At 47.8% G+C, this 57,671-nt stretch carries 53 protein-coding genes, 1 tRNA gene and 1 other RNA gene (1 of these 55 running past the window's edge); 23 read left to right on the top strand and 32 right to left on the bottom strand.

All coding sequences use genetic code 11. The annotated features are described in order from the left end of the window. Positions 1-362: the 5' portion of a DNA polymerase III subunit gamma/tau gene (locus EOO50_RS11100; protein WP_290840086.1), read on the bottom strand. The gene continues 271 nt to the left of window position 1, outside the view; 362 of the gene's 633 nt are visible here — the first part of the coding sequence; it begins with the start codon at positions 360-362; the stop codon falls past the left edge of the window. Positions 363-391: 29 nt separating this feature from the next. Further along, on the bottom strand, positions 392-1,477 hold the full coding sequence (dnaX, locus tag EOO50_RS11095; protein WP_290840084.1) for a DNA polymerase III subunit gamma/tau: 1,086 nt from the start codon (positions 1,475-1,477) through the stop codon (positions 392-394). Between the two features lie 212 nt (positions 1,478-1,689). Here dnaX and EOO50_RS11090 point away from each other — a divergent pair, with 212 nt between their 5' ends. Together EOO50_RS11090 and EOO50_RS11085 are read left to right on the top strand one after the other, a co-directional pair. Continuing rightward, positions 1,690-2,091, top strand: a complete 402-nt coding sequence (locus tag EOO50_RS11090; RefSeq protein WP_290840083.1) for a cation:proton antiporter — start codon at positions 1,690-1,692, stop codon at positions 2,089-2,091. Then, a complete protein-coding gene (locus EOO50_RS11085) occupies positions 1,980-3,299 on the top strand; it encodes a Na+/H+ antiporter (RefSeq protein WP_290840096.1) in 1,320 nt (439 codons plus the stop codon). The genes EOO50_RS11090 and EOO50_RS11085 overlap by 112 nt, the downstream gene beginning before the upstream one ends. Positions 3,300-3,438: 139 nt before the next feature. Here EOO50_RS11085 and EOO50_RS11080 read toward each other — a convergent pair whose 3' ends face one another. The 4 genes from EOO50_RS11080 to EOO50_RS11065 form a co-directional block, all read right to left on the bottom strand. Beyond that, positions 3,439-4,068, bottom strand: a complete 630-nt coding sequence (locus tag EOO50_RS11080) for a hypothetical protein (protein WP_290840081.1) — start codon at positions 4,066-4,068, stop codon at positions 3,439-3,441. 10 nt (positions 4,069-4,078) lie between these two features. After that, on the bottom strand, positions 4,079-4,462 hold the full coding sequence (locus tag EOO50_RS11075) for a hypothetical protein (protein WP_290840079.1): 384 nt from the start codon (positions 4,460-4,462) through the stop codon (positions 4,079-4,081). A 206-nt stretch (positions 4,463-4,668) separates the two neighbouring features. After that, entirely contained in the window at positions 4,669-5,745 is a 1,077-nt protein-coding gene (locus EOO50_RS11070; protein WP_290840077.1) for a DNA topoisomerase IB, read from the bottom strand. Next, positions 5,745-6,056 (bottom strand): hypothetical protein, encoded by a 312-nt coding sequence (locus EOO50_RS11065; RefSeq protein WP_290840075.1) that lies wholly within the window; start codon positions 6,054-6,056, stop codon positions 5,745-5,747. Before EOO50_RS11065 ends, EOO50_RS11070 begins: the two co-directional genes overlap by 1 nt. Before the next feature lie 284 nt (positions 6,057-6,340). Here EOO50_RS11065 and rnpB point away from each other — a divergent pair. Continuing rightward, positions 6,341-6,652: RNase P RNA component class A (gene rnpB / locus EOO50_RS11060), an RNA gene on the top strand. Positions 6,653-6,848: 196 nt separating this feature from the next. On the opposite strand, the gene EOO50_RS11055 is transcribed toward rnpB, so the two are convergent. From EOO50_RS11055 to EOO50_RS11040, 4 genes are all read right to left on the bottom strand, one after another. After that, entirely contained in the window at positions 6,849-7,322 is a 474-nt protein-coding gene (locus EOO50_RS11055; protein WP_290840073.1) for a hypothetical protein, read from the bottom strand. Between the two features lie 199 nt (positions 7,323-7,521). Continuing rightward, on the bottom strand, positions 7,522-8,082 hold the full coding sequence (locus tag EOO50_RS11050; protein ID WP_290840072.1) for an RsmD family RNA methyltransferase: 561 nt from the start codon (positions 8,080-8,082) through the stop codon (positions 7,522-7,524). Beyond that, positions 8,079-8,897 carry a DUF3822 family protein gene (locus tag EOO50_RS11045; protein ID WP_290840071.1) on the bottom strand — a complete coding sequence of 273 codons (819 nt, stop codon included), beginning with the start codon at positions 8,895-8,897 and terminating at the stop codon, positions 8,079-8,081. The genes EOO50_RS11050 and EOO50_RS11045 overlap by 4 nt, the downstream gene beginning before the upstream one ends. Positions 8,898-9,269: 372 nt before the next feature. Beyond that, entirely contained in the window at positions 9,270-10,628 is a 1,359-nt protein-coding gene (locus EOO50_RS11040; RefSeq protein WP_290840070.1) for a T9SS type A sorting domain-containing protein, read from the bottom strand. Between the two features lie 350 nt (positions 10,629-10,978). On the opposite strand from EOO50_RS11040, the gene EOO50_RS11035 reads away from it, so the two are divergent. Beyond that, positions 10,979-12,394, top strand: a complete 1,416-nt coding sequence (locus tag EOO50_RS11035; protein ID WP_290840069.1) for an ATP-binding domain-containing protein — start codon at positions 10,979-10,981, stop codon at positions 12,392-12,394. Positions 12,395-12,568: 174 nt separating this feature from the next. Further along, positions 12,569-13,303 (top strand): 3-deoxy-manno-octulosonate cytidylyltransferase, encoded by a 735-nt coding sequence (kdsB, locus tag EOO50_RS11030; protein ID WP_290840067.1) that lies wholly within the window; start codon positions 12,569-12,571, stop codon positions 13,301-13,303. Here the strand turns inward: kdsB and EOO50_RS11025 are convergent. After that, positions 13,295-15,250, bottom strand: coding sequence for a hypothetical protein (locus EOO50_RS11025; RefSeq protein WP_290840065.1), 1,956 nt, complete (start codon positions 15,248-15,250; stop codon positions 13,295-13,297). The genes kdsB and EOO50_RS11025 overlap by 9 nt on opposite strands. A 93-nt stretch (positions 15,251-15,343) precedes the next feature. Continuing rightward, on the bottom strand, positions 15,344-16,318 hold the full coding sequence (locus EOO50_RS11020) for an endo alpha-1,4 polygalactosaminidase (protein ID WP_290840063.1): 975 nt from the start codon (positions 16,316-16,318) through the stop codon (positions 15,344-15,346). 149 nt (positions 16,319-16,467) lie between these two features. Here EOO50_RS11020 and EOO50_RS11015 point away from each other — a divergent pair, with 149 nt between their 5' ends. Then, entirely contained in the window at positions 16,468-17,031 is a 564-nt protein-coding gene (locus EOO50_RS11015) for a fasciclin domain-containing protein (RefSeq protein ID WP_290840061.1), read from the top strand. Positions 17,032-17,301: 270 nt separating this feature from the next. On the opposite strand, the gene pheT is transcribed toward EOO50_RS11015, so the two are convergent. Beyond that, positions 17,302-19,725 carry a phenylalanine--tRNA ligase subunit beta gene (gene pheT, locus EOO50_RS11010; RefSeq protein WP_290840059.1) on the bottom strand — a complete coding sequence of 808 codons (2,424 nt, stop codon included), beginning with the start codon at positions 19,723-19,725 and terminating at the stop codon, positions 17,302-17,304. A gap of 459 nt (positions 19,726-20,184) precedes the next feature. Between pheT and EOO50_RS11005 the strand changes: the two genes are divergently transcribed. The 5 genes from EOO50_RS11005 to EOO50_RS10985 all read left to right on the top strand — a co-directional run bounded on the left by EOO50_RS11005 (position 20,185) and on the right by EOO50_RS10985 (position 24,269). Further along, on the top strand, positions 20,185-21,714 hold the full coding sequence (locus EOO50_RS11005; protein WP_290840057.1) for an aldehyde dehydrogenase family protein: 1,530 nt from the start codon (positions 20,185-20,187) through the stop codon (positions 21,712-21,714). Between the two features lie 244 nt (positions 21,715-21,958). Further along, the gene (locus tag EOO50_RS11000) at positions 21,959-22,333 is read left to right on the top strand and encodes a DUF779 domain-containing protein (RefSeq protein WP_290840056.1); all 375 of its coding nucleotides are present in this window, start codon (positions 21,959-21,961) and stop codon (positions 22,331-22,333) included. A 26-nt stretch (positions 22,334-22,359) separates the two neighbouring features. Then, positions 22,360-23,280, top strand: coding sequence for an AraC family transcriptional regulator (locus EOO50_RS10995; protein WP_290840055.1), 921 nt, complete (start codon positions 22,360-22,362; stop codon positions 23,278-23,280). Between the two features lie 279 nt (positions 23,281-23,559). Then, entirely contained in the window at positions 23,560-23,916 is a 357-nt protein-coding gene (locus tag EOO50_RS10990) for a helix-turn-helix domain-containing protein (protein WP_290840054.1), read from the top strand. Positions 23,917-23,921: 5 nt separating this feature from the next. Continuing rightward, entirely contained in the window at positions 23,922-24,269 is a 348-nt protein-coding gene (locus EOO50_RS10985; protein ID WP_290840053.1) for a nuclear transport factor 2 family protein, read from the top strand. A gap of 768 nt (positions 24,270-25,037) precedes the next feature. Here the strand turns inward: EOO50_RS10985 and EOO50_RS10980 are convergent. The 3 genes from EOO50_RS10980 to EOO50_RS10970 form a co-directional block, all read right to left on the bottom strand. After that, positions 25,038-25,118: transfer RNA gene (locus EOO50_RS10980), tRNA-Tyr, on the bottom strand. 129 nt (positions 25,119-25,247) lie between these two features. Then, positions 25,248-26,393 carry a TlpA disulfide reductase family protein gene (locus EOO50_RS10975; RefSeq protein ID WP_290840052.1) on the bottom strand — a complete coding sequence of 382 codons (1,146 nt, stop codon included), beginning with the start codon at positions 26,391-26,393 and terminating at the stop codon, positions 25,248-25,250. Positions 26,394-26,483: 90 nt separating this feature from the next. After that, a complete protein-coding gene (locus tag EOO50_RS10970; protein WP_290840051.1) occupies positions 26,484-27,893 on the bottom strand; it encodes an MBL fold metallo-hydrolase in 1,410 nt (469 codons plus the stop codon). Positions 27,894-28,024: 131 nt separating this feature from the next. On the opposite strand from EOO50_RS10970, the gene EOO50_RS10965 reads away from it, so the two are divergent. Continuing rightward, positions 28,025-29,146 carry a hypothetical protein gene (locus tag EOO50_RS10965; RefSeq protein ID WP_290840050.1) on the top strand — a complete coding sequence of 374 codons (1,122 nt, stop codon included), beginning with the start codon at positions 28,025-28,027 and terminating at the stop codon, positions 29,144-29,146. 184 nt (positions 29,147-29,330) lie between these two features. Next, entirely contained in the window at positions 29,331-30,794 is a 1,464-nt protein-coding gene (locus tag EOO50_RS10960) for an AAA family ATPase (protein WP_290840049.1), read from the top strand. Positions 30,795-30,860: 66 nt separating this feature from the next. Here the strand turns inward: EOO50_RS10960 and EOO50_RS10955 are convergent, their stop codons facing one another. Then, positions 30,861-31,076 carry a hypothetical protein gene (locus tag EOO50_RS10955; protein ID WP_290840048.1) on the bottom strand — a complete coding sequence of 72 codons (216 nt, stop codon included), beginning with the start codon at positions 31,074-31,076 and terminating at the stop codon, positions 30,861-30,863. A gap of 219 nt (positions 31,077-31,295) precedes the next feature. Between EOO50_RS10955 and EOO50_RS10950 the strand changes: the two genes are divergently transcribed. Then, positions 31,296-33,254, top strand: a complete 1,959-nt coding sequence (locus tag EOO50_RS10950; RefSeq protein WP_290840047.1) for an endonuclease — start codon at positions 31,296-31,298, stop codon at positions 33,252-33,254. Positions 33,255-33,263: 9 nt separating this feature from the next. Here EOO50_RS10950 and EOO50_RS10945 read toward each other — a convergent pair whose 3' ends face one another. Together EOO50_RS10945 and EOO50_RS10940 are read right to left on the bottom strand one after the other, a co-directional pair. Then, positions 33,264-35,474 (bottom strand): PAS domain-containing protein, encoded by a 2,211-nt coding sequence (locus EOO50_RS10945; RefSeq protein ID WP_290840046.1) that lies wholly within the window; start codon positions 35,472-35,474, stop codon positions 33,264-33,266. Positions 35,475-35,504: 30 nt separating this feature from the next. Further along, positions 35,505-35,693, bottom strand: a complete 189-nt coding sequence (locus EOO50_RS10940; protein WP_290840044.1) for a hypothetical protein — start codon at positions 35,691-35,693, stop codon at positions 35,505-35,507. A 115-nt stretch (positions 35,694-35,808) separates the two neighbouring features. On the opposite strand from EOO50_RS10940, the gene EOO50_RS10935 reads away from it, so the two are divergent. Both EOO50_RS10935 and EOO50_RS10930 read left to right on the top strand, forming a co-directional pair. Continuing rightward, positions 35,809-36,651 carry a polysaccharide deacetylase family protein gene (locus EOO50_RS10935; protein WP_290840043.1) on the top strand — a complete coding sequence of 281 codons (843 nt, stop codon included), beginning with the start codon at positions 35,809-35,811 and terminating at the stop codon, positions 36,649-36,651. 91 nt (positions 36,652-36,742) lie between these two features. Then, a complete protein-coding gene (locus EOO50_RS10930; RefSeq protein ID WP_290840041.1) occupies positions 36,743-37,144 on the top strand; it encodes a heme-binding protein in 402 nt (133 codons plus the stop codon). Between the two features lie 50 nt (positions 37,145-37,194). Here EOO50_RS10930 and EOO50_RS10925 read toward each other — a convergent pair whose 3' ends face one another. From EOO50_RS10925 to mnmE, 4 genes are all read right to left on the bottom strand, one after another. Next, positions 37,195-37,695, bottom strand: a complete 501-nt coding sequence (locus tag EOO50_RS10925; protein WP_290840040.1) for a DUF2911 domain-containing protein — start codon at positions 37,693-37,695, stop codon at positions 37,195-37,197. A gap of 67 nt (positions 37,696-37,762) precedes the next feature. Then, positions 37,763-38,377, bottom strand: a complete 615-nt coding sequence (locus EOO50_RS10920) for a class I SAM-dependent methyltransferase (protein ID WP_290840039.1) — start codon at positions 38,375-38,377, stop codon at positions 37,763-37,765. Positions 38,378-38,382: 5 nt separating this feature from the next. Further along, entirely contained in the window at positions 38,383-38,928 is a 546-nt protein-coding gene (locus EOO50_RS10915; protein ID WP_290840038.1) for an inorganic diphosphatase, read from the bottom strand. 225 nt (positions 38,929-39,153) lie between these two features. Continuing rightward, complete coding sequence (mnmE, locus tag EOO50_RS10910; protein ID WP_290840037.1) at positions 39,154-40,548, bottom strand: tRNA uridine-5-carboxymethylaminomethyl(34) synthesis GTPase MnmE; 1,395 nt, start codon at positions 40,546-40,548, stop codon at positions 39,154-39,156. 151 nt (positions 40,549-40,699) lie between these two features. On the opposite strand from mnmE, the gene EOO50_RS10905 reads away from it, so the two are divergent. Together EOO50_RS10905 and EOO50_RS10900 are read left to right on the top strand one after the other, a co-directional pair. Then, complete coding sequence (locus tag EOO50_RS10905; protein WP_290840036.1) at positions 40,700-41,533, top strand: universal stress protein; 834 nt, start codon at positions 40,700-40,702, stop codon at positions 41,531-41,533. Between the two features lie 287 nt (positions 41,534-41,820). Next, positions 41,821-43,188, top strand: a complete 1,368-nt coding sequence (locus EOO50_RS10900) for an NAD-dependent succinate-semialdehyde dehydrogenase (protein ID WP_290840034.1) — start codon at positions 41,821-41,823, stop codon at positions 43,186-43,188. A gap of 192 nt (positions 43,189-43,380) precedes the next feature. On the opposite strand, the gene EOO50_RS10895 is transcribed toward EOO50_RS10900, so the two are convergent. The 7 genes from EOO50_RS10895 to EOO50_RS10865 all read right to left on the bottom strand — a co-directional run bounded on the left by EOO50_RS10895 (position 43,381) and on the right by EOO50_RS10865 (position 50,642). After that, the gene (locus EOO50_RS10895) at positions 43,381-44,076 is read right to left on the bottom strand and encodes a LipL32 family surface lipoprotein (RefSeq protein ID WP_290840033.1); all 696 of its coding nucleotides are present in this window, start codon (positions 44,074-44,076) and stop codon (positions 43,381-43,383) included. A 449-nt stretch (positions 44,077-44,525) separates the two neighbouring features. Continuing rightward, positions 44,526-45,644: a DNA polymerase III subunit beta gene (gene dnaN, locus EOO50_RS10890; RefSeq protein WP_290840032.1), complete on the bottom strand. Its 1,119-nt coding sequence runs from the start codon at positions 45,642-45,644 to the stop codon at positions 44,526-44,528. Positions 45,645-45,741: 97 nt separating this feature from the next. Next, positions 45,742-47,541, bottom strand: coding sequence for a gliding motility-associated ABC transporter substrate-binding protein GldG (gene gldG / locus EOO50_RS10885; RefSeq protein ID WP_290840031.1), 1,800 nt, complete (start codon positions 47,539-47,541; stop codon positions 45,742-45,744). Beyond that, the gene (gldF, locus tag EOO50_RS10880; protein ID WP_290840030.1) at positions 47,538-48,263 is read right to left on the bottom strand and encodes a gliding motility-associated ABC transporter permease subunit GldF; all 726 of its coding nucleotides are present in this window, start codon (positions 48,261-48,263) and stop codon (positions 47,538-47,540) included. The genes gldG and gldF overlap by 4 nt, the downstream gene beginning before the upstream one ends. A 69-nt stretch (positions 48,264-48,332) precedes the next feature. Further along, positions 48,333-49,511 (bottom strand): hypothetical protein, encoded by a 1,179-nt coding sequence (locus tag EOO50_RS10875; RefSeq protein WP_290840029.1) that lies wholly within the window; start codon positions 49,509-49,511, stop codon positions 48,333-48,335. Further along, a complete protein-coding gene (locus EOO50_RS10870) occupies positions 49,511-49,807 on the bottom strand; it encodes an antibiotic biosynthesis monooxygenase family protein (protein ID WP_290840027.1) in 297 nt (98 codons plus the stop codon). The genes EOO50_RS10875 and EOO50_RS10870 overlap by 1 nt, the downstream gene beginning before the upstream one ends. A 1-nt stretch (position 49,808) precedes the next feature. Then, positions 49,809-50,642: an SAM-dependent chlorinase/fluorinase gene (locus EOO50_RS10865; RefSeq protein ID WP_290840026.1), complete on the bottom strand. Its 834-nt coding sequence runs from the start codon at positions 50,640-50,642 to the stop codon at positions 49,809-49,811. Between the two features lie 138 nt (positions 50,643-50,780). On the opposite strand from EOO50_RS10865, the gene EOO50_RS10860 reads away from it, so the two are divergent. Further along, complete coding sequence (locus tag EOO50_RS10860) at positions 50,781-51,728, top strand: PhoH family protein (RefSeq protein WP_290840025.1); 948 nt, start codon at positions 50,781-50,783, stop codon at positions 51,726-51,728. 33 nt (positions 51,729-51,761) lie between these two features. On the opposite strand, the gene EOO50_RS10855 is transcribed toward EOO50_RS10860, so the two are convergent. Next, positions 51,762-53,048, bottom strand: a complete 1,287-nt coding sequence (locus EOO50_RS10855) for a hypothetical protein (protein ID WP_290840023.1) — start codon at positions 53,046-53,048, stop codon at positions 51,762-51,764. Between the two features lie 127 nt (positions 53,049-53,175). Between EOO50_RS10855 and EOO50_RS10850 the strand changes: the two genes are divergently transcribed. The 3 genes from EOO50_RS10850 (at position 53,176) to EOO50_RS10840 (ending at position 55,135) form a co-directional block, all read left to right on the top strand. Continuing rightward, on the top strand, positions 53,176-54,126 hold the full coding sequence (locus EOO50_RS10850; RefSeq protein ID WP_290840022.1) for a phosphoribosylaminoimidazolesuccinocarboxamide synthase: 951 nt from the start codon (positions 53,176-53,178) through the stop codon (positions 54,124-54,126). A 162-nt stretch (positions 54,127-54,288) separates the two neighbouring features. Beyond that, the gene (locus EOO50_RS10845) at positions 54,289-54,666 is read left to right on the top strand and encodes an ankyrin repeat domain-containing protein (protein WP_290840021.1); all 378 of its coding nucleotides are present in this window, start codon (positions 54,289-54,291) and stop codon (positions 54,664-54,666) included. A gap of 43 nt (positions 54,667-54,709) precedes the next feature. Then, the gene (locus EOO50_RS10840) at positions 54,710-55,135 is read left to right on the top strand and encodes a hypothetical protein (RefSeq protein WP_290840019.1); all 426 of its coding nucleotides are present in this window, start codon (positions 54,710-54,712) and stop codon (positions 55,133-55,135) included. 85 nt (positions 55,136-55,220) lie between these two features. Here the strand turns inward: EOO50_RS10840 and EOO50_RS10835 are convergent, their stop codons facing one another. Continuing rightward, complete coding sequence (locus tag EOO50_RS10835; protein WP_290840018.1) at positions 55,221-56,309, bottom strand: M42 family metallopeptidase; 1,089 nt, start codon at positions 56,307-56,309, stop codon at positions 55,221-55,223. Positions 56,310-56,404: 95 nt separating this feature from the next. Here EOO50_RS10835 and EOO50_RS10830 point away from each other — a divergent pair, with 95 nt between their 5' ends. Beyond that, complete coding sequence (locus EOO50_RS10830; protein WP_290840017.1) at positions 56,405-57,082, top strand: DUF4294 domain-containing protein; 678 nt, start codon at positions 56,405-56,407, stop codon at positions 57,080-57,082. Positions 57,083-57,671: the final 589 nt, after the last annotated feature.

Below are 57,671 nucleotides of genomic sequence, written 5' to 3'. Positions count from 1 at the left end.
AGCGATTCCATGATCTTTTGGCCTTTGTCCGACAAACGTTGCGCAAATTTATTCCATTGCAGCAACATGTCGTTTTCGGTAAACGCCTCGGTAGGCAAGTGGACGGTTTCGGACGTATTGGCTTTCCGATTTTGCTCAAGTACTTTCTTGGCGCGGATGCTCGACAACGACAGTGCTGAAACTGGCGCGATATTCTGTGCGACCGACGTTTTTTCGACCGAATGTATCTGGTTGTCTTGATCGACCGAAACGCGCGTTTCAATCGTCGTCGCCACGGTTTCCCGGACTACGATCTGTTTTTCAGGTTCGGCTTTGGGTTCGGGAGGCGTTACGATTTCGGGCGCGCTCACTGATATTTCCATCACGCGGCCGTAGAAGTAATTCGGAGGAATTATAAATCCGTCAACTTTTTTTTTTCTCCATCGAATGTGATGGAGGCCAACTGCATAAGCGTGAGTTCAACGAGCAGACGTTGGTTTTGGCTGGCTTTGAATTTCATGTCGGCGTCGTTCGCGATCTCGATTCCTTTGAGCAGGAAATCACGGCTCGCGCGCAACGACTGGCTCGAATACAATTGTTGGGCTGTTTCGCCTTTTTCAAGCAGTTTCAAAGTCGCAGGCGTTTGGCAGACTAACAAGTCGCGGAAGTGCGATGCCAATCCCGATATGAAATGATGTCCGTCGAAACCTTTCGCCAGAATATCGTTGTAGGCGACGAGCAGATCGGGGATCTTGTTCTCGAGGATCAAATCGGTTACTGAAATATAGGTTTCGTAATCGAGTACGTTCAGGTTTTCGGTTACGGCCTGGCGTGTCAAGTTCGTGCCGCAGTATGAAACGACGCGGTCGAAAATCGATAACGCATCGCGCATCGCACCGTCGGCTTTTTGGGCGATGATGTGCAAGGCGTCGTCCTCGGCGGTTATGCCTTGGCTTTTCGCGACTTCGGCCAAATGTTCTTTTGCGTCCTTGACCGTAATTCTTTTGAAATCGAAAATCTGGCAACGCGATAAAATCGTCGGGATGATCTTGTGCTTTTCGGTCGTCGCCAAGATGAAGATCGCGTGTTTGGGCGGTTCCTCGAGTGTTTTGAGGAAAGCGTTGAAAGCAGCCTGAGACAACATGTGGACCTCATCGATGATGTAGACTTTGTATTGTCCGGTTTGCGGCGGGATCCGGACCTGGTCGATCAGGCTTCGGATATCGTCTACCGAGTTGTTCGACGCGGCATCCAATTCGAATACATTGAACGCGAAATCCTCATTCGGATCATCATAACCCGGTTGGTTGATCTTGCGCGCCAAAATCCTTGCACAAGTGGTTTTCCCAACGCCACGCGGACCCGTGAACAACAACGCCTGAGCCAGGTGATTGGTTTCGATGGCGTTGAGCAACGTGTTCGTAATAGCCTGCTGGCCCACGACATCCTTGAAGGTCTGCGGGCGGTACTTGCGGGCTGATACTACGAATTGTTCCATTTGGTTTTTCAGGGAAAGCACAAATATAAGGGTAATTGACAATTGACAATTGATAATTGACAATTAGTAATTAACAATGAAAACGGCTCGATGGTTAATTGTTTGAAGTTAAAAAGTTTAGGGTTTTGGGTTTCGAGTTGCGTAGATCCCAACTTGAAACCCCATACCCCAAACATAAAAAAATGTATTTTTGAAAACACAACATCATTGCCATGCATTACACACTTTTGCTCGTTCTCGGATTGCTTTTCGTCGTTTTGCTTTTGGTCATGCTCGCCAAAAAAGTAAATGTCGCGTATCCGATTTTCCTGGTGCTTTCGGGACTCGGTATCAGCTTTATTCCGGGAATTCCAAAAATCGGGCTCGATCCTGATTTGATCTTTTTGATTTTCCTCCCGCCTTTGTTATATGAAGCGGCCCGGTATACGTCGTGGCGCGATTTCTGGAAATGGAGGCGCGCGATAGGTTTGCTCGCGTTCGGTTGGTCTTCTTCACGTCGTTCGTGGTCGCGTATTTCGCCCAATCGTTCATTCCGGGATTCACGTTGGCGCTCGGCTTTTTGCTCGGCGGGATCATTTCTCCACCCGACGCGGTCGCCGCAGCAACGGTCTTGAAAGGTTTGCCCGTTCCGAGGCGATTGCTCACGATCCTCGAAGGCGAAAGCCTGGTGAACGACGCCTCGTCGCTTATCGTATTCCGATTCGCATTGGCGGCCGCGATGACGGGCGTTTTCTCATTCAAGGTCGCCGTCGGGCAATTCTATCTCGTCGCGGGAATGGGAATCGTCGTGGGTTTGGTCATCGGGCATATCATGTATGCGATCCATAAATTTTTACCGACGACGCCCGCTATTGACGCGACGCTCACGGTCATGACTCCTTATATATTGTTCCTGACTGCCGAGCAATTCGATTTTTCGGGCGTAATGGCTGTCGTGAGCGGCGGATTGTTCATTTCGTACCGCGGCCACGAGATTTTCACCACGGGAACGACACGCGTAAACATGCTAGGTGTCTGGACGACGATGATCTTCGGGATGAACGCGTTGGTTTTCATTCTTATCGGGCTCGAGCTTCCGCATATCATCGAAGGTCTCGGCGAATATTCGATAGCCGAAGGAATCAAATACGGCTTGATGATCAGCGGCATCATTATTTTACTGCGGTTCGTCTGGGTATATCCCGCAACGCATCTTCCGCGATTGTTAAGCAGGAAGATCCGTCAGGAACCGAACCCGGGTTGGAAAGGACCGCTTTGCGTGAGTTGGGCGGGAATGCGAGGCGTGGTTTCATTGGCGACGGCGTTGTCGATTCCCGTACTGCTTGAAAACGGACAGCCATTTCCGCACCGAAGCCTGATCATTTTCATGACCTTTATAGTAATTTTGGTCACGTTGGTTTTCCAGGGTTTGACATTGCCGTTCATCGTCAGGCTCATCAAATTCGAGGAAATCGACAAAGTCCCGATGGAAGAAGAACAAATGGCGGGCATCCGATTGCGCATGAAACGCGCGGCTTTGCATTGGCTCGAAAAACATTACGCTCGTGAAATCGGGGAGAATGAGCTCGTCGCGGGTTTGCAGGCGAGCTTGAGAAGCGATGTCGAAATGACGTCCAAGAAACTCGAATCCATTTTGTGCGATGCAACCCAAATGGCCGAAGTCCACGAATACAAAAAAGTCCTAGAAGATATTTACCAAGTACAAAGGCGTGAACTTATCGCGTTGCGAAACGAAAATATTTTCACCGACGAGGAGATTCGGAAATCACAATTGGGTTTGGATTTGGATGAGGCGAAATTGGTGCGGCAGACGCATTTTTGATTTAAGATGACAGATTTACAGATTACAGATTTACGGATTTACAGATTTCCGGAATCGGGGAAATTGAAACTCGGTCTTCCAATCGGAGGATCTGAAATCTGTAAATCTGTAATCTTTCAATCTGAAATCTTTCAATCTTTCAATCCTTCAAAGTCATATCCGGCCGAAAAGTCCTATACGGCAGCAAAACGCTTTCACCGTTCGAATGTATGATGATCGCGATGCAGCTTTTCGTCGAGTTCAGGAATTCGAATGAAATCCCATCGTTTTCGCTGTCGTAAATCTCCACGAAGTCTTTTGTCTTTTCAAACGCGTAATCGCCTACGTATTTCATATTCGGGAATTTCGCCTTGATTTCATCGAACGAGTTTCCGGATCCGAGCGAATCGATCTTAAAATCGGGCGACGTCACGCGAACCAATTTCACGACCTTTTGCTTCATCTCGTCGTCTTTGTACGTCGTGAAAACATTGAGTTCCGATTTTCCCGAATCGGCGTTCGAGTTCGTGCTGTACCAAGTCATCCACGATTTTCCCATCGCCGAGTCAGACAGATCGGGTTTTCCGAGAATCGGTTCGAGACGTTGGGAATCCATTTCGAGCGAAACATTTCCGACGCTTTGTCCCGCGATGATGTCGGTGTTTGTCTTTGGGGTTTCGACGACTGTCGGGATCGAATCGGTAGGCGTTTCATCGACCATCGGTTCGGGTTCGTTTTTCTTGCAGCCAATTACCGCAAACAGCAAAAAAGCGATCATCAGATTTTTCATAGAATTCATTTTAGATCCGTCGGTAAATGTCAGCACAGCCTTCGTCGCAGATGTTCCCGTAATTTTCATCGACGGGATTCAGCGAGAGTTTGGTGGGATCGTTGTCGTGATAAACCAGGTAATGTCGCGTTCCGTCCTTGAATGTTATGGCCAATTTCTTGCCGTCCAATTCGTAGCTTCCGATGTTCCCGCTTTTGTCGCGCGCCACATTATTTTTCTCGAAAATGAAAATATTGCCGTCCTGGACTTGGGTTACGTAATCGCGGGCGCCGTCATTCCCGTGTTTTTCGGTTAGTTTCCATCGGCCGATGATTGAGAATTCGGATTGGGCGAAACCGCAACTTGATAATGTTATAAGTAAGAATATTAAAATGAGATTTTTTAGTCGGTACATCTTTAGATAGGAAAGTTTCGGTTTGATTTTTTAAAAAACTTCGTTTTTATTTTTAAACAGTTAAGATAGTTGAGTTTAGTTAAGGCTGTTTCACAGAAATTGGGAATATTCGACAAGTCATATAATCTTAACTGTCGGCGTATTTTCCTGTTATCGCACTCGAATCTTTAGCAGAGCGTTTCTCCAGCGTAGCGTTTCCCACGATCTCATCCCAAAACCTCCGCAATCTTTTCCCCTTCAAGCAATCTTACCAAGGCTTCTTCCTCAGCATCGAGTTGGTTGTTCTTTATATTCTTTTTGACGTCGTATTTTGAAATTTGTCCGTTTTCATAAGCGGCGATCACCGTCGGATGCACGTAATATTTCTTGCAGACGGTTCGCGTATTCCCGAGTTTTACGGCGACGCAATCGATCACTTCGACCACTTTCTTCTTCATCTCGGTCGCGGTTTCGAAATCACCGATGTCGCGAAACGCTTGCAACGCATTCACGCTTCCGGCCCAAGCCCTGAAATCCTTAGCGGTGAAATCCTCGCCCGTGATTATCTTAAGATAGTTGTTGATGTCGGCTGAGCCGATCGTGTGGTGCTTTCCATCGTCGTCATAATATTGGAACAATTCCTGTCCCGGAATCTCCTTGCATTTTTTAACGAGGTTCACGAGCTTCCTGCTTTGCAATGGGATTTTGTGTTGGATGCCTTTTTTGCCGACGAACTCAAATGAGATCGACGACTTTTCAAACTTCACGTGTTTGTCGCGCAGCGTCGTGAGTCCGAACGATCCGTACAGTTTTTTGTAGGCGTCGTTCCCGATCCTGATGTTCGTCATCTCGATCAGCTTCACGACAAGCGCCACGACTTTTTCGTACGGCAAGCCTTTTCGGTTCAAATCCGTTTCGACCTGTTTCCTGATGGTTGGCAGTGCTTTTGCGAAGTTTCTGAGCCTGAAGAATTTCGATTGGTTCCGGATCTTGTTCCAATCAGGATGGTAACGGTATTGTTTGCGTCCGCGTTTGTCGGTTCCCGTAACCTGCAGATGCCCGTTCTCGTATGGTGAAATCCAGACGTCTTCCCAGGCCGGCGGGATCACGAGTTTCTTGATCCGATCCAAAACCTCTTTGCCTTTTATTTTTTTTCCATCTTCGTCGACGTAGTGGAAACTGCCGCCGCCGCCTTTCCTGAAATATCCCTTTCCTGAAAAAGCCGCATACCGTAAACCAATTGCTTTCGCTGTAGTCTTCGGGTCGCGGCCTATTTTTTCAAGTTTCGCCTGTAAGCGATTCATTAGTTTTGTTGTTGCTGACGTCCTTTGATGGTCAGTTCGTGCAGGACTTTCGTGGCACTTTGTTCGTCCATCGATAAATCTCCGGCAACGAAAACGCCCATTTCTCCTTTCACGGAGCGGATTCCATATACCGTAGCTTCATCTCCGGGATCGCTTTCGCCTTCGTACCTATATATATGTACGATTTCGAATTCGTCGGGATTGTTGACGATTCTGCTTTCTTCGAGGTTAAAATCAGTCGTGAATCCTTTGGCAGCGAGTTCTTCGAGTGCTTTGGATACTGTGGCGTAGTGATACATTTGGCGTTCCATGGTTGTTGTTTTTTGTTGATTTGTTATTTGTTGATTTGTTTATTTGATTCGTGTCTTCCGTGTAAATTTTGGGATTTGTCGGTATTCATCTTAAATCTGAATTCTGAATTCTAAACTCTAAACTCTAAACTCTAAACTCTAAACTCTAAACTCTAAACTCTAAACTCTAAACTCTAAACTCTAAACTCTAAACTCTAAACTCTAAAATTAAAACTTCTAATCCCCGAATGGCTTACAGTTTTAACCCCAAACATTGCATCATCCGCATATTGTCGTACTTTTGCACCGCAGGCCGCCTTATCGCTGTTCCGTCAGGAATGGAGGAAAGTCCGGGCACCAAAGGGCAGCATAGCGGGTAACGCCCGTCACGTCGGTTCGCCGACGGAGGACAAGTGCAACAGAAAGTATGTACAGTTCGGCTGTAGTGAAACCAGGTAAACTCTATGCGGTGAAATGCCAAGTATACCGACAGTTAAGGGCGGCTCGCTCGTTGTCGGAGGGTAGGCAGATAGAATCGTGCAGCAATGTCCGATCCAGATAAATGATAAGGCTTTCGTTTCGAGAGACAGAACCCGGCTTACAGGCCTGCTTTTTTTTAGTGCTGGAGTGCTTGGTGCTCAAGTGTTTAAGTTTTTTGGAGCTATTCCGGCTTTCCGTTTCAATCTTTTTCAATAAATTCCATTTTGCAGGAATTCCATTAGCTTCCGTTGGTCGCTTCTGTAATTCGGCAAAATTCGGTATTTATTCAAAAAAGGATTTCCACTGCAATCCGGGCTAGGGAAGTAGGTTCGGTTAATGTTTGTATTTCTCGGGAAGTTTGGATTTCAAATACGTCGTGAACTTTTGGATCACGAACGAGATCAACGTTCCGGCGAGTAAACCCGTGAGCAGCCCGATGATCGATCCACTCGCAATCGCGGTCGTTTCGTTGCCCAACATAACGAACTTATTCAGTATCCAAAACGATATCGCGCCAATCGCACCTGATGCCAAAGTCGAAAACACGATCACGAACGTCTTGAATCCTGAGGTGAACGATTTCCGGTTCAACCCGACGAGCAACGAAGCCGATAGCGCGCCCATCGCGATCAACCCAAACAAAATCGCCGCGGCCAAGATCACGGCTACGATCGCGACCAAGAGGCAAAGCAGCACAAAAATAATCCCGAGTATCAGCAGCGTAAAAAGGAACAGATTGAATTCTTCGTCTTCTATATTCGCTTGAAGAAAAGTTGTCGGAAATAAAAAAGTAAGGAAGTTTAGCATTTTCGCCTGTGCGTTGTCGGTTCAGTTCACGTGATTTTTTTTCCTGCGTGGTCAAGATGACAGTCGGTCATTTAAATGAAAAAATCCGTGTCTTTCCGTGTCATCTGTGTTTCAATTTATTCATTATTAATTATTAATTATTAATGAATAATGAATAATGAATGGTGAATGATGAATGATGAATGATGAATGATGAAGTTTAGTTAGTCGCGTCGACGCTTGATGCAAACGCAAAAAAACTAAACCGCGATCCGCCGTAATTCTTCTGGAACGAGAAATTCGGCAACGCGTCCATCAACGTATATTTCGAATGCTCGATTATCATCATGCCGTCTTTCGACAACAATTCGCGATCGAAGATCAACATTACGACTTTCTCGAAATCCTTCTGCGCCATGTCATACGGCGGATCGGCAAAGATAATGTCGTATTCTCCCGACGCTTTTTCCAAAAACGACAACACATTGCTTTTGATAGCCGTGATCGGGAACTCGAACTCGGCAGCCGTCTGCTTGATGAATTTCACGCACCCGAAATCGCCGTCGACGGCAACGATATTTTCGGCGCCTCTCGATCCGAATTCATAACTGATGTTTCCCGTTCCCGAGAAAAGATCGAGCACGCGCAATCCTCCGAATTCAAAATGGTTGTTGAGGATGTTGAACAGCGATTCCTTGCTCATGTCGGTCGTCGGGCGAACCGGCAAGTTTTTTGGAGCTGAAATGCGTCGGCCCTTGAATTCTCCTGAAATGATCCTCACGATTGGAAAAGTATATAATGTTTGCGGTTGTCGGCTTCGCTGAACTCGTTGCGCAATTGCAGTTTCGAGACGTCGAGTAGCGACACGTTTCTCACGTATTTGTATGCGACCTGATAGAATTCGCTGTCTTGGGTCACGTCGCCCAAAAGTTGCAGCTTGAAAAATTCGGGATTCAGACTGAGTTGTTCGGCCGCGAAAAGCAGATAATATATAAAGTCTTCCTTGGTTTTGTATTCGAACGAATTAAACAGCAATAATTTTTGGTTCTGTACGATCACGAGTTCGAATCGCTTGTCGCCAAAGTGGGCGAACACCTGTTTCTCGTCGTTGTTCTTCGAAATTTCAAGCAGGCGCGAAACCAGGACGCTCGTCGCATGCCGGTAATCGAAATTCCCGAATTTGTTCACGAGGAAATCGTTTATCGTCGCGAATGGAACGTAGACGTTGTTCATCTCGTAGGTCGGCAATTCATCGAACGCTAACGCATCGCTTTCAAATACCTTGACGTCGTATTGCAAGTAACTTCCCAGGAAATTCTCATCGAAAAGCGCTTTGGGCACGAACGTATTCAATCCGTTTTCATGCGTCACGGCGATCTCGTCGTACTTGTCCAACAGTTCCGAATGTTGCAGAAACGCGTTTTCGAATTGCCGGTCGGCGTTTGAATCTTGCTGTTCCGCAAACGCGACCTGTTTCATGGAAAGTACGGTGTCATTGAGCGTGTCGATCGTGCAGAACGCGAAACCGGTTTGGCCGATGCGCACGGTCAGCTTTCGGTAGTTTTTTTCAGTGATGTTGGGACGGTTGACGAGCATGGGGCGAATTTACGGATTTTGTTTTTTGTTTAATCGGTTAGTTGTTGATTTGTTGATGTGTTGATTTGTTGATTTGAGTTCGTGTCTTCCGTTGGATGGTGTGGTTCGGTTAGTTGTTGATTTGTTGATGTGTTGATTTGTTGATTTGAGTGCGTGTCTTCCGTTGGGCGGGTGTGGTTCGGTTAGTTGTTGATTTGTTGATTTGTTGATGCGTTGATTTGAGTTCGTGTCTTCCGTTGATCGGGTTTAGTTTAATCGGTGAATCGTTTAGTTGTTTAGAGATCTTGCGTTTTAGGATTACGACGTTTAATTAATAAAAAAAACTCCGCCCGGGTTTTTGCGAGCGGAGCCTTCAATCAATGAAAATGACATTTATTGTTTTATGAATTTCGTTTGTTGAGTTTTTCCTGATGACGATTCCAAGACGATGACGTAAATGCCTTCGGTCAAATCCGAAACATGGAGTTCGCCGCTTCGTGCATCGCCTGATTTGACGGTCTGTCCCAACGCGTTCACGATACGGAATGTCGACATCGTTTCGGTGGTATTCCATTTCACGATGTCTCGCGTCGGATTCGGGTAAACCGTGAGCGCGCCCGATAGCCAATCGGAACTGCTCATTTGCGTGCATCCCATTATCATTTCAGGAGTGTAGTTGGACACGGTCGTTCCGTCGCCCAGCCAACCGCCGCCGTTATAACCCCAGGACCAAAGTGAATTGTTTTCCTTGATGGCGTATGACGAACAGTAACCGGCCGAAACGCTTTTCCAATCGGAATCGGTCCCGACCTGCACAGGTACGTTTGTGATCGGGATCGGGATTCCGCCGTCGAACCAGCCGTAGGAACCCCATTGCCAAAGCGTTCCGTCGGTCTTTATACCGATGGTGTGGAAGTTGCCTGAAGCGATATCCTTCCATTGTCCGGGGATTTGAACCGGCGCGGTCCTGTTGATGACCGTTCCGTCGCCCAAACGGCCATTTTCGTTGATTCCCCAAGCCCAAAGCGTATTGTCGCTACGCAAGCCGAATGATGAATTGCAACGCGCCGCCGAAATCTTTGTCCAGTTGTTCGCCGTTCCGATCTGGGTGAAAAAAGGAACCCAGACGGTGCTTCCGATTCCCACGTCGCCCAAATTGTTTCGTCCGCGGCCCCAAAGCGTTCCGTCATATTTGATCGCGAACGTCTTGAAATAGCCGGCGTAGATTTTGTTCCAATCGGTATCAGGACTGATCTGGAACGGATTGGCATAAAAATTCTCTCCGTTCATGATGAGTTCGTAGGCCCCGTTATTGCCCCAGCCCCAGAGTGTTCCGTCAGCCTTTTTACCTATCGAATGTAAGTTGCCTCCCGAGATTTCGATCCAATCGGATCCCGAACCCGTACTAACCGGAACATACGAATACGAAGCGGTGGAATTATTGCCCAATTGCCCGACATCATTATTGCCCCAAGACCAAAGATTGCCGTCGTGATCCAATGCTATCGTATGCATACGGGCGTGGCTGACAGATGCCCATTGATCGGCATTGACTGTCGGCGTCGGGGAAATTGTGGCCACTGTGGTTCCATTCCCGAGCTGGCCGAATTGATTTTGTCCCCATGTCAACGTATTGCCGTCGAGCAAATAAACGGTCACCGAATTGTCGGAACAAACCACACGGTCGACACATTCCTGGGCGTGATTTTTACTGGCGACAAGTAATAAAGCAAGGAGTAGAATTTTTTTCATATCGGTCTTTTTTTGTGCCGATAATTTACAAAATCGACAATTAAATTTGTAGGACAATCCTGTAAAAGAGCGTTTTGTTTTAGAATTTTACGACTTTCGATGAGAAAGCTGTTTCTGATTTCGCATTAAGAAAATCCAACGTGGTAAAAATTCTAAATTTGCATGCCGTAATGACGATTGCCAACGAGAATAGTCCGAAATTTGCGCTAATCCGCTAATCCGCTAATCCGCTAATCCGCTAATCCGCTAATCCGCTAATCCGCTAATCCGCTAATCCGCTAATCCGCTAATCCACTAATCCGCCAATCCGCCAATCCGCAAATCCGCCAATCCGCTAATCCAACAAAAAAATGTCTTTCCTCAACCTTCTCCGCCGCAATTTCCCGTTCGAACCCACCGCGAAGCAGGATGTTTTCTTCCAAATGGTAGCCGATTTCGCGACGAACGAGAATCTCGAGGAAATGTTCGTACTCAAAGGTTATGCGGGAACCGGAAAGACGACGGTGATCTCGACGCTCGTGAATTCGCTGCCTGAAATCCATAAGAAATATGTGTTGCTCGCTCCGACGGGTCGCGCCGCGAAAGTCATTTCAGGTTATTCGGGCAAGCAGGCGCAGACGATCCACCGCAAGATCTATTTCCCGAAAAAGGGCAGTGGCGGCGGCGTGCAGTTTACGCTGATGCCCAACAAACACACGAATACTATATTCATTGTGGACGAATCTTCGATGATTTCAGATTCAGGAAGCGAGTCGAAGTTCTACGAAAACGGTTCGCTGCTTGACGATCTGATCGAATATGTTTACACGGGTAAGAATTGCAAGATTTTGCTTTTGGGCGACACGGCCCAGTTGCCGCCGGTGAATTCCGAGGTCAGTCCCGCTCTCGACATCGACGGTTTGGCGCGGAGTTACGGCATGCGGATTCCGTTTATCGAGTTCGACGAAGTCATGCGACAGGCCGAGAAATCGGGAATCTTGTACAACGCCACCGAACTCCGGGAATTGCTGCGCGACGATTTCATCACCGATTTCAAGTTCGACGTGAAGCACTTCAAGGACATCATCCGTTTGACCGACGGGTACGACATCCAGGACGCGATATTGTCGGCTTACGGCAACTACAGTATCGAGGACACGGCATTCATCGTGCGGTCGAACAAACGCGCGAACCAATACAACCAGCAAATCAGGATGCGCATCCTCGATCGCGAGAACGAATTGAGTACGGGCGATTATCTGATGGTCGTCAAGAACAATTATTTCTGGCTCAAGGAAACCGATGAAGCGTCGTTTATTGCCAACGGCGACATCATCGAAGTACTCGAGATTTTCGGCATAAAGGAATTGTACGGATTCAATTTCGCGCAGGTAAAAGTCCGAATGATCGATTACCCGAACCAGCGCCCGTTTGAAACCGTGTTGCTTCTCGACACGCTAACCAGCGAATCACCGTCGCTCACCTACGATGAATCGAATCGCCTGTACCAAGCCGTTCTCGAGGATTACGAGGACGAACGCGCCCAATATCGCAAACTCCAAAAAGTAAAGGCGAACGAATATTTCAACGCGCTCCAAGTCAAATTCTCGTACGCGATAACCTGCCACAAATCCCAAGGCGGACAATGGAACACGGTCTTCATCGAACAACCGTACCTGCCCGACGGCATCTCGCGCGAATATGTGCGGTGGTTGTACACGGCCGTGACGCGCGCAAAGGATAAGTTGTATTTGATTGGGTTTGGGGATGAGTATTTCGAGGAATAGTGCAAAGTGCAAGGCGCAGAGTGCAAAGTACTGGATCGCGGTTATGAAGGGTAAATTTTCTCCGATTCACGTAAGTCTTTACCAGCTTTAGAATTTACGAACAAACTCGTAACTTGCGCGTGAATTTGTGACCGAGTGCTTTTTACATTGCACTTTGCACTTTGTACCCACAAAATGAAAACCATTGCCGTCATCCCCGCCCGCTACGCCTCAACGCGCTTTCCCGCCAAACTCATGCAGGATCTCGGCGGAAAAACCGTGATCTTAAGAACATATGAAGCGGCCATCGGAACCAAATTGTTCGACGATGTGTTCGTGGTCACCGATTCGGAACTGATCTACAACGAGATCATTTCGCACGATGGAAAAGCGATCATGAGCATAAAGGAACACGAGTCGGGCAGCGACAGGATTGCCGAAGCGGTGGCCGACATCGACTGCGACATCGTCGTGAATGTCCAGGGAGACGAACCGTTCATAGACAAGGAACCGCTCGAAAAAGTGCTTGAATTATATCAAAATGATCCGGGCCGACAAATCGATCTGGCGTCACTCATGATTGAAATTACCAGCGAGGACGACATCAACAACCCTAATATCGTCAAAGTCGTCACCGACCAAAGCGGATTCGCGCTGTATTTTTCGCGTTCTCCAATTCCGTTCCCGAGAGACAAAGATGCAGGCGCGAAGTACTATCGCCACATCGGGATTTATGCGTTCCGGAAACAGGCGATCATGGATTTCGCGGCACTTCCGATGAAATCACTCGAGGCGACCGAAAAACTCGAACAGTTGCGTTATCTCGAATTCGGGAAACGCATCAGAATGGTTGAAACGTCGCACGCGGGGATCGGGATCGATACGATTGAAGATTTGGAAAAGGCGCGAAAAATGCTTGGATTACTCTGAAATTTCGGCTGGAGGCGATGGTTTCGATTGCGTTGATTTTAGCATTTCGCTCATTCCTGAGAATGTAGCTTCCTCTTTTCCTACCCATTCGTTTTTCCTTTCCTTAAATTCCCGGTTCATCGGTTTGAAACGCATCTGTGAATATTCGGCAATCACGCCGCCGCGATCTTCATCTGCGCGATAGGCGACGATTTGGTACGAAAAAGTTACGTTTGACTGGCCGTCTTCCTGTTCACCGACTTCGAAACCCGTCGCGGATTTATTGAAAACATAAAGTCCTTTGCACTTGCCTTCAGGTTGGATGAAGATTTTCACCGGATGCGAACTGTCGACGCGGATATTTCTGGAAAGGATAGGGTCGAGGTCGATTTTCGCATGTCCGTTAACCAATGTTCCGACGCCGTAATCCTGGAACAACGCCTCAGGCGCTTCAGGCGCGACCATGATGCGATCTTTGTGTTGATCGTCCTTGACGAGTGTTGAAACCGCTCCGTATCCGATTATCTTATATGCGATATTATCTATCCAAGCGCCCACGGCTCCCATCGCGGGAACCTGATAATTCGGTCCGCCGTTGTATCCTGAAACATAGAATATACCTCCGATGCGATCGATTGCTGTCGGGGAAATAAATTGTGCTTTTCCTTCAACTCCGATCGCGGTTCCCGCCGCATCAATTCCGTGACCGTTATTTACTTCGACAGGACCGTAATAGGCCAGGTCGCAAAATTGTCCGCCGCTGGTTACGGTAAGTCCTGCAACGTTTTGTGGATAGCCGATGTAAGCTCCATTGTTGCGCGAGATCGTCATTTGGTTCCCTATTGTTCCCGTCACGACATTTCCGCTCACGGTGTTTGGATTACTGTTCACGTTGAACGAGAAATTTCCCGCTGTCGGATCGAAATTCAGGAATCCAGCGTAGCCGGTTGGAGCCATTTGCCGCACACCGGCGTTGTAATAACTGTTGAAATAAATGCCGGGCCAATCGGTCACAAGCGATATGCCGAATGAATTCTGGTACTCGTTAAACGTAGCTACCGTATTTCCAATCGCTCCTTGTACTTGCAGTTGCGCTCTGTCGGGACTAGAAATTCCGAACCCGACATTTCCACCATATTCAGGAACAATCAAACCGTGATTGAAACTACCGTTTTCGCCCGAAAAATAACCGCCTATGCGTCGACCTCCGTAACCATTCGCCATTCCGCGCACGCCCACTGTGGTCGCAGTGCCTCCGTAACTTTGTCCGTAACCTTCAACGCCTATGCTTCCTCCTAATCCATAAACGCCGATTCCTGATCCGGGAATCTGATAATTGCGGCCGTAAACAGCAGAGGCGTTCACAATTGTGCTGAATGTTTCTCCTACGATCGCGGTCTGGTTCGGCGCAAATACATTAAACCGCCCGGTTGGTGTGCTCGTTCCGATTCCGACGCGGCCTGTGTTTTTGATGCGCATCCGTTCCAGGTTCGCTGTCCCGAAAACAAAGTCGAGATTGTCGGTCGTCCCGACGAAATTCTCGGAAGTGGCGATCGGTGTCGTGCCGTACGTCGCGGGAACTGCCGGTTGTACCGTGGAAGCGTCGCCCGTCAAACTCCAGCCTTTGCTTGCCGAAATTCCGATCCAGGCCGTTCCGTTCCAAAAGTAGAATCCCGGGGAAACGCCCGTCGCGCCCGCAACATTGGCTGTGTTATAAACCAACGTCGAGATTTCGAGTGCGCCGCCCTGTGGATTCGTGACAGGCAATGCGTTTGCGGTCGACGTCAACGCGACGCGAGGCACGAGCATTCCCGAATCGGTAGAGGCTATTTCCAAGGCGGCCTTTGGTGTTGTCGTTCCAACCCCGACCTGGGAACTGGCGACCGTCGGAAAAAGGAAACATAAAAGGGAAAGGGCAATCGGCAATGTCGGGCCGATCGATTTGAATTTCGTAGTCGTATTTTTCATCGTTGCGGATTTTGTCAGGATAAACCTAATGCGATCCGACGCGGGATTTTTACGCCGATAAACGAACTGCGTGTTCGGGTAAACAAATGGAAATTAGTTGTATAAATAGTGGTAGGCTTCGGTATTATCGAGATACGTACCGTCAAACCCGGCGTCGATGATTCGGAACAGATAAGACGATTGCGAACCGTAAATTATCGATTGCCACTCCTTGTTCCAGAATTCCACATAGTATTCGCCTTCGTAACCTTCGTAGGCTTTCTTGATCCAATCGGGTTTTCCGACTTTCCAGCTTGTTTGCCAGTAGTAACGCCATTTCTCAGCCGAACCGATATTCATGTAGCAGATCACCAAACGCTTTCCGCCGTCTTTTTTCTGTTTCAACGACGCAACGTCGGCTTTACTCAATTGTTCCTCGTCGTAGAAGAGATCGACGATGAGCAAATCGAAATTCGTATCGGCAAGCGCTTTCAGGTAATCTTCCTTCGAATCGAATTCCTTGGGATTGATGAGATACAAATAATTGCGAACCTGATCCATATTGGTTACATCGTCCTGGTTTTCATTTCGGATGCGCTCCGGGATATGCGAATAAATATAGTTCGACTTCATCCTGATAAACGGTACGAAGCCCGCATCGAGATTCATGTTCGCTACTTTGTTGATCACGTCGCTGTCGGGAATATATTCAGAAACCAATACTTTTCGGTCGTTCTTCAGCGCATCCAGAAGTGCGACGCGGGACGAATCGATTTCGCCATCCTCCGTGTAGAAAAGCTCTTCGACTCCGAATCCGTCGACCGCCTCGATGTACTGATAATTCTTGCCTTGCTTAGGTTTTAGGTTGGTATACGCCAACACCGACCCGTTTTGAGGAATGATATTGAAACCAGGTTTCAACGCCTTGGCATACTTCGAGAGCTTGATCACGAATTTTTGCATGGCGACGCCCGCATCGGCTTCGTGCGCCGGGTTGGATTTCCTGGCCTGCGTGGTTTCCTTTCGGCCACACGCGACAATAGTAAGAAGTAGGAAAAATGGTAAAAAAAGCGCGCTGAAGCGTTTCATTCTCAGGGATTTCAAAAACAGCCCAAAAGTAGAGATTAATTACGGCTTTACAAGCCACTATTTCAATTGTACGCAAAAAAAATCACGCGCCCAAAACCAATTCCCAAAACGCTGCGTAAATGCACTTACAACAATTTAAACAACAAATTATGAAAACTAGAAATTTTGTATCAGCAGCAGTCTTGGCCGTTACGGTCATGTTTACGTCGAATCAGGCTTCGGCACAAGAAAAAACGGTAATGGTTGGCGGCGCGGCCATGTATCCGTCAAAAAATATCGTGGAGAATGCCGTGAACTCGAAAGACCACACGACATTGGTCGCAGCCGTAAAAGCAGCCGACCTCGTTGAAACGCTTTCGGGAAAAGGCCCATTTACCGTTTTCGCCCCGACGAACGCGGCTTTCGACAAATTACCGAAGGGAACAGTGGAAACCCTGCTGAAACCAGAAAACAAAAAAATGTTACAAGGCGTGCTTACATATCACGTGGTCGCCGGAAAATGGAATGCCAACGACATCGCAAAAGCTATAAAAGCGGGCGGAGGCAAAACAGAGCTTAAAACAGTACAGGGCGGAAAACTCTGGGCAATGATGGATGGGAAAAAATTGGTATTGAAAGATGAAAAGGGAATGACTTCAACCGTAACCATTGCCGATGTGAATCAATCTAACGGTGTGATCCATGTGGTCGACGCCGTGTTGATGCACAATTAAGAGTATGTTTAACCCAGATTTGGTGAGAAACCTTCGAGAAATCGGAGGTTTTTTTTGTTGATAATGCCACGTTTAAGTTTTACACAACCATTGATTCTGCCCGAAATACACTCAGAGAAGAATATAGGTTTTAAACCTGTAAAATAAATTACCGTTAAGGGCATTAAGTTCATTAAGCATTTCTACTCTTAATGAACTTAATGCCCTTAATGGTTTAAAAAATATTGTTTCGCAAAATTCCGATTGGTAAACTCGCAGCTGATAATTCAGTTATCTCAATGTCGCCCCAAGCTGCGTCTCAAAATTCTTCTGCAATTTCCCCATGATCTTATCGATCTGTTCGTCGGTCAACGTCTTGGTCGTGTCCTGCAAAATAAACGAGACCGCATACGATTTCTTGCCTTCGGGAAGGTTTTTTCCTTCATAGACATCGAACAGGTTCACGTCCTTCAACAAGCCTTTTTCAGTTTGGCGCGCGATGCCGTAAATCGCCTCGAACGCTACATTCTGATCGACGAGCAACGCGAGGTCGCGGCGTACTTCAGGATACTTTGGAATGTCGGTAAATTTGATTTTGTTCGTGACCAATTTGAGCAATGCGCTCCAGTTGAAGTCGGCGAACAAAACTTCCTGTTTGATATCGAAGTGTTTCAAAACCAGTTTTTTGACGGTTCCGAACTCAACTATAATTTCAGTTCCGACGGCGAGCGCTATCCCTTCAGCGAACACGTCATTTTCGAGCGGTTGTGTCTGCAATTTTTCGACACCGAGACGCGACAAAATCCCCATTACGAATCCTTTGAACAAGAAAAAATCCGATGGTTTCTGGCCCGCAGTCCAGCTCTCCGAATTACGGTTTCCGGTAGCGAAAAGCGTCAGGTGTTTTTTCTCGGCGTAGGCCGATTCGAAATTGTGGTAGCTTTTTCCGAACTCGAACAAACGCAGATCGGAATTCCTGCGGTTTATGTTGTATGAAACCGCTTCAAGCCCCGAGAACAAAAGCGACTGTCGCATCACCGACAAATCGTTGCTTAACGGATTCAGCATCGTAACGTTTGCCTCGGCCTTCAACATGTCTGAAAGCGCGATGTATTCGGGCGTCGTAAGCGAATTCGCCATCATTTCGTTGAAACCTTGGGAAGTCAGCTGGCCGGCAACGATATTCTGTACTTTATAATCCTCGGTGCGCGCCGAATTCGAGACGGTCGCGTTGAGTTTCTTCGTGAAATTGATGTTGTTGTAACCGTAAACACGCAGGATTTCCTCGACCACATCGATTTCGCGGTTCACGTCGACGCGATAGGATGGAATAGTCAATCCAAGATTCGCGTCCGATGAGTTGTTGATCTTGATGTCGAGCGACGCCAAAATCTTCTTGATCGTATCTTTAGGCAATTCCTGGCCGATGAGTTTCGCGGCCTTCGCAAAGTTCAGGACGACTTGGAAATCCTCGATTTTCTTAGGATAAAGGTCGATGATATCTGACGTCACTTCTCCGCCGGCGACTTCCTTAAGCAATAAACACGCGCGTTTCAACGCATATTCGGTGATCGTCGGGTCGATGCCGCGTTCGAAACGGAACGAAGCATCGGTATTCAGGCCGTGGCGTTTCGCCGTCTTTCGGATCGAAACAGGATTGAAGTAGGCGCTTTCCAAAAAGATCGAAGTCGTCGATTCGGTAACTCCTGAATTCTGTCCGCCAAAGACACCCGCGATGCACATCGGGCCTTTGTCGTCGCAGATCATAAGATCTTCTTCGTGAAGCGTGCGTTCCACACCGTCGAGCGTCGTGAATTTGGTTCCCGCAGGTAGCGTTTTCACGCAGACTTTCCCGTTTATTTTCGAGGCATCGAACGCGTGGAGCGGCTGTCCGAGTTCGTGCAGCACGTAGTTCGTCACGTCGACGATGTTGTTTTTTGGTGTGAGTCCGATCGCCTTCAAACGGTTTTGCAACCATTCGGGCGACGGTTTTACGGTAAGTCCCGACATCGTCACGCCGCAATATCTGGGCGCTAACTTGTTGTCTTGTACGGTTGCGTCGATTTTGAGGACTTTCCTGTCGATCCTGAAATTAGAAACCGACGGCGTGATCAATTCCACGTGAACGTTTCGCTGCAACAATCCCGCGCGCAAATCACGTGCAACGCCAAAATGGCTCATCGCATCGGCGCGGTTCGGCGTCAATCCGATCTCAAAAACCTCGTCGTTCTCGATCTTGAAGACGTGTGCTGCGGGAGTTCCGGGTTTCAAAGCTTCATCCAAGACCATGATGCCGTCGTGGCTCGTGCCCAGTCCGAGTTCGTCTTCGGCGCAGATCATTCCCCAGCTTTCCTCGTCGCGGATTTTTCCTTTCTTGATCACGAACGATTCGCCGTTGCTCGTATATAATGTCGTGCCGATGGTCGCCACGGGAACTTTCTGTCCTTCGGCAACGTTCGCGGCTCCGCACACGATCTGCACGGGCGCATTGCCATCGCCAAGATCGACGGTAGTGATTTTCAAACGGTCGGCGTTCGGATGCTGCCTTGTCGACAAAACATGCCCGACGACAACGCCCTCGAGCGCACCTTTCACCGATTGGTATTTTTCAACGACTTCCACTTCGAGTCCAAGGTCGGTAAGCAGGGCGGCGGTTTCTTCGCTTTTCCAGTCGGTCTTGATGAATTGTTTGAGCCAGTTGTAAGAGATTTTCATATTGGAATTTTAAAGGGGCAAAGATAGTTGAGAATTGACAATTGACAATGGATAATTGACAACGGAATTAACAATTTATAATTAACAATTAAGAATTAACAATTAATAATTAATGGTTTGATTGGGGCGTCACGGCGGCATTTGGGTTTGCGGTCGGTTCACGAGTATTTCGCCGCCGTCGGGCTGCCCGCTTTTATCTTTTCTCGTTCCTCAAAAAGGATAGCCGCTCGCATCCCTGACGCGTGAATCGGTCCACATCGCGAGTCGAAATCCAAAACGCAAAATCGGTCAACACCTCCAAAATCCATAAATCCAATTCCGTAAATCTGAATTCCGTAAATCTGAATTCTGTAAATCTAAATTCCAAAATCTGAAAACTTCGTGCTACTCACTGACCGAATAATGCTACTCCTAAATCGATTGCGTAACTACATTTGGGAAAATCAAATTATCCAAATTATGAGCGAAGTAGCAACAGAACCAGCAAACAATGTGGCGCAACGGCCGCAGTTCAAAGAGAAATACGGGAATTTTATAGGCGGCAAGTTCGTCGAGCCCGCAAACGGAAATTATTTCGACAACAGTTCCCCGATAGACGGCAAGAATTTCACGCAAGCCGCGCGTTCCACGAAAGAAGATGTCGAAAAAGCCATCGACGCCGCTCACGAAGCGTTCAAGACTTGGGGAAAAACGTCGGCGACATATAGAAGCAATCTAATGAATAAGATCGCCGACCGCATCGAGGAAAACCTCGAATATCTAGCGGTCGTCGAGGCCATTGACAACGGGAAGGCGATCCGCGAAACACGTGCCGCCGATTTACCTTTGGTGATCGACCACTTCCGATATTTCGCAGGCGTGATCCGTGCCGAGGAAGGCGCCGCGGCCGAACACGACGAGAATACGTTGTCGTTGATCATCCATGAACCGCTAGGCGTCGTCGGGCAAATCATTCCATGGAACTTTCCATTACTGATGGCGACCTGGAAGATCGCTCCCGCAATCGCCGCAGGAAACTGTTGCGTCGTGAAACCCGCCGAGCAGACTCCGACTTCGATCATGGTCTTGATGGAATTGTTGCAGGATTTGGTTCCTCCCGGAGTAATCAATATCGTGACGGGTTTCGGGCCTGAGGCTGGAAAACCGCTCGCACAATCGGAACGCATCGCGAAAGTTTCGTTTACGGGCGAAACGACTACGGGACGTTTGATCATGCAATACGCGTCAGAAAACCTTATTCCCGTGACTATGGAATTGGGCGGGAAATCACCGAACATTTTCTTCTCGTCGGTCGCCGACAAAGACGACGAATTCTTTGACAAGGCGATTGAAGGCGCGGTCATGTTCGCATTGAACCAAGGAGAAGTCTGTACGTGTCCGTCGCGAATTTTAGTGCAGGAAGATATTTACGACAAATTCATGGAACGCGTCGTGGCACGCACGAATGCGATCAAGATCGGGCATCCGCTCGACGGAACCGTAATGATGGGCGCACAAGCCTCGAACGACCAATACGAAAAAATCCAGTCGTATCTCAAAATCGGGAAGGAAGAAGGAGCAGAGGTCTTGGCCGGAGGCGACGTGAACAACCTCGACGGCGAACTTTCGGGCGGTTTCTATATCCAACCTACGATCTTCAAAGGACACAATAAAATGCGCATTTTCCAGGAGGAAATCTTCGGGCCTGTGACGTGCGTAACGACGTTCAAAACCGTCGAAGAGGCAATCGAGATCGCAAACGACACGATGTACGGTCTGGGCGCAGGCGTCTGGACCCGCGATGCGCACGAATTGTATCAGGTGCCGCGAGCTATCAAGGCAGGACGCGTTTGGGTGAACAATTACCATGCGTATCCGGCTCACGCACCGTTCGGAGGTTATAAAAAATCGGGCTTCGGACGCGAAAATCATGCGATGATGTTGTCGCATTACCGCCAGACGAAGAATATGCTCGTTTCATATGACAAAAATAAGTTGGGCTTCTTTTAATAGAAATTAGTTGGTTCGTAAATGCTCGGTGGTTCCAACTGCTGCCGGGCATTTTTTATTTTCGGTTGATTCGTTTATTTATTCCGCTGCGCTCCATCAGTTCGGCTACGCCTCGGGTGTTTATGCGTTTATTTGAATCGATCTCTAGCGTCGACGTTCGGATACTTTCGTGAACAAATAAAAGCGTGTCATCGGAAGGCAAGTACTCAAATCAACAAATCAACAATTCAACAAATCAACAACAATGAACCCACGAATCTCCCTAACCCCCGCAGCCTTCGATCTCATCGAACAACTAAAATCCCTCCACGGCGAGCTCATGTTCCATCAAAGCGGCGGTTGTTGCGACGGATCGCAGCCGATGTGTTTCGAGAAAGGCGATTTCCGGCTCGGACAGAGCGATGTCTGCCTCGGCGAGATCGACGGATGCGAATTCTGGATGAACAAGGACCAGTTCGAATATTGGAAACACACGCATCTGACGATCGATGCGTCCGACGGGAGAGGTTCGAGTTTTTCGCTCGAAATTCCGCTCGGGAAACGATTCATCACGCGTTCGAGATTGTTCACCGAAGAAGAGTCGGCCGACCTCGAAACCCTGAAATTTGTCGAGGATTAACTGAGAATATTTCGTACTTTACACGCATGAATCCGCGCAAGACTTTACTTCACGCACCGTTGCTCACACACGAGAAATCGCTCAAGACGCTTGTCGAGAACCGAACCGTGTATTCGCTCAACAACTGCGAGTTGAACTTGTTCGAGACGTATCAGGAATCCCAGCTCGTGCCTTTGAAATTCAACGATCTCGTCGTGACGAGCATGTTGCGTGGCAAGAAAGTCATGCATTTGTTCGACGATCCCGAGTTCGATTATCTGCCGGGTGAAACCGTCGTGATTCCGTCGAATGTCGAAATGAAGATCGACTTTCCCGAAGCGACCCAGGACAATCCGACGCAGTGTTTGGCACTCGCAATCGACCAGGCGAAGATTTCGGAAACGCTGCATTTCTTGAACGACCGCTATCCCAAGGAAGGCGGCAAACCGTGGCAACTCAACCACGACAATTACTTTTTTTACAACAATGTCGATCTGGCAACGACGATCAACAAACTCATCCGCGAATGTATGAGCACCGATGTGACCAAGGACGCGCTCGCCGACTTGACGTTGCAGGAGTTGCTGATCCGGATCGTGCAGACGCAAACTACGAAGGCGATCGAGCACGATATTTTCAACGAGCCCAACCATCCGATCGCGAATGTGGTCGATTATATCCGAAAAAATCTTACCGAAGACATCAGCCTCAAACGTCTCAGCGACCGCGCGTGCATGAGTACGACGTCGTTTTATCGGTTCTTCAAGCGGGAGCTCGGTATGAGCCCGATCGAATTCGTACTCAGTGAAAAGATCCGACATGCGAAACAACTGCTCAAGAATCCGGGAATACAAATCAACGAAGTTTGTTATTTGTCAGGGTTCGAGGATTCGAATTACTTTATCCGTTTGTTCAAGAAACATGAAGGCATTACGCCGAAGCAGTATCAGTTGTTGCAGATGAACTGAGTCGAAAGTTGAAAGTCGAAAGTGTAAAGTTGAAAGTCGAAAGTCGAAAGGCGGAACGGATAGGCTGCGAGGTTTCATTAGTTTTCTTCAGTTGCAATCCTTAATTCTCTCTCTGTTTTTGGTATCTTGTTTACGAATTTTATGCGTAAACTCTATTTTTATATTGTTGATTATCAGGAATGTATTTGAAATGTCATATCAATGTCGCATCAAATACTGCCCAAATATTTCCTCGTTTTTCAAGTTACCCATATTCTTGCAATGGAATTCAAACGAATCATGAAACAACCCGTCTTAGGTAAAAAAGTTTCCGAACTGCGCCTCGCAAAAGGCATGACGCAAAGTGAACTCGCTGAGAAATGCAACATCAGCCTGCGCACGATACAGCGCATCGAATCGGCCGATGTGATGCCGAGAAGCCACACCGTGAAACTCATTTTTTCCCATCTCGGATTTGAAATCTACGATTCGCCCGAAAACCAAAATCAGGATGCCGTAAGCCTAAAAGAATGGCTCGCGGATTTGTTTAACTTAAAAACGAATACGATGAAAAAAGTGACGATTTTATCAATTCCGTGCTTGTCGCTTTGGCTTCTATTTTTGGGATTCAATGCAAAGGCGCAAACAGCAAGGTAGAGCAGATGCTCAACGAATCGAACGCGAATCTGGTAACGTGGTTCAACGCAGGGAAGATTGATTCGGTGGTATCGCTTTATGCGAAGAATTCGGTCGTGGTTCCGCCTCACAAAAACGAATTGCGCGGACACGAGCAAATCAAGGCGTATTATCAGGAGATGTACGATTTAGGTTTCAGGATGTCCGAAAACAAATCGAAATCGATCGAAGTGACCGACACCGTGGCGATCGATCGCGGCGTCTGGGCCGGAATCGCCAATGGTAAGATTTCGGGCGTGTATTTGACGCAGTGGAAATTGGTCGATGGGAAGTGGTTGATTTGGAATGAGATGACGGGGTTGGGTGGAGATTAGATGTAGTTATTAATATTGTGTTTCCGGTTAGCGGATAGGTTTGTGACAATTTTTGTTGAGTTTATTTTTTGTAACACATTTTGTGACAAGTTATTTTTATTTATTTTTTTGTAACAGAAGAATCGCGAAACTTTAATGTAGCGGCGTTGTTCTTTTTGAATCGGAATTGGTTGGTAAGCGTGGTTTTTCTATGACGTTTGAGATTATTTTATCATCATCATAAACGGAAGTCCTGCCCAATGAAAAGTTTCAAATCGCAACCGAACTAAATTGTTCTCAAAAAATCGAGTGTGAAAACAATTTTTGTGGCAAGGTTTCCCTGAGGACGTTGCAGGATTAGTTCATGTTTCTGAGTAAGGGAAGCCGTACTCGAAGCAAAAGCCTATAAAAATTGCAATCAAGCGAAGTTGTTTCCGAAAAGCCGAATACGGAAATGATTTTGTGTCACATTTTCCCTAATCGCTTAATAACAATTAAATGACCAAGGTAAGAATTGTTGTGGCACGGTTTCCCTGAGGACGTTGCAGGATTATTTCATGATCCTGAGTAGGGGAAACCATACCTAAAGCAAAACCCTATAAAAATTGCAATCAAGCGAAGTTGTTTCCGAAAAGCCGAATACGGAAATGATTTTGTGTCACATTTTCCCTATGGACGTTGCAGGATTATTTCATGATCCTGAATAGGGAAAACCGTACCCAAAGCAAAACCCTCTAAAAAATTACAATCAAGCGAAGCTTGTTGCATTTTTTAGAGGGTTTCACTTTGTGGGAAGAGCAGGATTCGAACCTGCGAAGGTTTCCCAACGGATTTACAGTCCGTCCTCGTTGGCCGCTTGAGTATCTTCCCGTGGCGTAACGGCTGCAAATATACCAACAGTTTCGTGGTTTGCAAACCTTAGCGCGATTAAATTCGGAACTAATTTTTAAAACTTTGGCCTACAGTAAAATAAAAAATCCTCCAGGCCGGAGGATTTAATTATTTCGGAACGTCGGGCTTCGCAAGCCATTCGTTGATCTTTGCTTTGAGTTCTTCGCCGTGGAGATTTTTACCGACGATGATGCCATATTGGTTTACCACGAAACTCGCAGGGATTTCTTCGACTCCGTAACGTTTCGCGATCGGATCCTTCCATTCCTGAAGGTTTGAAACTTGCGTCCAGGCCAGTTTGTCATTTGCGATTGCCGCTTTCCAGTCGTCGGCCTTGCCCGGTCTGTCAAGCGAAACTCCGATGATGTTCAAGCCTTTCGGGTGCAATTCATTGTAAATCGCAACGAGCTCCGGATTCGCTTTTCTACACGGTCCGCACCATGAAGCCCAAAAGTCGACGATCGTTACTTTGCCGCGTTCCGCTTTAAGGGAAACCGTTTTTCCGTCGGGCGTCGGGCCTGAAAATTCAGGAGCACGTCGGCCGATTTCGACCTTGTTGTTCTCGTCGAGGATTTTCTTGAGTTTTTTGGCCGCTTTGGTTTTCTTCAATTCCGGATCGAGCGCGTCGTACATTCCTTGAATTTCAGGAATATTCGGCTCAAAATTGGCGCGGAAACGACTTTGGATAAGCAAGATCGTGATGAAAGATTTCGGATGGTCCTTAATGTATTTGATCGTTTGGGTCTCGCTCTTTTTCTGCAATGTCTCGAATTCTTTCCTCAATTTATTTTGGGTGACCGTGTCCTTGGCCTGCATCGCCTGCATGAATTTCTGCTGGTTCTTCTTTTGGAAGTCCATCAATTCTTTTTGCAGTTTCACGCTCATTTGCCCGAATTCGCTCAATTGTTCGTTGTTGTAACTTCCTGAGATCTTATTTTTGAAAACGCTGTCCTTGTCGACTTCGATGTCGATTTCAGCATTTTCGACTACAAGGAACGACTTGTCTTTCACTGATTCGATCTGTAACGAATACATGGCCGGTTCAGTGATATTGCCTTGGAATTTGAACTTACCTTTTTCAATTTTCGCCGTATCGACCGCGACAGTCCCGAGCGAATCGTCCTGACGTTGCAAAATGACGTTTTTCCCGTCGACGCCTTTGACTTCTCCGTTAATGATGAATTCGTTTACGCCTACCTTGCTGCAGGAAATCAACAGCGCCGGGATAAGCAGCGCAAAAAGAGCTTTTTTCATTTTAATGATTTTGTTTTTACGGTTGCAAATGTATCTAAAAATAAAAGCCGCAGGATTTTTAGCGGCTTAAATTTTTGTTAGAAAGTTCGGTTATTTCGATCCCGATGCGCAACTGGATTGCGTAAGCCCGACATTGGTTTTTCGAATCCCCGCCATGCCTTTTTCGACATTCGTGAAATTGTGGATGCCGCGCGATTTGAGTATCGAGCCCATGATCACCGAACGATAGCCTCCGGCACAATGCAGGAAAAATTCGTCCTTGGGCAACCCGACGAAATTCTCGTTTACCGTGTCGAGCGGGAAATTCATTGCTCCATCCACGTGCTCGGCTTCGAATTCCCCGGGTTTGCGCGAATCGATCACTTTGGAATCCCCGTCAAATTTCGACGCGAATTCCTCGGACGAAATCGAATCCATCGCATCGGTTTCGAATCCCGCCGATTTCCATGCTTCGATGCCGCCTTCGAGATAACCCAGAACGTGGTCGAAACCGACTCGCGATAATCTCGTGATCGCTTCTTCTTCTTTTCCGTCAGGCGTAACGAGCAGGATCGGTTGGTTCACGTTCATTAAAAGTGCTCCGACCCAAGGCGCGAAACCTCCGTGCAGTCCGATGAAAATCGAATTCGGGATATGCGATTTCACGAATTCATCCTCGTGACGTACGTCGAGCACGATCGCGTCGGTCCCGTTCGCTGCGGTCTCGAACGCTTTTGCCGACAACCCTTTTTTACTTTTTGTGATCACCGAATCGAGGCTTTCGTAACCTTGGATGTTCAATTTTACGTTTTGCGGGAAATAGGCCGGAGGCGCACCGAGTCCGTCGAGCAGTTCGGCAATGAACTCGTCTTTGGTCATGTCGGCGCGCAACGCGTAATTCGTTCTCTTCTGGTTTCCGAGCGAATCGGTCGTTTCCTTACTCAGGTTTTTTCCGCAAGCGCTTCCGGCTCCGTGACTTGGGTAAACCGTCAGGTCGTCGGCCAAAGGCATGATGCGGTTGCGCAACGAGTCGTATAAATAGGACGCGAGTTTTTCCTGTGTCAGTTCCGATGCCATTTCCTGTGCGAGATCCGGCCGTCCGACATCTCCGATGAACAACGTATCTCCGGTTATGATGCCGTGTTGTTTGCCGGTTTCATCTATGAGCAGATAGCACGTGCTTTCAAGAGTGTGTCCTGGCGTGTGCATCGCTTTGATCGTATAATCGCCGACTTTGAATTCCTCGTTGTCGGTTGCGATGTGCGCGTCGAATTCAGGTTGTGCCGTGGGTCCGTAAACGATTGTCGCGCCCGTTTTTTTCGCGAGGTCCAAATGTCCCGAAACGAAGTCGGCGTGGAAATGCGTCTCGAAAATGAATTTGATTTTCGCGTCGTCCCTGGCGGCCTTGTCGATGTAAGGCTGTACTTCGCGCAACGGGTCAAAAATCGCCGATTCGCCTTTGCTTTCCAGATAATACGCAGCCTGGGCGATACATCCGGTATAAATTTGTTCGATTTTCATGGTGATGGATTTCGGTTTTTTAAACCGCCATAAAAGTACGGATTTTTACCCAATCGGAGATTTCGGATTTAACGAAAAATTAGTATCGGTTCATCGCTCGCCACGCGCATTTTCGCGTAATTTTATTGGCTATGGACAACCAACGAAAAAAAGGGTTTTTCTTTCATTCCTACAAAGCACCCGATTTGTCACCGTTCGACAAGCTGTTCGAGATTTTCAGCGAATTGATCACTCATACGTCGGGCGATCTGGACGAAGCGCTCGACTGGCTTCGCGAACTCGATTCGGAATACAAGCTCACGACCAAAGACTATTCGATTGACGACTTCATCGAGGACCTCAAGAAAAAAGGCTATATCCGCGAGGAAATCCAGGACGATGGAACGCCCGGGCTCGGCATCACGGCCAAGACCGAACGCGCGATCCGCAAACAGGCGCTCGAGCAGATATTCGGAAATCTTCAAAAACGCGGATCGGGAAACCACAAGACGAAATTTGCGGGAAGCGGAGACGAACATACGGGAGAATTCCGCGAGTATCATTTCGGGGACAGCCTCGAGCGGATTTCATTGACCGAAAGCCTTCGCAACGCCCAAATCAACAACGGAGCTGAGAATTTCCGTTTGACCGAGAACGATCTCGTCGTCGAAGAAGCACGGTTCAAGGCGCAGATGAGCACCGTTTTGATGATCGACATCAGCCACAGCATGATCTTGTACGGCGAAGATCGCATCACGCCCGCCAAGAAAGTCGCGATGGCTTTGGCCGAACTCATCACGACGCGTTACCCGAAAGACACGCTCGATATCCTGGTTTTCGGAAACGACGCCTGGCCGATAGCGATCAAGGATTTGCCGTATCTAAAAGTCGGGCCTTATCATACGAATACGGTCGCGGGCCTGCAACTGGCGATGGATATCCTGAGACGAAAACGCAACACCAACAAGCAGATCTTCATGATTACCGACGGGAAACCAAGTTGCGTGCGCGAGCGCGACGGTTCCTATTATATGAACAGCAACGGCCTCGATGATTATATCGTGGATAAATGTTATACCCAGGCGCAACAGGCGCGAAAACTGCACATTCCGATCACGACGTTCATGATCGCCGACGATCCGTATCTTCAACGGTTCGTGTCGCATTTTACCGAAGCCAACCAGGGAAAAGCGTTTTATACCGGATTAAAAGGTTTGGGCGAGATGATTTTCGAGGACTATGAGGCGAATAGGAAGAAGCGGATTAAAGGGTGAATTGATAATTGACAATTGACAATTGATAATTAACAATTAACAATTAATAATTAACAATGCTTTTTTGGATATCGGGTTCGTGTCTTCGTGTCTTCGTGTCTTCGTGTCTTCGTGGCAAAAAAAAAATTAAAAAACTTAAAGCCTTCGAGACTTTGTGTCCTCGTGTCAAAAATTAAAAGAAAATATGAAAATAGAAAGCATACAAACATTAGGCGAACTCAAAAAAGCCAATTACCGATCAAAGTCGATCAAAGACGAATTGCGCGACAACCTTCGCCAAAAAATCAAAGACGGACAACCCACGTTCACGGGCATCCACGGTTTTGAAAATACCGTAATCCCTGAACTCGAACGTGCGATCCTGTCGCGTCACAATATCAATCTTTTAGGATTGCGGGGCCAGGCCAAGACGAGGCTTGCGCGCTTGATGGTGAATCTGCTCGACGAATGGATTCCGGTTGTCGAAGGTTCTGAAATAAACGACGATCCGCTCAATCCGATCTCACGTCACGCGAACGATGTGATCGCTGAAAAAGGCGATTCCACACCGATCTATTGGCTGCACCGCAACGATCGCTTTTTCGAAAAATTAGCGACGCCCGACGTCACCGTCGCCGATTTGATCGGAGATGTAGATCCTATCAAAGCCGCGAACCTGAAATTGTCGTACGCCGACGATCGCGTGATCCACTTCGGTATGATCCCGAGGGCGAACCGTTGTATTTTCGTGATCAACGAATTACCCGATCTGCAGGCGAGAATCCAGGTAGCTTTGTTCAACATCCTGCAGGAAGGCGATGTGCAGATCCGAGGATTCAAAGTCAGGATGCCGCTCGACATGCAGTTCGTGTTTACTGCAAACCCTGAAGATTACACGAATCGCGGAAGTATCGTGACCCCGCTCAAGGATCGCATCGGTTCTCAAATTTTGACGCATTATCCCGAATCGGTTGCGGTCGCACGCACGATTACCGAACAGGAAGCGAAACTCGACAAACGTCAGGAGGAAAGCGTGCACGTGCCGTCGTTGGCCAAAGATCTGCTCGAACAGATCGGGTTCGAGGCGCGCGAAAGCGAATATGTCGACGGGAAAAGTGGCGTGAGTGCGCGCATGAGCATCACCGCTTACGAGAATCTGTTGAGTACGGCCGAGCGTCGGGCGTTGAAATCGGGAGTCGATAAAACCAGCGTTCGCCTGTCGGACTTCATGGGAATCATTCCCGCGATCACAGGAAAAGTGGAGTTGGTCTACGAAGGCGAACAGGAAGGCGCGGCATTCGTCGCACAAGGATTGATCGGCGATTCGGTCAAGACGTTTTTCCCGACGCTGTTCCCGAAAATCGAAAAACTCGAACGCGAAAAAGACGTGAATCCGTACAAGGAAACCGTGGATTGGTTCTTTGCCGAATCGGGTTTTGAATTGCCCGACGATTGTTCGGATGCCGAGTACAAAAAGCAACTCGACGAAATTGCGCCGCTGAACGATCTGATAAAAAAATACCAACCTGATACGCCGAAAGAAGACATCTATTTCTTGAAGGAATTCGTGCTTTGGGGATTGGTCGAATACAACAAACTGAGCAAAGATCGCTTTACCGACGGGTTTCAGTTCAAGGATTTGTACGGAAGTTATATCAGTAAACTATAAATGAAACAGTGGCCGATTCGCAAAAACGACGGTCACTTTTTTATTTAAATCGACTGGATTTTAGGCCTATTTGCAGTTCTCAAACTCCGATTTCGCATGTTCCAGTTCATTCATCGTGATGGTCATGTCGAGTGTGATTTGTTTGAGTTCGCGCCTGAATGTGGCGTCTTCAGGACTTTTTTCCAGTTTCTGTCGCACTTTTTGGAGTTTGTCCTCGAGCAAACCTATGGTTTCGCGTGCTTTTCGTATTTGTAGTTCGTATTCCTGACAGGGCATTTTCATACGCAAATCTTTTGTTTGGGTGTTTGGTGATACTAAAATACCTACTATTACAGTTTCTGGCAATAACTAAAACATGGTATATTGTATTTATCCCTAAATCAAGGGATAAAATCTTACAGCAAAAAACATATTTAACACGTTTACAACGTCGTTTTAATCCAAACCGTATCTGATGGAATGTTTTATCGCGTAAATTTGCAGCGACTAAAATTTCCCGGAATGCTAAAAAATACCCTGCTGTTTTGGCTTTTGTTGCCATTTATCGGCACTTCGCAAGTTGTAATCAACGAACTCGATTCGGATACTCCGAGTACCGATGACAAGGAATTCATCGAACTCAAATCAGATGTTCCCAATTTTTCACTCGACGGTTACGTGCTCGTTTTCTTTAACGGCGCGACTAACAGCAACAAGAGTTACTTCACTATCGATCTTGACGGTGTCGTCACCGATGTGAACGGAATCGCGCTCATCGGAAACGAACTTGTGTCACCGGTTCCCGATAAATTATTCGCGACAAGCATCATCCAGAATGGTCCGGATGCGGTTGGTTTGTATTTGGGAAATCCGTCCGATTTTCCGAACGACACATTGGCTACGACCGCGAATCTCATCAGCGCTTTGGCGTACGACACCAGCGACATCGACGCGACCGCGCTCATGACATTGCTTGGGTTGACGGTCCAATACAACGAAGACGAGAATGGGCAAGGCACGACACAATCGGTTCAGAGAAAGCCCGACGGAACATACGAGACCAAAAATCCAACGCCGGGCGCCAACAACGACGGGTCGGGCGTACTATTCAACGGCGTTACGATTTCAGTGAATCCGACGGCTTACGAAATTGCTGAAGGCGCGTCGTTCACGATCACATTTACGACCCAAACGGCCGTGACTTCGAATCTTACATTTAATTTTACATTGGTCGGCACAAACTTCAATTTGTCTGATTTTACGGGAACGACCACGGTTACGATTCCAACCGGCGCCACGACTTTTTCGACATCGATCACGATTACCGACGATTCCCAAAACGAAGGCGACGAGATTTTCAGGATCCGTTTCGGAACGCTCCCGACAGGCTATAACCGACTCAACGACAACATTTCCAAAATCGTAATCGACAACGACTTTACCGTCGGAACTTGGGGCACGCCCGTGAATCCTACGTATGGCGTAATCGCTCCCACAACTCCCGCAGGTTATTATGCGTCCCTCGAAGGGAAAGCCGGGGACGTATTGAAACAGGCGATCCAGGATATTATCGCGAATCCGGCTGTGGTTCACGCGCAGAATTACGGCGACGTGACCGACATTCTCACGATCGCCGATCAGAACCCGTTGAACAGCAATCAAGTGTGGTTGATGTACGTGGAGCAGGGACGCGGCAAGTATAAATTCCAATCGACCGCAAGTAACGTCGGTTCGTGGAATCGTGAGCACATTTTCCCGCAATCTCGCGGTTCGTTCATGGACGGCACGAGTTCGACGCCCGACGGAATCAACGTTTGGTTGCCCACGAGCGCCGATGATTTGCTCGCTGGTCATGCCGACGCGCATCACATCCGCGCCGAGGACGGACCTGAAAACACGCTTCGCAGCAACCGCGATTACGGCTCCGATTACAACGGTCCGGCTGGAAACGCAGGCAGTTGGAAAGGCGATGTCGCGCGCAGTTTGTTCTACATGGCCGTCCGATACAACGGTTTGAATCTCGTCGACGGCAACCCGACCGATACCGCCGGAAATAAAATTATGGGCGACCTCGCGTCCCTGCTGACCTGGAACCACAGCGATCCGCGTGACGATTTCGAGATGCGCCGCAACAACATCGTCTACGAATGGCAGGTGAACCGCAATCCATTTATCGATTATCCCGATTTGGCCGATTATATCTGGGGAATCCACGCGGGCGAACAATGGTTTTCGAGCCTTTCATCAGGTCAATTCGAAGTGGAGAAAGTCGTGATCTATCCGAATCCGACGACAGACAGCATCGCGGTTTCAGGTAATTCGAACGGAACGATTGAAATCTTCAACGTTTCGGGACAAAAAGTACTGGAAACGGTTTATGAACCGAACCGCGAAATACGGCTACAGTTGACTTCTGGACTGTATTTGGCGAAAATAACATCCGAAGGGAAATCGACCGTAAAGAAATTGATGGTCAAGTAATTTTGCCGATTATTTGAATGTAATCACGAAGTTCGTTCCTTTTCCGGGTTCGCTTTCGACGCTTATCGTTCCGCCCATCGCATCGATCTGGTTCTTCGTGATGAACAATCCTATGCCGCGCGAATCCGGGTTGTTGCTGAAGGTTTTGTACATTCCGAAAATCTTGTCGCCGTATTTTTTAAGGTCGATGCCGATACCGTTGTCGGAAATCTTGAGCGACTTGACGCCGTTTTTCCCGATCCATTCGATGTCGATTTCAGGTTGTCTTTCGGCGCTGCTGTAGCGGATCGCGTTCGACACCAAATTCAACAAAATACTCTCAAGATAGGCGGCATTGAACAAGATTTCGACATCGTCGGAAACGTTCACGTCGATGATCGCTTTTTTGGTCACGATCTGTTCCGACAACACCGCCAGCGTATTGTCGATGTATTGTTTCAGGTTCAGGTTTTCAGACACCAAACTGATGTTCGTCTGGATGTTCACGACCTCGTTCAGGTTCGTCATCGTTTCGTTCAACGAGCCTGAAACCGTTCGCAACATGTTGAGCATGTGTTTGCGCTCTGATTCGGATTCCATCGATTCCATCAACGCCGCGATCGACTGGATGTTGCTCGTGTGCGAACGCAAATTGTGCGACACGATGTACGAGAAATTCTGCAGCCTTTTGTTTTGTTCGATGACGAGTTTCAGCGATTCGTTGAGTTTTTCCTCGGATTCCTTTTCCTTCGTGATATCGAGCATGATGCCGCGCACGAACGCCGGTTTTCCGTTTTCCTTGACGACGTTCACGTAATCGCGCACCCAAATATAGTCGCCGTCGCTTTTCATGAAACGATATTCGAATTCGAACTGGTTGTGTTCCTTTACGTTTTCCTTGTAGTCGCGCAACGCTTTCGCACGGTCGTCGGGATGCAGGTGTTTGGTCCAGAAATCATTTTCCGACAACCATTGCCGGGTTGGGTAACCTGTGATTTCCTCGGCTTTCTTGTTGACGAACGTGATGTTGTCGCTCGTGAAATCGCTTTCCCAAACCACGCCGTCGATCGTATTGATCAGCGATTCGATGCGCTGTTGGGACGTGTAGATGATCTTCTCGGCGTTTTTCCTGTCGGTGATGTCTTCGGTCGAAATGATTACGCGATCCAGGTCGTCCTCGTATCCGCGCATCACCGTCCATTGCAGGAACAGTTCGCGGTCATTGCCGTTTCCGTCACGCATTCTCGTATCCATCGTGGTTTGCGACAATTCCATGCAGACCGCGGTCAATTGCTTGATGAACGCGTTTCGCGTTTCCTTGCCGATTATCGCGTCGAGATTCGTGCTTATCAGTTCTTGTTTGGTTTTGGGCGTGTGGAGTTTCAGGCATTCGTCGTTGACGTTGATGATCGACACCAATTTGAGACAGTTCTCTACGGTTTCGGGATGCATCCTGAAATAATTCAACGCGACGTCGGGCGCACAGCCGATCAGACCGAGTTTGCCCAAATGCGTTTTTACTTTCGAGAAATCTTCTTCCCACAAGGCGACAGGCGAATCGTTGAAGAGCGCTTCGAATCTTGCTTCGCTTTGTCTCACGGCCTCAGCGGGTTTTTCGAGTACGATCGCGAGCACGAACCCAAAGAGCACGGCGAGTATCAACCCGAAAAATACGATCGGAAGTACGGGCCAAAGCGGGCCGTATTTGTTTTTCGAGATCAGGTAAAGTTCCCAGCCGCCGTCGGGAATCGTTTTGGATGCGTAATAGCTTTTTGAAAGATCGACCGAATCGGGCAGGAAAAACTCGCGTTTCTTCGTGACGGGATTGAGTTTTGCGAGCTGGAAATAATAGCGGCTTTCATCGATCGCGTGGATTCCGGAAACCTGATACAGTTTTTCGGTTCGAATCACGACGGCCGAAAATCCCCAGAATTTTCCGTTTTGATACACCGGCAATCGCCCGATGATGCCGCTTCCGCCTTGCTGCAATTCCAGTGGACCCGCGAAATACATCTTGGCAGAATGGAGCGAACGCATGGCTTCGTCGCGATGGTCGGGCGAATTCAAAATATCGAAACCCAAGGCAGGTCCGTTGCCTGACATCGGATAAATATAGGTGATCACGCCGTTCGGCACGAGTTCGACCGCGTCGATCAATGTGTTGGATTCGAGCAATTTCGCCCCGATCTCGTCGAAATTCTGAGGCTTGCCATCGTCGCTTACGGTAAGTGCGAGCGTCAATGTCGTCGTATAGCAGTTCTTGATCGATTGTTAGAGGTTGCGGTGCACGACATCGAGCATGTTGTACATTTCGCGCTTCTCTGAATTCCGCGACATCTCGTATCGCTGAAATGCGATGATGCAAACGATCACGGTCAGTAAAAGTGAAACGAGCAATCCTGAAATTCGGGGTCTTTTAAGAAACCAGTCGAAGTAATTTCGTTGGAATTTGGCGCCCATGCAATGGTGGTATCGGTTTGGTTAGCGAGGTTAAATATAGGTATTAACTTTAACCTAACATAGCGCAACCCGTACCACGAGCGAAAAATTCATTATTTTCACGAAAATCAAAAACATGAACAAGGTTTTGTTTGCATTATTATTATCGGGAGCTTGTTGCTTCGGACAGCAAAAAGAGATTCGGCTCATCGTTCGTGGCGACGACATGGGTTACACACATTCAGGCAATGAAGCGCTGATCGAGAGTCATGTGAAAGGCGTCGAAACGTCGATAGAAATCATTGCCGCGTCGCCCTGGTTTCCTGAAGCCGTGAAGCTGTTGCGGCAAAATCCCAATGTCGATGTCGGAATCCATTTGGCGCTCACGAGCGAATGGGACAATATAAAATGGCGCCCGTTGACCCAATGCCCTAGCCTTTGCGACGCCGATGGTTATTTCTTCCCCAAGATTTATCCCGACGCGGCCTACCCGAAACAAGCCTTGCTCGAAAACGCATGGAAGCTCGCTGAGATAGAGGCCGAATTCCGAGCCCAGATCGAACTCGTAAAGAAATACGTTCCGCGCGTGAGCCATATTTCAGGCCACATGAACTGCTCGATGATGACCGATGAAGTCAAGGCGTTGTCGAATCGTTTGGCGAAGGAATACGGGCTTTTGAACGATATCCACAATTCGGATGTCGTCGGGATCGGCTATTCGGGACCCGCGAAAACGTCGGCCGAAAAACTCGCGGCGTTCAAGAAAACAATTGAAACTCTCGAAGCCGGAAAAACCTACATGTTCCTCGATCATCCTGGTTTCGACAATGCCGAATTGCGAGCCGTGCACCACATCGGTTACGAACATGTGGCCGAGGATAGGCAAGGAGTGACCGATCTGTTTACGAATCCCGAGATCAAGAAATTGTTGAAAAAGAGAAACGTCAAACTCATCAGTTACGCCGACCTGCGAAAATAGTTGCCAAACTCAACTGTGTAAATCTTATCGGTTTTGTTGTAAAGATTTCTTCGTAGGCAAGATGTAATTTACGATCCTAAAAAAATACAACATGGACGTTACGTTATCACAAGCCGAAGAAATTATCATGGCAGCCAAACAAAAAGCCGCCGACATCAACACGAAAATGAATATCGCGGTCGTCGATTCAGGAGCGAATTTAGTCGCCTTCGTCAGGAACGACGGCGCTTGGCTGGGTTCGACCGACATTTCGATCAAGAAAGCCAAAACCGCGATTTTCTTCCAAATGGACACGGCCGATTTGAGCCCGCTCGTCCAACCCGGAAAACCGTTGTTCCAGATCGAGAATTCGAATAACGGTTTGATCACGTTTCCCGGCGGCGTCGTACTCAAGAACGGGGCGGGCGAATTCATCGGTGCGATTGGCGTTTCCGGAAGCACGGTCGACGACGACGCAACGGTCGCGAAAGCCGGAGCTCAAGCTTTGAAATAAAAAAAAAGCGCAGTCGTGAGATTGCGCTTTTCTATTTTAATGTAGTCGAATTATTTGATCGCGACCGGAATATCCCAGGAATCCCATTGGATCAACAATCCTTTGGCGTTTATGGAATACGTGAGTTTTTCGGTTTTTGATTTTGCCGCAGTTGGTTTTACGACGACGCGCAATTGGTCTTTTTTCTCGTCATAATCATACGCGCCCCATTGCTTGGCTTCCTTGTTGAAAACGATCGTGGCGCTTTCTTTTTCAGGAATGATGAAGAACGAGTATTTTCCGGCTGGCAATTCCTTGCCTTCGACGGTGATTTTCTGGCTGGTTTCAAACGTCGTCGCGTCATTCGCTCCGGCGCGCCATACTTTTCCATAAGGAACGAGTCCGCCCCAGATTTCACGACCTTTGACTGAAGGCGCTCCGTAATTTACGGTGATTTTGGCTCCGTTTACGGTTCCTGTCGCTGTTTCGGCGGGACTTGCGGCTTTTTTATCCTGAGCATTGGCCATGAAAGACACGAACAAAAGCGCGAGGAATGCAATTTTACTTTTCATACTTTAAGTTTTACGTTGTTGTTTCGTAAAGATAGTGTTCCGATGATGAAATCCGTTTTGCCGACTGTTATATTTTTCGCGCGAAACGGCAAAAAGTAAAGTTTTGGATGGTGTCGAACGGCGTTACGTGATCTTCGGTGAGACATTCGATCTGTTCGAAATCATCAGCAAGTACAAGCGATAAACCTTCGGCATCATATTGCGAAATCTCCAGTCCGCTGCATTTCTTCGGACCATTTTCTGAAAACGTACCGATCGCCATGAATCTTGAAACGGCTTTTTTGGCGATGCCTGCGTAGGTCCGAATTTCTTCGTCGGATGTCAAAAAATGAAACGCGGCGCGGTCGTGCCAAACATCGAAGGTTTCGGTCGGATCAAATTCGAGGATGTCCGAAACGATCCAGTTTACCTTGCTGGCTTTTTCACCCAGACGTGCTTTGGCTTTATCGAGCGCTTTCCCGGAAATGTCCAAAACCGACAAATTCTCGTAACCAAGTTCGAGCAAACAATCGACAAGATTGCTGTCTCCGCCGCCGATGTCGATTATTTTCGCCGATTTTTCGAGATGGAAGGACGCGATAAAATCCAAAGAGGTCAACGGGACTTTTTGCGTCCAGCTGACCTCGTTCGGATTCTTGGTTTGATAAACCGTTTCCCAATGATTTTTGCGATCGGTTTCCATGATGGTTATACGGTTTTCTCTTTTTTGAATTTCTCGTTGTAGTCGGCGATCGCCTTTTCTATGATTTTCCATGCGGTTTCGCGGTTCTGGAATTCTTCGACGACGACTTCCTTTTTCTCGAGTTTCTTGTAATCCTCGAAGAAGCTTTTTAGTTCTGAGATGAAGTGTTGCGGCAGTTCCGAAATGTCGTTGATGTGATTGACGCTAGGATCGCCTTCAGCCACTGCGATAATCTTGTCATCGGCTTCTCCGCCGTCGACCATGCGCATCACGCCGATCACTTTCGCCGACACGATGCACAAAGGCACGATATCGACCTGGCAAATCACCAGGATGTCAAGCGGATCGTTATCATCGCAATAAGTACGCGGGATGAAACCGTAATTCGCGGGATAATAGACCGACGAGAACAGCACGCGATCCAGGATCAACATGCCACTTTCCTTATCGAGTTCGTATTTTGCGCGGTTTCCTTTTGGGATTTCAATGATTCCGTTGACGACTTGCGGGGCTTTGTCACCGAACGTGACGCCATGCCATGAATTTTTCATACTTGATTTACTTGTTTATTGATTCTTTCCTGTTCGGTTTTTATTCGGGCGACAAGGAATTTTGTCGGGATTAGAAAACCAAAACCGGCGCGCAAAGTTACGGTTTGCTACAGGAATTTCAATGGAAAATCACACGTCAGGGACGGATTTTTGGACGTTTTTAAAATCGTCGGAAGCTAAATCGTTGTAGTTTTTCGCTTCGATGGGTTGAATTGGTTGTTTGGTTTATTTTCCGATGCAAAAATTCGCAAATATATTCCCCAACAACTCATCGTTCGTAACCTGTCCCGTAATCATCCCAAAATGATACAAGGCCTCGCGGATGTCGATCGCCATCAGGTCTGACGACAAGTTCGATTGCAGCCCGAAACGCACTTTTTGGATTTCCTCAAGCGCCTTGAGCAACGAGTCGTAATGACGGGTGTTGGTCACGATCGTTTCGTTGTTGCGCAACGCGCCCGTGTTCACGAACGACAGTAATTTGTCCTTCAAATCGTCGACGCCGATCTTCTCTTTGGCCGAAATCAAAAGAATTCCGGGGATGGCGGTTTCAATGTCCGACTTTTGCGCGTCCGACAATTTATCAGCCTTATTTCCGATGATGACCAACGGCTTCATCGGATATTGGTTGCGTATCTTCTCAATCTCATTCTTAGCGGTATCAACAGCATTGTCCATTATCAATTGTCCATTGTCCATTAAATAAACAACAACCTGAGCCTGCGCGATCTTCTCAAAAGTCTTCTGGATGCCGATACTTTCCACGACGTCTTTCGTATCGCGGATTCCTGCCGTATCGATGAATCTGAATCCGATGCCACCGATGCTCAACTCGTCCTCAACCGTGTCGCGCGTCGTTCCCGCTATGTCCGACACGATGGCGCGATCTTCGTTGAGCAACGCGTTCAATAACGTCGATTTCCCAACGTTCGGTTCGCCCACGATCGCGACTGGAATTCCGTTCTTGATCACGTTTCCGACCGCGAACGAATCGATCAGGCGTTTCAAGACGAGTTCGATGCGTTCCAAAAGTTCGCGGAATTGGGTTCGGTCGGCGAACTCGACATCTTCTTCCGAGAAGTCAAGTTCCAATTCGATCAGCGATGCAAAGTTCAGGAGTTCCACGCGAAGCTGCGCGATCTCGGTTGAGAATCCGCCGCGCATTTGTTGCATCGCGACCTGGTGTGACGCCTCGTTGTCGGACGCGATCAGATCGGCTACGGCTTCGGCCTGCGATAAATCGAGCTTCCCGTTGAGAAACGCGCGCAACGTATATTCGCCCGCATCGGCCATGCGACAGCCTTTGCGTAACAATAATTGGATGATCTGCTGTTGGATGTACGTCGAGCCGTGGCATGAAATCTCGACGGTATTCTCGCCCGTGTACGAATTCGGTCCTTTAAAAATCGAAACGAGCACCTCGTCTATGACTTTCTCACCGTCGGCGATATGGCCCAAATGCAATGTGTGCGATTTCTGTTTCGTCAGATCCTTGTTCCGGACCGATTTGAAAACCGACGCGCCTATCCCGATCGCATCGAGTCCCGACACGCGGATAACGGCAATCGCGCCCGCACCTGAAGGCGTTGCCAATGCGACTATTGAATCGTTTTGAATCATGGTGCAAAAGTAAGGTTAATTAGCGAATTGGTTAATCACCAAATGTATCGCGAATCCAAAATCCAAACCGCGCGTTAATAATTCCCAAACGCACTTTTCGTTCTTTAACACTTTGCGTAACTTTCAGACAGCAAAAACAAACAACCCGATCATGAAAAAGATATTGTTCCCAACCGATTTTTCCCCGGCTTCGCACAACGCGTTCATCTACGCGCTTCAGTTCGCCAAACACCTGAACGCCGAGGTCGTCACGCTTCACGTTTATGAGATTCCGATAATCGATTACGTGGACGTGCCCGCCTACCAAATGGAAATTTACGAAACCGTTGAGCTTTCAACGTTCGAGAAATACCAAAGCCATATCCCGACGTTGAGGCGAATCGCCGATGACAACGGTTGTTCCGATGTGCAGATCAGCAATGTCCTGATGGACGGTGACTTGGTGAACACGATTCTGCAGCTCGTAAAGGAACAGGGAATCGAATATGTCGTCATGGGAACGAAAGGCGCTTCGGGAGCCGTGGAAACCTTCGTCGGAACCTCGACCGCGAACGTTATGACGCGCACCAATGCGTTCGTTCTCGCCGTTCCCGAGGACATGAAATACGAGCCGATACGCAACATCGTATTCGCCACGAGATTCGCCGAAAGTGATTTTACGGCGTTGCAGAAATTGTTGAAACTCGCCTCGGCATTCCACGCGGGCATCGATGTGCTCCACGTCGAAAACGCCAACGTGAAAGTAAAAGACGTCGTGATCGCCGACTGGAAACTCGTACTCGCCAATGAAAACATCACGTTCCATACGACTGAGAACGAAAGCGTCGAAGAAGGCATTTTGTGGTTCCTCGAATCGCACGAAGCCAATATCATCGCATTGCTCAACCGCGAACACGGCTTTTTTGAGAGTCTGTTCCGCACGAGCCTTACGAAAAAATTGGCGTTCCATTCTAAAGTTCCGGTTTTGGCGATACACGAAGACTAATATTTTGGGCGTTCCGGCGGTCGAGCGAATCAGTTGCTGTCGCGGAACTGTTAAAACCGCCGTCGGGCTATTCGCTGCTATCTTTTCTCGTTCCTCGAAAAGGATATCCGCTGCTATCCCTAACGCGAGACTGGGCGAATGACGAAAGACTGATGACGAAAGACGAAAGACGAAAGACGAATGACTAATGACGAAAGACGAAAGACGAATGACGAACGACCAAAGACTAACGACTAACGACTAGCGAATACTTCAACTAAACAATTAACCGATTCAACAAATCACCAATGTCCATACAAACTACAAATCCCTACAATAACAAAATTCTCAAAACCTTCGACGAGCTCACCGACGCCCAACTCGAAAAGAAAATCGAGCGCGCGCACAAAACCTATCAGGTCTGGAAGAATTCCCCGATTTCAGAGCGAGCCGAATTACTCAGGAAAGTGGCGGCAATCTTCAGGAAACGTAAAACCGAACTCGCGAAACTCATCACGCTCGAAATGGGAAAACTCATTGCGCAAAGCGAGAGCGAGGTCGAAATGGTCGCCTCGGTCTACGAATATTACGCTGAAAACGGTGAAGAATTTCTAAAGGATCGCCCGATGAAGATCAAAGACGGGAAAGCGTTCGTGCGTCTGTCACCGATCGGGATTATTCTTGGCGTCGAACCTTGGAATTATCCGTACAACCAAGTAGCGAGATTGGCGGCTCCGAATATCATGGCGGGAAATGTCGTGATGATCAAACATGCGTCGAACGTTCCGCAATGTGCACAGATGATCGAGAAAATCTTCAAAGAAGCCGGCGCTCCTGAAGGCGTTTACACAAACTTGTTCCTTGCCGGAAAACGCATCGCGAAACTCGCCCAGGACAAGCGAATCGCAGGAATGTCGCTCACGGGAAGCGAACAAGCGGGTTCGAGTCTTGGTGAAGCCGCGGGAAAAAATCTAAAGAAATCCGTTCTCGAACTCGGAGGCAGCGACGCGTTCGTGGTTCTGGACGACGCCGACATCGATCTGGCGGCCGAGAAAGCCTACCTCGGACGCTATTCGAATATGGGACAAGCATGTACGTCGGCCAAAAGATTGATTGTTCTTGACAAGGTCGCCGACGATTTCATCGCGAAACTAAAGCTCAGGATCACAGGACTGAAAGTGGGCGACCCGATGGATCCGAAAACTGAAATCGGTCCGCTATCGACTGAGGATGCCGTCAAGAAACTCGACAAGCAAGTCAAGACCACGATCAAACAAGGCGCGACGGTTCTGGCCGGAGGAAAACGCATGAAAAGAGAAGGAGCGTTCTATGAATTTACGATCCTCACCGACATCAAACCCGGAATGCTTGCGTATGAGGAAGAACTGTTCGGACCTGTCGCGTCGTTTTATCGCGTGAAAGACGAAAAGGCCGCGATCGAACTTGCGAACGCTACGAACTTCGGACTCGGAGGCGCGGTATTCAGCAAAGACACCGAACGCGCGATCAACGTCGCGAACCAGATGGAAACGGGAATGGTTTTCATAAACGAGAATTTGGCGTCCCGCCCTGATTTGCCTTTTGGAGGCGTGAAGCGCTCGGGTTATGGGCGCGAACTATCGCCTTTGGGAATCGAGGAATTCGTGAACAAGAAGCTGATTCGGATCGCAACATGAAAAGTTGCAGCGGATAATTTTGATTTATCTTCTCGTTATTTTAAGCTGCGAAGCGTGAATGTCACCTCGATATTTAGCCACGGATACACGGATTTTTGGCGAGATTGATAGTGCATTCGTGGCACAAAAAAATATCCTGTGGCAAAAAAAAGCCGACAAATCGTCGGCTCTTTATAATTCCATGTTTAAAATTTACTTTTTAACAGCCGTAGCTAGATCTTCAGGTTTTGCAGCGATCGCAACTCCAGGTAGTTTAACCGGAGCGCCGATCTGAGCCATAAAACTGCCCTGTACTTCGCCACGCTTATACGTCGTGAACCCGATGCGATACAATCCCATCACGAGAGATTTTACAGGGTTCGACGTTTCGCTCGTCACGCGGATCAGCGAGTTGTATTTGCTTCCCGACGGTTGCGCAGGCAATTCACCCGAATCGTCGTTCGAATCGATCGTAACCCATTTCGCGGTTTTTGCTTTTGCGGCGGCGTCTTCGATCTTTACGATTCCTTCAGCTCTTTCGAGCGTCACCCAGGTGTCGAAGAAATTTTTCGTGTCGGCTGTGTTCGCGGTGAAATCTGCGGTCACATAATCTTTGTCGGATGGTTTCGAACCTTCGGGCGCCGGGGAGACCATGCGTACGCCAAGTTCAGGCGCGGCAACCGGAATCCAGACATACACGTAATACATTTTTTTGCCGTTCTTGGTTTCGTCGGGAGCGGCACCGGGTTTGATGTAACCGTAATAGGTGTTGATGTCGGTGTATGGCACGCGAATCTCTTTGCCCATTACGCTTTTCTTACCCAGATCGGCCCCGAATTTGTCGAGCTTTTGCGCGTTTGAAACAATTCCGGTCAAGCATAGGACGCCGGCGAGTACATTTTTAATCATTTTATCGGTTTTTGGTTGTTCTTACTCGTAAGGCTTTTCAGGTACGCCGCGCATTTGAGGTTTCGCTTCCTTTTTTGTTGGAATCAAAAATAGAATTTTAGGATAGGATGGGAGTTTTGGATGAATATTCGTTGAGATTTGGCGGATATTCGTTTCTATTTCTTAGACTAATTTTACCACGGATACACGGATTTTCACGGACGATAGAGATCTGCGAGCTTATTTGGAAAAGGCATGATTGTAATTTGGCCGTGCAGATACAGATACAAATAATCGTGGAAATCCGTGCATTCGTGGCAAAAAAGAAAGCAGTGCCTTCAGAATTCTGGAAATATTTTGGACGGTTGATGTACTCCATCGCGAGAGTTGCGAAAAATTAAAGCGCGCAAAATAAAAAAACCGCAATCCAAAGACTGCGGTTTTCCAATTATAAAAAGGTTGGTTGGAGGCTAGTTGTTCAGCATTACCGGCATGACAAGCATGGTCACGGTTTCGCCTTCGTCAAGCCCGTCCACGGGAGTAAGAATTCCGGCGCGGTTCGGCAATGACATTTCAAGCAAGATCATATCCGATTGCAGGTTTGTAAGCATTTCGGTAAGGAAACGCGAGTTGAACCCGATCTGGATATCGTCGCCTTGGTAATCACACGTCAAACGCTCCTCGGCCTTGTTCGAATAATCGATGTCTTCAGCTGAGATGTTCAATTCGGTTCCTGCGATCTTGAGACGGATCTGGTGCGTGGTCTTGTTCGAGAAGATCGCGACACGACGAACGGAGCTCAAGAACTGCGTGCGGTCAATCTGCAATTTGTTCGGATTTTCCTTTGGGATGACGGCTTCATAGTTCGGGTATTTCCCGTCTATCAATCGGCATGTCAACACGTAATTGTCGAAAGAGAATGTCGCGTTTGAATCATTGTATTCGATTTTGACTTCGGCGTCGCTCGCACCCAAAATGCTCTTCAAGATGTTCAAAGGTTTCTTGGGCATGATGAAATCGGCGGCTTGCGAAGCTTTCACATCGGCACGCGCATATTTCACGAGTTTGTGGGCGTCGGTAGCCACGAATGTCAAGCCTTCGGTCGAAAACTGGAAGAAAACGCCCGACATCACGGGACGCAAGTCGTCATTTCCGGCTGCGAAAATCGTTTTTGAAACCGCTGTCGCCAGTACTTCGGCCGGAACCAACGTCACCGACGGATCTTCAAGGCTCACCGATTTCGGGAATTCCTCGCCCGGCGCGTACGCCAACGCATATTTACCCGAATTCGAACTGATTTCTATCGTGCTGTTTTCCTCAACGGTAAACGTAAGCGGTTGCTCAGGAAACGTTTTGAGGATCTCAAGCAACAACTTCGCGGGAACGGCGACACTGCCCTGGCTCGTCGAATCGATTTCGAGCGTGGCGCTCATCGTCGTCTCAAGATCCGAGGCGGAAACCGTGAGCGTCTTGTTGTCGAGCTCAAAAAGGAAATTGTCGAGAATAGGCAAGGTGTTGCTGCTGTTGATGACGCTTCCCAATACCTGTAATTGCTTCAATAAGTACGAACTCGATACTATGAATTTCATGTGCGTGTAATTAATTTTTTCGATCGGATCCAACGGAATTCAACCGGTTCACAAATATATCCTAATCTGCCAAACAGCGAAACAAAATTTATTAACACTAACGGCCGTAACGACGCTTCCTGACAAACGTAAACACGAGTCCGAAAAGCAAAAGCGCAACGATTGGAACTCCGACGGTTATGATTTGCGCAGTCGTGTAACTCGCGTAGACTTTTTGCTGGTCGAGTATCGGCAGCGTAACTTCCTTGCTTCGGATGTTGATAAGTCCGGTATCGTCGAGCAGGTAATTCACGCAATTCGACAGGAATTCCTTATTGCCATACAATTTGTTCGTCCATTTATCGTAGCCGAGCTCGAGCGGACGGTAATCCTTGTCGAGTTGATTTTTGATCACGTCTCCGTCTGAAATTACGATCATCTTGGTCGCTTTCCCTTCGCTCACGAACGATTTGTCGGCGAAAGGCAACACGCGGTTCTCATACACCGAATGGAATTTCCCTTCGAGCAAAATCGCCAGTGGAATGTTTCCGGTCTTGTTGAATTCAGTTGGTTCGGGGCGTTCCTGAACCATGTCGAGGCGGACTTCCACAGGTGTTCCGACCGCTCGCGAATACTGTGACGATTGTAGCAACACGGTCTTCTTGATGCCATTTTTAAGCGTGTCGATACCATTCGCGAAATCAAATTTCACGGGATCCAAACCTTTTACGATCGAGTTGTTCGAAGTCGAGTAGGAAAGGGGCGCGTAAAACCACGGATACTGCGAATATTGGCTCGCGCTTCCCTGTTCGCCCGTTGCCAATGCGATCGGCGCGCAGTTCAGGTCTTTTACCAATGTCGGATTGATGCGGAAACCGTATTTGAAGAACATGTCGTTCAGGTTCAGATCGCGCGGAAACGCCAAATTCATGCCTTGCTGATTGTACAGGCTGTCCATTTCGATGTTCACCTGATCGACGAGCCACAACGTTTTCCCACCGTTCATGATGTACTGGTCGAGCACCTGTTTTTCCTGATCGGTGAAGGTTTCGGCGGGTTTCGTGATGACGGCCATGTCGTATTTCTTGAGGAACGAAAGTGTTTCCGCAGGTTGTTTCGCTACCGAATCCAACGTGAATGTCCCGATGAAATAATTCTGGCGCACTTGCTTGATGAAGTCGGCCATGAGCAAATCGTGCATTTCACCGTTTCCTTTGATGACCGCGACTTTTTTTTCTTTTGCATTGGCGACTGTGTTGAATGCATTCGCGAGCGCGTATTCGAGATGTTGTACCGAACCGACGACTTTCTCGGCAGTCGATGCGCCCATCGCGCTTTTAAGCAACGGGATTTTTACGCTTCGGCCTTGATAAGTCGCGATTGCCCAAGGAAAGACGACGGCTTCAGTCTGTTTGCCTTTGTCGTTCATCGTGACGCGCGCCGGAATCATGCCGCTGCCCGCAAACGATTCGAGAACCGCTTTGTCGAGGTCGGGAATCTCCTTTATACTCGTCTGGATTTCTTTCTTTTCCTTGTCTGAAACGACCGGGTTGTCGATCTTGAAAATGTTGTAGATGATGTCGCGTTTCTCGGCATCGGCATTATCTGATTCGTCAAGCGGATTGATGAATCGGAACTGGACATTCGAGTTGTACGCTCGGAATTCCTCAAGCAATTGCTGGGTTTCGGTTTGCAGTTTCTTGAATTCGCCCGGGAAATCTCCGTCGAGGAAAACATCGATATACATGGGCTCGCGGACATTTTCGAGAATCGCGAACGATGTTTTCGACAATGTATACCGCTTGTCCTGCGTCATGTCGTAACGTTGGAAAACTTTGGTTCCGATAAGATTCACCGCGACCAAAACCGCAATCGTGATCGCTAAATTCTTCAGGTTTTTCTTCTTGGCGTTCGTCATGATTTCAACGATTTAAGTTTGAACACGGTGAACGAAAGGAAAAGTACGGTTACGCTGACGAAATAGATCACGTCGCGCGTGTCGATAACGCCTCGCCCGATGCTCTTGAAATGGCTGTCCATTCCCAATGCCGTCACGAAACTTTGTGCGCCGCCGATGATCTGCGCGAGGCCTTCGAATCCGTAATAGAGTAGGAAACATAGGAAAACCGAAACGATGAACGCGACGATCTGGTTGTCGGACAACGCCGATGTGAAAATCCCGATGGCCGAATAAGCCGCGATCAAAAACAGCAGCCCGAAATACGATCCCATCGTGCTGCCCAAATCGATATTTCCTTCAGGCATTCCGAGTTTGGAAACGATGTACACATAAATTAACGTCGGGATGATTGCGATCACGATCAGTAACATCGCGCCCAAAAACTTGCCGTTTACGATCTGCCACACACTCAGCGGTTTGGTGAGCAACAGTTCAAGCGTTCCTTGCTTTCGTTCGTCTGAAAAACTGCGCATCGTCACGGCCGGAATCAGGAAGATTAAGATCCACGGCGCGATAGTGAAGAATGGCGTAAGGTCGGCGAAACCACTTTGCAGGATGTTGTATTCACCGTCGAAAACCCAAAGGAACAATCCGTTGAGCAACAGGAAAATCGCGATGACGAGATAGCCGGCGGGCGATCCGAAAAAGGATTTGATTTCTCTTAGTAATATGGCTTTCATTTGTGTTTATGCGTTGAATCGGTTATTTGTTTATTCGATTTTGTCTGCCGTTAGACGATTAAGATTTGATTACAGATCGTCGATGCAATCCTGTGCGGACTGTGCAATATATTCGTCTTCGCTTTTGGCGGTTTCTTTTAGGATCGCGATGTATTTTTCCCGGTCGGGATTCGATTCGTCGTTGGCGAGGCGGTAAATCATGTTTATGGCTTCGATCGTCGGGTTTCGGTTTATGGAAGCTATCAATTCGGCTTCGAGGCCTATTCCAAAGTACGTTTCGAGGTAGTGCACGAACGGGCCGGGCGCGCCATGGATCGCTTCGGGATGTTTTTCGAAATAGGCAAATATAGGTTTTATCGGATCGTCGGTCCTGGAAAGGAATTCGAGAGCCGCGTCGATTTCCTGGTCGTAATCGTAGATCGCGTCTTCTTCTACGTCCATTTCAGCAAAGATAAAGTCGAGTTTTTGTGTGACTTCTTCGTGGCTTTTGGGTTGGAACGGTTCTTTTTCGGCTACGGTTTCGACGGGTTTTTCTGGAATGTCTTTAAAGTCGTTTCCGTTTATCCTCGGTTCGTATTCGTAAAAGTCGCTCAATCCGCTGATGTCGTTTTCTTCGAGCGCATTTTTAAGTCGCTCGCTCATAATGAATTCGGAATTCAGGAAATGTTGGATACGGAATAGATCAGGGTCAAGTTTGTGGAATAGATCGCTCAGTACCAAATCGACTTCTCTGATATTTTCTTCGAGTTCATCCATGTTTTTACGGATGTCCTTCCATTCTTCGGCGCTTCCAATCGCGATAGGTTGCCCATTTTCTCCTAAAAAATCGGTACGTTCAAAAGTCGAGGCTGGAAAATCAATGAAGTCGTAATTATCATCGGCGACCAAAATGTGTAGGTAATAATAGTGGAACGTTTCCCCCGTGGCTTCGAGTGTGTACGCTGGAAGCGCATAAAAACGATGTTCCGGCAACTTGAATTTTTCGATGACGCTTTTCGCTTTTCCTGACATCACATAGCCCAAACCTCCGTACAAACCGGCGGCGGCAAGGAAATCGGTTGGCCTTTTCGTCGCTTTCTTCCCCGTGACTTTGAGCAGCAATTGTCCGAAAATCGGCTCGAAATCGGGATGTTCCCAATACGACATGTTGCTTTGATAGTGTTCTTCGTCCCAAACTTTTGGGTCGGGCTGCATGATTTCGGTCGTAATATCCGGATAAGCCGAGGTGTCGAAATAATAATAGTTCATCATTGCAAAGTTACGAGCCGGTCGACGCTCCAGGCTTCGGGTTTGTCGTTGAATAATTTTTTGGTGAACGTCCACACGTCGTAAAACAGTTCCGACTGACGGTAATTCTCGAGATCCTGTTCGGTTTCCCAATAACTGTACGTGAAAAATATATGGTCGTTTTGTTTGTCGCGGTACAATTCGAGTAAACGGTTTCCGGGCGCGTTTCGTATTTTCTCCTTCATCAATTCGAAATTTTCGAGAAATGCCGGGACGTTTTCGGGATGGAAACTGAGTTTGACGATCCTGATGAACATGTTAGGAGAAATTTACGGTTACGGCGTCGCGATATCCTAGTCCGAGTAAGGATGATGCGCCTCCCGATGTCGCGGGATTGCTTCGGTACAATGCGATTTCAAGGTTTCCGGCCGCGTTGAAAATCGCGAGTTTTTGGCCTTCGTAGAACTTCTCGGGAAAATTGTCGGAAGCCACGACGTCGGAATATTTGGGTAAAATGGTCTTGATTGTATTCGTGACCGATCGCAGCACGATTTCGTACGGGCGGTTTTTCCCGACTTCGGCAAACATTTTCTTCGAGATGTTCGTCACGACGTTCCCGAAATGATCGACATAGACGACGTAACCTTTTATGGATTTGTTGTCGGTGGAAATTATCGGCTTGAGCTCGGTCAATTCCTTTATGGATTCGATGTCGCGCCCCACGACGTTCAACAGCCCGCCTTTCGCCAAATGGCATGCGACTTTTACGAACACGTCGAGATCGGTCGCATCGTCGGGCAGTCGGTCGTGTATGTTGATCGCGACGAGTTTTTCAGGTACGATTTTTTGGGTTAAAAAGCCAAGTATCCCGTTGTCGGCGCAAATAAAGAAATGCCCGTTCCATTGCATCGCGATATGGCGAACCTCGCGACTGAGTTCGATATCTACGCCGATGATGTGGACCGAACCTTTCGGGAAACTTGAATACGCCGCTTCGACGATGTAACTCGCCTCGGCCGCATTGAACGGATCTATGCCGTGTGAAATGTCGATAATCGTCGCCTCGTCGTACTCGGAAAGCAGCTTACCTTTTAAAGCCCCGACGAAGTGATCGCGCAGGCCATAATCAGTAGTAAGCGTAATTATTGACATAGAATTGTTTATAAATAAAAGTAGGCGCGACAGGTTAAATCACTACATTTGGTTGGAAGCGTCACTGCAATTGAGCAGCGCGAATCCAATGCAAATCTACTAATAAAAGCGATTATTTCTAATTAAAAAAGACGGCGTTTGAACGAGAGAATTATTGAGCTGGGCGAGATCGCTCCTAAAGATTTCTGGGGTGCACAGGATGCACATTTGGAAACGATCAAAAAATACTATCCAAAACTGAAAATAGTTGCGCGCGGCACGACCATAAAAGCCTTTGGCGAGAAGGAAGTGCTCGATGAATTCGAGGTCAGGTTCAATCGCCTCATGCAGCATTTCACGCGATACAATAATATAGACGATAACGTGATTGACCGCGTGATCCAAAGCGGAACACAGGAAGAACAGCGCATGCCCGACCATGACAAAATTCTCGTGCACGGTCTGGGCGGAAAGCTCATCAAAGCGATGACGCCTAACCAGCAGTTGCTCGTCGACGCGGTTTTCAAGAACGATATGGTGTTTGCCGTCGGTCCTGCGGGAACGGGAAAAACGTATACGGGCGTGGCTTTGGCCGTGAAAGCGCTCAAGGAAAAGCAGGTTAAAAGAATTATTTTAACGCGTCCAGCGGTTGAAGCAGGTGAGAACCTCGGATTCCTTCCGGGCGACATGAAGGAGAAACTCGATCCGTACATGCAGCCGTTGTACGATGCGTTGCGCGATATGTTGCCGCCTTCGTCACTTGAAGATTACATTCTAAAAGGAATCATCCAGATCGCTCCGTTGGCATTCATGCGCGGACGGACGCTCGACAATGCTTTCGTGATCCTCGATGAAGCCCAGAATACGACGCACAACCAAATGAAAATGTTCCTCACGCGTATGGGGAAAAACGCGAAGTTCATCATAACGGGCGATCCGGGACAGGTAGATTTGCCGCGTGCCACGATGTCGGGGTTGAAGGAAGCGTTGCTGATCTTGAAAGATACTGAAGGAATCGGCATCATTCATCTCGACGACAAAGATATCGTGCGACACCGACTCGTTAAAAAAGTGATAGAGGCGTACAAGAAAATCGAAAACCAATAATATAAAAAGCTCCAATTATCGGGGCTTTTTTTATTATCGGTTGCGTTCACTGATCCAATGGAATTCGCGGTTGGCCAACTGGAATTTGTGTTTTGTTTTGACCGACAGCAACTTCAGCGAGTCGCCGTGAAGTTTTGTCCGGAATTCGATCGAGTCTTTATTTAATATTTTGTACTTGAGGTCGAACATTGCGATACTGTCGCCGTCGTTGAACTTAAAGGCATGCAGCACATTTTTGACTGAATCGTTCTTGTACAGGAAATAACCCCGACCATAACGCAGGCGCAAAATCGTGTCTTGCGAGTCGATGCTTCCCGACTCGGCACCGTCGAAAATAATGTCCTTCCATACGAGGGAATCGTTCGCCAGCACCGGAATCGTATCGTTGTTTTTGATAAGGACGTGGGTTTCAAAAACGCCTTTCGCGAACGGCTCGTCGCTCTTGTGATAGTCGGAGTACATGTTGAATGTGTCGAAAATCATCATGGAGAGCATATAGATGAACGCGACCTTCAATGCGATGCGCCCGCGTTTGACCCATTTGCGTTGGCTTGAAAAGTGGTACTTCGAAATCGTTGAAATGGTTCGGTTGTGCCAAAAGAAGTGCAGCAATCCCTGGTTGTCATCGATTAATAGAAAGAGCGCCATCGCGGTAAGATGCATCGAGAAAATCTTGACGGGAATGTCGTAGAACAGGTTCAAAGCCATTACGTTCAGGAATACGCCGAACGCGAGCACGGCGCCCAATCGCGTGGTCCGTCGGAACAGCAACAGCAGTCCGACAAGCACTTCGGCCATTCCTGAAAAGAATTGATATCCGTCGGAATATCCGATAAAAAGCCACGAAAACCGCATCGGTAAAAAATCGCCCAGCGGGGATGCCAATTGGCTTTGCGTCGGGAACAACATCTGAATGAGCAATATTTTGATCAGGCCGTAAGTGAGCGCGAAATACGATAAAGTGTATCGCAGTCCCGTACGCAATAGATAACCCAATCTATTGTAGGACGGGCGTTTTCGATCGAGCCACGACCAGATTACCGTCGCAATCGCCGATACCGAAAGTTCCAAAATCAGCAAAACCCAACCCCATGACGTGTCGCCGCTGCCGTTCAAAGGCGTCAATTCTTTCTGGAAATGAATCACGTGGTCGTTGAATCCGCACACGAAAAAATCGAGAACGGCCGCGTGCCAACCGCCTAACATCGGAATACCTGAAAATTCGAACCACGGTGTCGTAATCAAATACAGTCCGAAATACAGGAAACAGAATCGGAAAGCGATCCTGCGCCACAAAGGCCAATTGTAATTTGCAGTCATCGGAATTTTTTGTGTATAATTTAAAAAATTGGTCGGTTCGGTGAAAAGCAATTTCGATAAACGTCGTTTTGAGTAGACGAACCACATCTGAAAAAGTGTATTTTTGTGCCTCAAACTACAATTTACAATGAGCAACACGATCACCACGACAAATTTTAATTTTCCGGGCCAAAAATCAGTGTATCGCGGCAAAGTACGCGAAGTTTACAACATAGACGATGAATTGTTGGTCATGGTGGCGACCGACAGGCTTTCGGCTTTCGATGTCGTGCTTCCCAAGGGAATTCCGTACAAAGGCCAAATCCTAAACCAGATCGCGACGCGTTTCATGGAACTTACGAAAGATATCGTTCCGAACTGGCTTATCGCAACTCCCGATCCCAACGTCGCCGTAGGTCATTTGTGCGAACCGTTTAAGGTCGAGATGGTGATCCGAGGATATCTGTCAGGACACGCGGCCCGCGAATACGCTGAGGGGAAACGCAGTCTTTGCGGGGTTTACATGCCCGAAGGCTTGAAGGAAAACGACAAGTTCCCACAACCGATCATCACTCCGACGACAAAAGCCGACAACGGGGAACACGACATGGACATTTCGCGTGAGGAAATCCTGTCTCGCGGCATAGTATCCGAGGAAGATTACATCGTACTTGAAAATTACACGCACGCGTTATTCCAGCGTGGAACGAATATCGCCGCCGGCCGCGGACTGATCCTGGTCGACACGAAATATGAATTCGGAAAGACAAAAGATGGAAAAATCGTTTTGATCGACGAAATCCATACGCCGGATTCCTCGCGTTATTTCTACGCCGACGGTTACCAGGAAAGGCAGGACAACGGTGAGTCGCAGAAACAATTGTCGAAAGAATTCGTGCGCCAATGGCTTATAGCGAACGATTTCCAAGGAAAAGAAGGGCAGAACATTCCTGACATGACCGACGAATACATCCAAAGTGTTTCGGAGCGTTACATCGAACTCTACGAAAAGATACTAGGAGAACCTTTCGTGAAAGCCGATATTTCCAGGATTGATGAGCGAATCGAAAAGAATGTGCTTGATTTCCTCAAGAAATGACTTTAACGTAACAATTTGCAAACGCCCGTAATCAGGGCGTTTTTTAATTTTGGGTTGTAGGGAATTGGTTAAAAAAACGTTAATCATCGGGTTCACTGTAACGATTCTTTTGCAACCGACGTCTATTACTCAAAATCATCAACTTAAATCAATCAGTCAATCATGAAAAAATCAATCGTTTATCTTGGAATCGCATTAGTGTCTTTTATTAATGTGTCGATGGCAAACGAGACTACGACTTCAGTCTCTTCGGCCAAAATCGAAAATGTTTACGGAAACACACCGCTTTGTGTTGCAATCAGCAAAGGCGACCTTGAAGTCGTCAAGAAATTCGTCGAATACGGAGCCGACATCAACGAGAAATCCAATGGCATGACGCCTTTGATGATCGCGGCGCGTTACAACAATGTCCAGATCACCGAGTATCTTCTTTCAAAAGGAGCGAAAGCCGACGAAAAAAGTGAAAACGGATTTACGGCGCTCAGATGGGCGGAAGCTTCGGGCGCGAAAGAAGTCGCCGCGGTGCTTGCCAAAGCGTAATCAATCAAAATCATCATCATCATCATCACAATCACAATCAATCATGAAAAAATCAATCATCACTTTAGCACTTGCTTTGGTGGCTGCAATCGGCACCAATGCAAACAACCAGTACGGATTTTCAGAAATAGATTCTGAAACAGCTCTTTTCGCCGGAAACGGAGATTCCATAACAGGACAAACAAGGTATTTCGCAAACGAGGAAAACGTTCTAAATCCTGAAGTATATTTCAAATCAGGTTATGTAAAATCACACGAAGATGTCGTGAAATGCGACTCTGAAGTCGTTGAAGGAAACGCAAGACAGGAAATCCGCCCGCTTATCATCGAAAGGACTTCTGTTGATCTCATAGACGAAAGCAACAGGGTAATCGACGGTGTTTTGCCTGAAATCGCACCGTTGAATTTCGCCTACATCAACGGAAGCAAAAAACAGTTGCCGTTGCCTGTTTGCCAGCCGCAATTGTAAATTTCATCTATAGTACAGGTTAATTATAAGAGAAAAAGCATCCTTTTAACGGGATGCTTTTTTGTTTGCGCCGAATTGCCGACGATTATTTGAAGTAGCTGAACGTTTCGTTGTTCTTGATCGTGAGCAACGATTCGTAGATGAGTCGGATCACGTTTTCAACGTCGTCCTTGTGCACCATTTCCACGGTCGTATGCATATAACGCAAGGGAAGCGAAATCAACGCCGAAGCGACGCCGCCGTTGCTGTACGCGAAAGCGTCGGTATCGGTTCCCGTAACGCGCGATGAGGCCAGGCGTTGGAATGGGATCTGGTTTTTCTCGGCCGTATCCAAAATGTGCTCGCGCAGGTTGTTCTGAACCGCAGGAGCGTACGTCACGACCGGACCTTTGCCGATCTGGACTTCACCTTCGATACGCTTGTTGATCATAGGAGTCGTCGTGTCGTGGCAAACGTCGGTTACGATCGCGATATTGGGTTTGATCGTGTTGGTGATCATTTCGGCGCCTCTCAATCCGACTTCTTCCTGGACCGAATTGGTGATGTACAATCCGAACGGCAGTTTCTTTTTGTTTTCCGATAACAGGCGCGCGACTTCGGCGATCATGAATCCGCCCATCCTATTATCGATCGCGCGGCACACGAATTTGTTTTCGTTCAGGATGATGAATTCGTCGGGATACGTGATGACGCAGCCCACGTGGACGCCCATTTCCTCGACCTGCGCCTTCGTATCGCAGCCGATATCGATGTGCAAATTGTCGATTTTCGGGTGTTCTTCCTTGTCGCGATTTCTCGTATGGATCGCGGGCCATCCGAAAACGCCCTTTACGATTCCTTTTTTGGTGTGGATGTGCACGCGTTTCGACGGGGCGATCATGTGGTCGGAACCTCCGTTTCGGATAACATATATAAGACCGTTGTCGGTGATGTAATTCACGTACCACGAAATTTCGTCGGAATGGCCTTCGATCACGACCTTGAATTCGGCATCGGGATTGATCACGCCGACCGCGGTTCCGTAAGTGTCGGTAATGAACGTATCGACATACGGACGCACGTAATCCATCCAGATTTTTTGCCCTTCGGCTTCATAGCCCGTAGGCGAGGCGTTATTTAAATAGCGTTCCATAAACGCCATCGATGTTTTTTTAAGCACTGGTTTTGCAGCCATAGTTTTAATTTCAGTATATATTCGGCTAAAATAAAAATTTGGCACTACAGTTGGACAAAGAAAATATGTCTATTTTTGAACCCACAAGAACCGCTATGAAATTTGTAAGCTCTTTTTTGTTGTTCCTTTTCGTGTCAACGGGCGCGTTTGCCCAGGTAAAAGATTCGATCGCATCCGATACTGATCTGGATGTGAACGACTCGGTGATGGAAGTCATGCTCGACGAACTCGTGTTGGGCAAAGGCCATCTCGAATATGCGAGCCGGAAAGAATATCTCATTTTGCAGAACCGCGTATACAAGGTGTATCCGTTTGCGAAGATTGCTTCAGAGCGTTTGACCATGCTTGATAAGAACATGTCCAAACTCAAGACGGAAAAGGAAAAAAAGAAGTACTATAAAATAGTGGAGGATTATATTGAGAACGAATTCTCGGAAAAACTCAAGAAACTCTCGCGTAAGCAGGGACAAATCCTTATCAAGCTCATTTATCGCCAAACCGGCAAAACCACTTTCTCTTTAATTAAGGAATACAAAAGCGGATGGAAGGCCTTTTGGTCGAGTAATACCGCCAAGGTTTTCGATCTTGACCTCAAGCGCGCTTATTCGCCTTATGAAGTCAATGAGGATTATTTGATCGAGACGATTTTGGTTCGCGCTTTTGAAACGGGTCGTCTGCAAAAACAGGCCGCTTTCAAGCCGGTCGACCTCGACGACCTCGATACGCATTGGACGCAGAAAGCCATAGAGCAGGCGAGCCAGCCTAAACCATAATTTACTTTTTTGTTTTTTGGGCGTGCCGGCGGCTTTGTTGTTTGGCGTCTCCCGATGTATTTTTGGGAAGCCGCCGTCGGGCTGACCCGTTCCAATCTGTCTTTTGCCGTCTACTATACTATATATAGAGAAACATCCGCCGCGGCAAAAGGCAGGATTTCCACTCGCATCCCTCACGCGGCCGTAAACCCTGGAAAAAACTTTCACCTGCAAAACGCATCGTTCCAGCGCGTTGCGAAAAACACGAAAAAAACTTTGCCGAAACGCTTGCGGGAGTAAAAAAGCGGTGTACTTTTGCACCCGCATTGACAGCGAAGTTCCTTTGAAATATTGAAAGTAAAAAAAGAGGCGAAAAAAGTTTTGCCGTTAGGGGCAGGGTTGTTATCTTTGCCGTCCGGTTTTTCCGGAAAACGTTCAGGACGCATCTTTTTTACTGGAAATCAAGCGGTAAGAAATTTTTTCAAAAAAAGTTTCCGAAACGCTTGGAAAAGCCAAAACAAGTTGTACTTTTGCACCCGCTTTGAAACGCAAGTGACGAGCGAAAAACGAGTAGACAAGTTCATAGACATATTGGATTGACAGCACTTCA

This window comes from Flavobacterium sp., assembly GCF_004211145.1.
GTDB lineage: Bacteria > Bacteroidota > Bacteroidia > Flavobacteriales > Flavobacteriaceae > Flavobacterium.
The sequence above is the reverse complement of the archived record's forward strand: the minus strand, read 5'-3'. Positions and strand labels throughout refer to the sequence as shown.

Bases quoted from the DNA above. Each gene is read 5' to 3' on its own strand.
- dnaX (WP_290840084.1), bottom strand. From the start codon at position 1,477: ATGGAACAATTCGTAGTATCAGCCCGCAAGTACCGCCCGCAGACCTTC.
- EOO50_RS11090 (WP_290840083.1), top strand. From the start codon at position 1,690: ATGCATTACACACTTTTGCTCGTTCTCGGATTGCTTTTCGTCGTTTTG.
- EOO50_RS11080 (WP_290840081.1), bottom strand. From the start codon at position 4,068: ATGAAAAATCTGATGATCGCTTTTTTGCTGTTTGCGGTAATTGGCTGC.
- EOO50_RS11075 (WP_290840079.1), bottom strand. From the start codon at position 4,462: ATGTACCGACTAAAAAATCTCATTTTAATATTCTTACTTATAACATTA.
- EOO50_RS11070 (WP_290840077.1), bottom strand. From the start codon at position 5,745: ATGAATCGCTTACAGGCGAAACTTGAAAAAATAGGCCGCGACCCGAAG.
- EOO50_RS11065 (WP_290840075.1), bottom strand. From the start codon at position 6,056: ATGGAACGCCAAATGTATCACTACGCCACAGTATCCAAAGCACTCGAA.
- EOO50_RS11055 (WP_290840073.1), bottom strand. From the start codon at position 7,322: ATGCTAAACTTCCTTACTTTTTTATTTCCGACAACTTTTCTTCAAGCG.
- EOO50_RS11045 (WP_290840071.1), bottom strand. From the start codon at position 8,897: ATGCTCGTCAACCGTCCCAACATCACTGAAAAAAACTACCGAAAGCTG.
- EOO50_RS11040 (WP_290840070.1), bottom strand. From the start codon at position 10,628: ATGAAAAAAATTCTACTCCTTGCTTTATTACTTGTCGCCAGTAAAAAT.
- EOO50_RS11035 (WP_290840069.1), top strand. From the start codon at position 10,979: ATGTCTTTCCTCAACCTTCTCCGCCGCAATTTCCCGTTCGAACCCACC.
- kdsB (WP_290840067.1), top strand. From the start codon at position 12,569: ATGAAAACCATTGCCGTCATCCCCGCCCGCTACGCCTCAACGCGCTTT.
- EOO50_RS11025 (WP_290840065.1), bottom strand. From the start codon at position 15,250: ATGAAAAATACGACTACGAAATTCAAATCGATCGGCCCGACATTGCCG.
- EOO50_RS11020 (WP_290840063.1), bottom strand. From the start codon at position 16,318: ATGAAACGCTTCAGCGCGCTTTTTTTACCATTTTTCCTACTTCTTACT.
- EOO50_RS11015 (WP_290840061.1), top strand. From the start codon at position 16,468: ATGAAAACTAGAAATTTTGTATCAGCAGCAGTCTTGGCCGTTACGGTC.
- pheT (WP_290840059.1), bottom strand. From the start codon at position 19,725: ATGAAAATCTCTTACAACTGGCTCAAACAATTCATCAAGACCGACTGG.
- EOO50_RS11005 (WP_290840057.1), top strand. From the start codon at position 20,185: ATGAGCGAAGTAGCAACAGAACCAGCAAACAATGTGGCGCAACGGCCG.
- EOO50_RS11000 (WP_290840056.1), top strand. From the start codon at position 21,959: ATGAACCCACGAATCTCCCTAACCCCCGCAGCCTTCGATCTCATCGAA.
- EOO50_RS10995 (WP_290840055.1), top strand. From the start codon at position 22,360: ATGAATCCGCGCAAGACTTTACTTCACGCACCGTTGCTCACACACGAG.
- EOO50_RS10990 (WP_290840054.1), top strand. From the start codon at position 23,560: ATGAAACAACCCGTCTTAGGTAAAAAAGTTTCCGAACTGCGCCTCGCA.
- EOO50_RS10985 (WP_290840053.1), top strand. From the start codon at position 23,922: ATGCTCAACGAATCGAACGCGAATCTGGTAACGTGGTTCAACGCAGGG.
- EOO50_RS10975 (WP_290840052.1), bottom strand. From the start codon at position 26,393: ATGAAAAAAGCTCTTTTTGCGCTGCTTATCCCGGCGCTGTTGATTTCC.
- EOO50_RS10970 (WP_290840051.1), bottom strand. From the start codon at position 27,893: ATGAAAATCGAACAAATTTATACCGGATGTATCGCCCAGGCTGCGTAT.
- EOO50_RS10965 (WP_290840050.1), top strand. From the start codon at position 28,025: ATGGACAACCAACGAAAAAAAGGGTTTTTCTTTCATTCCTACAAAGCA.
- EOO50_RS10960 (WP_290840049.1), top strand. From the start codon at position 29,331: ATGAAAATAGAAAGCATACAAACATTAGGCGAACTCAAAAAAGCCAAT.
- EOO50_RS10955 (WP_290840048.1), bottom strand. From the start codon at position 31,076: ATGAAAATGCCCTGTCAGGAATACGAACTACAAATACGAAAAGCACGC.
- EOO50_RS10950 (WP_290840047.1), top strand. From the start codon at position 31,296: ATGCTAAAAAATACCCTGCTGTTTTGGCTTTTGTTGCCATTTATCGGC.
- EOO50_RS10940 (WP_290840044.1), bottom strand. From the start codon at position 35,693: ATGGGCGCCAAATTCCAACGAAATTACTTCGACTGGTTTCTTAAAAGA.
- EOO50_RS10935 (WP_290840043.1), top strand. From the start codon at position 35,809: ATGAACAAGGTTTTGTTTGCATTATTATTATCGGGAGCTTGTTGCTTC.
- EOO50_RS10930 (WP_290840041.1), top strand. From the start codon at position 36,743: ATGGACGTTACGTTATCACAAGCCGAAGAAATTATCATGGCAGCCAAA.
- EOO50_RS10925 (WP_290840040.1), bottom strand. From the start codon at position 37,695: ATGAAAAGTAAAATTGCATTCCTCGCGCTTTTGTTCGTGTCTTTCATG.
- EOO50_RS10920 (WP_290840039.1), bottom strand. From the start codon at position 38,377: ATGGAAACCGATCGCAAAAATCATTGGGAAACGGTTTATCAAACCAAG.
- EOO50_RS10915 (WP_290840038.1), bottom strand. From the start codon at position 38,928: ATGAAAAATTCATGGCATGGCGTCACGTTCGGTGACAAAGCCCCGCAA.
- mnmE (WP_290840037.1), bottom strand. From the start codon at position 40,548: ATGATTCAAAACGATTCAATAGTCGCATTGGCAACGCCTTCAGGTGCG.
- EOO50_RS10905 (WP_290840036.1), top strand. From the start codon at position 40,700: ATGAAAAAGATATTGTTCCCAACCGATTTTTCCCCGGCTTCGCACAAC.
- EOO50_RS10900 (WP_290840034.1), top strand. From the start codon at position 41,821: ATGTCCATACAAACTACAAATCCCTACAATAACAAAATTCTCAAAACC.
- EOO50_RS10895 (WP_290840033.1), bottom strand. From the start codon at position 44,076: ATGATTAAAAATGTACTCGCCGGCGTCCTATGCTTGACCGGAATTGTT.
- dnaN (WP_290840032.1), bottom strand. From the start codon at position 45,644: ATGAAATTCATAGTATCGAGTTCGTACTTATTGAAGCAATTACAGGTA.
- gldG (WP_290840031.1), bottom strand. From the start codon at position 47,541: ATGACGAACGCCAAGAAGAAAAACCTGAAGAATTTAGCGATCACGATT.
- gldF (WP_290840030.1), bottom strand. From the start codon at position 48,263: ATGAAAGCCATATTACTAAGAGAAATCAAATCCTTTTTCGGATCGCCC.
- EOO50_RS10875 (WP_290840029.1), bottom strand. From the start codon at position 49,511: ATGAACTATTATTATTTCGACACCTCGGCTTATCCGGATATTACGACC.
- EOO50_RS10870 (WP_290840027.1), bottom strand. From the start codon at position 49,807: ATGTTCATCAGGATCGTCAAACTCAGTTTCCATCCCGAAAACGTCCCG.
- EOO50_RS10865 (WP_290840026.1), bottom strand. From the start codon at position 50,642: ATGTCAATAATTACGCTTACTACTGATTATGGCCTGCGCGATCACTTC.
- EOO50_RS10855 (WP_290840023.1), bottom strand. From the start codon at position 53,048: ATGACTGCAAATTACAATTGGCCTTTGTGGCGCAGGATCGCTTTCCGA.
- EOO50_RS10850 (WP_290840022.1), top strand. From the start codon at position 53,176: ATGAGCAACACGATCACCACGACAAATTTTAATTTTCCGGGCCAAAAA.
- EOO50_RS10845 (WP_290840021.1), top strand. From the start codon at position 54,289: ATGAAAAAATCAATCGTTTATCTTGGAATCGCATTAGTGTCTTTTATT.
- EOO50_RS10840 (WP_290840019.1), top strand. From the start codon at position 54,710: ATGAAAAAATCAATCATCACTTTAGCACTTGCTTTGGTGGCTGCAATC.
- EOO50_RS10835 (WP_290840018.1), bottom strand. From the start codon at position 56,309: ATGGCTGCAAAACCAGTGCTTAAAAAAACATCGATGGCGTTTATGGAA.
- EOO50_RS10830 (WP_290840017.1), top strand. From the start codon at position 56,405: ATGAAATTTGTAAGCTCTTTTTTGTTGTTCCTTTTCGTGTCAACGGGC.